The sequence below is a fragment of the Methylomonas sp. AM2-LC genome (genome assembly GCF_039904985.1).
Classification (GTDB): domain Bacteria; phylum Pseudomonadota; class Gammaproteobacteria; order Methylococcales; family Methylomonadaceae; genus Methylomonas.
The window spans coordinates 1,038,087-1,095,757 of sequence record NZ_CP157005.1 but is presented as its reverse complement, the minus strand read 5'-3'; the positions used below and the strand labels follow the sequence as shown (position 1 = coordinate 1,095,757).

Annotated in this window: 31 protein-coding genes (1 of these 31 only partly in view); 5 read left to right on the top strand and 26 right to left on the bottom strand. The window is 44.0% G+C overall.

Going from position 1 to position 57,671, the window contains the following annotated elements; translation table 11 throughout:
- Positions 1-110: 110 nt before the first annotated feature.
- From ABH008_RS05005 to rfbF, 8 genes are all read right to left on the bottom strand, one after another.
- Entirely contained in the window at positions 111-980 is an 870-nt protein-coding gene (locus tag ABH008_RS05005) for a flagellin (protein ID WP_347988755.1), read from the bottom strand.
- Between the two features lie 418 nt (positions 981-1,398).
- The gene (locus ABH008_RS05000; protein ID WP_347988754.1) at positions 1,399-2,328 is read right to left on the bottom strand and encodes an NAD(P)-dependent oxidoreductase; all 930 of its coding nucleotides are present in this window, start codon (positions 2,326-2,328) and stop codon (positions 1,399-1,401) included.
- Positions 2,319-3,221: a hypothetical protein gene (locus ABH008_RS04995; protein ID WP_347988753.1), complete on the bottom strand. Its 903-nt coding sequence runs from the start codon at positions 3,219-3,221 to the stop codon at positions 2,319-2,321. The genes ABH008_RS05000 and ABH008_RS04995 overlap by 10 nt, the downstream gene beginning before the upstream one ends.
- The gene (locus ABH008_RS04990; RefSeq protein ID WP_347988752.1) at positions 3,214-4,020 is read right to left on the bottom strand and encodes a transketolase; all 807 of its coding nucleotides are present in this window, start codon (positions 4,018-4,020) and stop codon (positions 3,214-3,216) included. Before ABH008_RS04990 ends, ABH008_RS04995 begins: the two co-directional genes overlap by 8 nt.
- Before the next feature lie 6 nt (positions 4,021-4,026).
- Positions 4,027-5,625 (bottom strand): lipopolysaccharide biosynthesis protein RfbH, encoded by a 1,599-nt coding sequence (gene rfbH / locus ABH008_RS04985; RefSeq protein ID WP_347988751.1) that lies wholly within the window; start codon positions 5,623-5,625, stop codon positions 4,027-4,029.
- Entirely contained in the window at positions 5,615-5,845 is a 231-nt protein-coding gene (locus ABH008_RS04980) for a hypothetical protein (protein WP_347988750.1), read from the bottom strand. The genes rfbH and ABH008_RS04980 overlap by 11 nt, the downstream gene beginning before the upstream one ends.
- Positions 5,842-6,903, bottom strand: a complete 1,062-nt coding sequence (gene rfbG / locus ABH008_RS04975; RefSeq protein ID WP_347988749.1) for a CDP-glucose 4,6-dehydratase — start codon at positions 6,901-6,903, stop codon at positions 5,842-5,844. The genes ABH008_RS04980 and rfbG overlap by 4 nt, the downstream gene beginning before the upstream one ends.
- On the bottom strand, positions 6,900-7,676 hold the full coding sequence (gene rfbF / locus ABH008_RS04970; RefSeq protein WP_347988748.1) for a glucose-1-phosphate cytidylyltransferase: 777 nt from the start codon (positions 7,674-7,676) through the stop codon (positions 6,900-6,902). The genes rfbG and rfbF overlap by 4 nt, the downstream gene beginning before the upstream one ends.
- 414 nt (positions 7,677-8,090) lie before the next feature.
- On the opposite strand from rfbF, the gene ABH008_RS04965 reads away from it, so the two are divergent.
- Positions 8,091-9,929: a tetratricopeptide repeat protein gene (locus tag ABH008_RS04965; protein ID WP_347988747.1), complete on the top strand. Its 1,839-nt coding sequence runs from the start codon at positions 8,091-8,093 to the stop codon at positions 9,927-9,929.
- Positions 9,930-10,007: 78 nt separating this feature from the next.
- Here the strand turns inward: ABH008_RS04965 and ABH008_RS04960 are convergent, their stop codons facing one another.
- The 12 genes from ABH008_RS04960 to ABH008_RS04905 all read right to left on the bottom strand — a co-directional run bounded on the left by ABH008_RS04960 (position 10,008) and on the right by ABH008_RS04905 (position 20,445).
- Entirely contained in the window at positions 10,008-10,286 is a 279-nt protein-coding gene (locus tag ABH008_RS04960) for a flagellar protein FliT (RefSeq protein WP_347988746.1), read from the bottom strand.
- Between the two features lie 37 nt (positions 10,287-10,323).
- Entirely contained in the window at positions 10,324-10,710 is a 387-nt protein-coding gene (fliS, locus tag ABH008_RS04955; protein ID WP_347988745.1) for a flagellar export chaperone FliS, read from the bottom strand.
- A gap of 3 nt (positions 10,711-10,713) precedes the next feature.
- On the bottom strand, positions 10,714-12,189 hold the full coding sequence (gene fliD, locus ABH008_RS04950; protein ID WP_347988744.1) for a flagellar filament capping protein FliD: 1,476 nt from the start codon (positions 12,187-12,189) through the stop codon (positions 10,714-10,716).
- 48 nt (positions 12,190-12,237) lie between these two features.
- A complete protein-coding gene (locus tag ABH008_RS04945) occupies positions 12,238-12,621 on the bottom strand; it encodes a flagellar protein FlaG (RefSeq protein WP_347988743.1) in 384 nt (127 codons plus the stop codon).
- 62 nt (positions 12,622-12,683) lie between these two features.
- Positions 12,684-13,553 carry a flagellin gene (locus tag ABH008_RS04940; protein ID WP_347988742.1) on the bottom strand — a complete coding sequence of 290 codons (870 nt, stop codon included), beginning with the start codon at positions 13,551-13,553 and terminating at the stop codon, positions 12,684-12,686.
- 133 nt (positions 13,554-13,686) lie between these two features.
- A complete protein-coding gene (locus tag ABH008_RS04935; RefSeq protein WP_347988741.1) occupies positions 13,687-14,739 on the bottom strand; it encodes a nucleotidyltransferase family protein in 1,053 nt (350 codons plus the stop codon).
- A gap of 14 nt (positions 14,740-14,753) precedes the next feature.
- Positions 14,754-15,389: an acetyltransferase gene (locus ABH008_RS04930; RefSeq protein WP_347988740.1), complete on the bottom strand. Its 636-nt coding sequence runs from the start codon at positions 15,387-15,389 to the stop codon at positions 14,754-14,756.
- Positions 15,386-16,453 carry an N-acetylneuraminate synthase gene (gene neuB / locus ABH008_RS04925; RefSeq protein WP_347988739.1) on the bottom strand — a complete coding sequence of 356 codons (1,068 nt, stop codon included), beginning with the start codon at positions 16,451-16,453 and terminating at the stop codon, positions 15,386-15,388. Before neuB ends, ABH008_RS04930 begins: the two co-directional genes overlap by 4 nt.
- A gap of 9 nt (positions 16,454-16,462) precedes the next feature.
- A complete protein-coding gene (gene neuC, locus ABH008_RS04920; protein ID WP_347988738.1) occupies positions 16,463-17,629 on the bottom strand; it encodes a UDP-N-acetylglucosamine 2-epimerase in 1,167 nt (388 codons plus the stop codon).
- 2 nt (positions 17,630-17,631) lie between these two features.
- Entirely contained in the window at positions 17,632-18,771 is a 1,140-nt protein-coding gene (locus ABH008_RS04915; protein WP_347988737.1) for a LegC family aminotransferase, read from the bottom strand.
- Positions 18,764-19,744: an NAD-dependent 4,6-dehydratase LegB gene (locus ABH008_RS04910; protein ID WP_347988736.1), complete on the bottom strand. Its 981-nt coding sequence runs from the start codon at positions 19,742-19,744 to the stop codon at positions 18,764-18,766. Before ABH008_RS04910 ends, ABH008_RS04915 begins: the two co-directional genes overlap by 8 nt.
- Positions 19,741-20,445 (bottom strand): acylneuraminate cytidylyltransferase family protein, encoded by a 705-nt coding sequence (locus ABH008_RS04905; protein ID WP_347988735.1) that lies wholly within the window; start codon positions 20,443-20,445, stop codon positions 19,741-19,743. Before ABH008_RS04905 ends, ABH008_RS04910 begins: the two co-directional genes overlap by 4 nt.
- A 386-nt stretch (positions 20,446-20,831) precedes the next feature.
- On the opposite strand from ABH008_RS04905, the gene ABH008_RS04900 reads away from it, so the two are divergent.
- The 4 genes from ABH008_RS04900 to ABH008_RS04885 are packed head-to-tail and all read left to right on the top strand — an operon-like array spanning position 20,832 to position 27,901.
- Positions 20,832-23,435 (top strand): tetratricopeptide repeat protein, encoded by a 2,604-nt coding sequence (locus ABH008_RS04900; protein ID WP_347988734.1) that lies wholly within the window; start codon positions 20,832-20,834, stop codon positions 23,433-23,435.
- 40 nt (positions 23,436-23,475) lie between these two features.
- Positions 23,476-24,114, top strand: coding sequence for a methyltransferase domain-containing protein (locus ABH008_RS04895; protein ID WP_347988733.1), 639 nt, complete (start codon positions 23,476-23,478; stop codon positions 24,112-24,114).
- Between the two features lie 58 nt (positions 24,115-24,172).
- The gene (locus tag ABH008_RS04890; RefSeq protein ID WP_347988732.1) at positions 24,173-24,898 is read left to right on the top strand and encodes a glycosyltransferase family A protein; all 726 of its coding nucleotides are present in this window, start codon (positions 24,173-24,175) and stop codon (positions 24,896-24,898) included.
- A 9-nt stretch (positions 24,899-24,907) separates the two neighbouring features.
- Complete coding sequence (locus ABH008_RS04885) at positions 24,908-27,901, top strand: glycosyltransferase family 10 (protein WP_347988731.1); 2,994 nt, start codon at positions 24,908-24,910, stop codon at positions 27,899-27,901.
- A 413-nt stretch (positions 27,902-28,314) separates the two neighbouring features.
- Here ABH008_RS04885 and ABH008_RS04880 read toward each other — a convergent pair whose 3' ends face one another.
- The 6 genes from ABH008_RS04880 to ABH008_RS04855 all read right to left on the bottom strand — a co-directional run.
- Positions 28,315-48,048, bottom strand: a complete 19,734-nt coding sequence (locus tag ABH008_RS04880) for a hypothetical protein (RefSeq protein WP_347988730.1) — start codon at positions 48,046-48,048, stop codon at positions 28,315-28,317.
- Positions 48,049-48,783: 735 nt separating this feature from the next.
- On the bottom strand, positions 48,784-50,094 hold the full coding sequence (locus ABH008_RS04875) for a TolC family outer membrane protein (RefSeq protein WP_347988729.1): 1,311 nt from the start codon (positions 50,092-50,094) through the stop codon (positions 48,784-48,786).
- A gap of 76 nt (positions 50,095-50,170) precedes the next feature.
- Positions 50,171-51,502 (bottom strand): HlyD family type I secretion periplasmic adaptor subunit, encoded by a 1,332-nt coding sequence (locus ABH008_RS04870; protein WP_347988728.1) that lies wholly within the window; start codon positions 51,500-51,502, stop codon positions 50,171-50,173.
- A gap of 8 nt (positions 51,503-51,510) precedes the next feature.
- Complete coding sequence (locus tag ABH008_RS04865; RefSeq protein ID WP_347988727.1) at positions 51,511-53,652, bottom strand: peptidase domain-containing ABC transporter; 2,142 nt, start codon at positions 53,650-53,652, stop codon at positions 51,511-51,513.
- Between the two features lie 178 nt (positions 53,653-53,830).
- Positions 53,831-56,569, bottom strand: coding sequence for an Hsp70 family protein (locus tag ABH008_RS04860; RefSeq protein WP_347988726.1), 2,739 nt, complete (start codon positions 56,567-56,569; stop codon positions 53,831-53,833).
- A gap of 169 nt (positions 56,570-56,738) precedes the next feature.
- Positions 56,739-57,671, bottom strand: partial view of an aldehyde dehydrogenase family protein gene (locus ABH008_RS04855; RefSeq protein ID WP_347988725.1) — the 3' portion only. It continues 588 nt past the right edge of the window; only the last 933 of its 1,521 coding nucleotides appear in the window; the start codon falls outside the window, past its right edge; the stop codon is at positions 56,739-56,741.

Here is a 57,671-nt window from a genome sequence, read left to right as displayed (position 1 = left end):
GAACTGAGCTGAGTGTACACTCACTATTCGATAAATTCATCGTGACTCTTATAAGTAACTTAGCTGTCAGTAAAAAGCATAGCAGCAAAATACGATAAAAAAACTAAACCTTATTTCAATAACTGCATCACATTTTGGTTCGACTGATTAGCCTGTGCCAGCATAGCCGTACCCGCCTGCTGCAAAATTTGTTCCTTACTTAATGTTGAGGTCGTTGCCGCAAAATCAGTATCCCGAATTCGAGAGCGAGAAGCCGATTGATTGGCAATAGAGTCTTGCAAATTAGTGATGGTATCGGTAAAACGATTCTGTAAAGCACCCAGAGTTGCGCGTGCGGTATCCAGACTTTTAATGGCTATATCAATCGTGGAAATGACACTTCTGGTATTCTGCGAAGTGGCTCCAGACCCGATTGAGAGTGTTGCCGCTGCGCCTCCTGTTCCCTGAAGCGCCATAGCACTAATACCGGAAGTAAGCAATAGATTACCTACATTAACCGAAATCTGATTGGTCGAGTTTACATTTGCACCGATTTGAAAATTGGTATGGCTGAGTGAACCATTTAAAACGGTTTTACCATTAAATTGGGTATTACCAATAACACGTCCCAATTCGCGGCTTAATTGTTTAAACTCCGTTGAAAGTTGTTCACGATTTGCACTACCTACGGTACCAAAGTTTGAGGCTTGTACCGCCAGATCGCGCATGGTTTGCAAGGTACTGGTCAAAGATGCCATAGCCCCATCTGCAGTTTGTACCATAGAAATACCATCGTTGGCATTCTGTACAGCCACTGTCATACCGTTAATTTGTGAGGTCATGCCATCACTGATCGCTAAACCGGAGGGGTCATCCGCCGCTGAATTGACACGTAAACCCGAAGACAACTGTTGCATAGCCGTTTGCAACGCATTTTGGGTTTGATCCAAATAGCGTTGGGAGTTTAATGAAGCTATATTCGTTGTGATTATCATTGCCATGATCTTTTCCTCAATAAATCTTGAATGCGAGACATAAATGTCACTACCAAATACATATCAAGTTCTATGCCATAAAACAATTTATTTTATATATCAATAACTAATAAAAAATAACAACTTATTTACTTAATTAAACATAATTATTTTCTGGCAACCTTTATCCTAATTATGACCTTCCACATGGTGGTTAAGTCAATATTTTGACTTCCGCAATGGAATATCTGGCAAAACTTAAGCTGACAGCCTCTATTAGTAAAAAAGTTACTATGTGTCAAAATTCGGAGATGGAAAGAAATTTCCGCCAACTATCGGCAAAATTATGCCACTTAATGCGAACACTGGTTTATGCCAGTCAAGGAATTTAGCTGTTGACCCTGAAGAACGGGTCAAAGTACTGCTTTCAGATTGCTGATATTATTTAAATCAGCGAATGCTCTATTATCAACTGAGACTCCAGAAGCACTCCTTCCAGCGAAGAATACTTTGGCGAGTATCCAAAGGCAGAAGCTTTGTGATTAAGTGAGTAATAATGGGCTTTATTACCCGTGGCATTCACTCCTGCAGCCTCAGCAACTTCATACTGCAACTGAAATTTTTCTTGCATGGTAGCCAGTAAAGTTGGCTTGTCTATTGGCGAGCGGCTGTAACAATCCACTACATCGTTGGCAGGTGGTGCAGAAAGTAGCGCTTGAACTAAGCCATAAAAATCAGAGGGGTGCAGAAAATCCCTTACTATATAATCCGGCGATGTTTTAAGGATAGTATTGTCTCGAATAGCGCGAAGAATATCGGTAATTAAAAAGCGTGCAGACAAATCTTGAGTATGACTAAAATAATTAAATACGCGAATATCCACGATAGATAAAGTAGGAAATGAGCGATGTCGGCATTCGGCATATAATTTGGCAACACCGTACCAATCATGTGGGGTTAAATTATTAACGGGAATATTGGCTACTGTTTCCTGAGTAGCGGGTTTTTTGAATCCAGATCCATACACAGCACCACTGCTCAAAAACAAATAACGACAATTTTCATGGGTCTGGAGATAGTCCAGCACCAACTCATCGAAGCGTAGTGTTATATCAAAGATAGAATTACCGAGTGCCTGTGCTTTGACGGGGTTACCCACGCCAACAAAATTTATAATAGCATCGTATTCTTGTAGGCCAAACTCTGTAAAACTAGCAGCCACATAGCGTCCAGCCAAACCGACTGATAATAGCCAAGCATTCACTTTATCTGCATTACGGGCAAACAGATACAGTTTTATATCGTTAGTTTCAGAATATGCAAAAATCAAATCTTTAGCAATTTCGCTGCTGGCACCCAGAATGGCTATTCGCATAACAACGCCTCAGTCAATCCTCCTTGTTGATTCATGGTCGATTGCTTTGCCACCATACCACACACTTTTGCATCCAAAGCTTTGATGTTAATTTTTGCCAATAACTGTGGCTGGCTTGAGATGGACTCTAACAGCCAACTGCCAAAACCGCCATCCATAAGATGATCTTCAACAGTAATGATGCGTGCATAATTCTCAACTTGCTGGGCTTGATTTTTTTTGGTCTGCATGCTCCACAAGGGCATGGAATGGAGTGAAATACCTTGAAAATCGGCTCGCTGACTCCAAAGTTGATTAACCAGATCAAGCGTGCCACCAGTAGTTAAATAAGAAACGCCGCCGTTTATTCCGGCACGGATAGCTAGCCATTTACCGGGTACAACTTCGGGTATTTGAGTATGAATACAAGGTTCTCCAGCCTTACCTAAACGCAAATAACTAGGCTGTGGATTGGCGACTAAATAACGCATGCAGCCCCGGACTTCCATGGGGTCACCAGGGGAGGCTATCACCATATTAGGCATGGTACGAATCAGTGCATAATCTTGTACGGCATGGTGTGAATACCCCAAATTTCCATAGGCCATACCTCCGCCAACAGCTACTACGGTAACAGGCAACTGATGGTAATCAACATCGTTACGTATTTGTTCTGCACATCTAAAGGTTGGAAAATTTGCAATTGAATAGGCAAAAACATGAAAGCCTTCAGAAGCTAAACCTGCAGACAGGCTCATCATATTTTGTTCTGCAACACCGGCATTAAAAAAACGTTTGGGGAAAAGCTTGGCAAAGGGCTCTACCGCACCATAGCCCAAATCACCTACCACTAACACGATATTGTCATTTTTTTCGGCCGCCAGTACCAGTTCATCAACAAATGCGTTACGCATTAGCCACCTCTAGTTCCGCCAAAGCTAAAGCCAATTGCTCATCATTGGGATTTTTATAATGCCATTCCACTTTGTTTTCCATAAAGCTGACACCTTTACCTTTGATGGTATGTGCTACTATGACTGTGGGTTTGTCATTTGCTGTATTACTGAATGCATTAAAAAGTGCTTGATGATCATGCCCATCAATTTCATGCACTGCACAGCCAAATGCTGTCAGTTTATCCACAAACGGTTCCAGACCAAGTGTATTGGCAATGGTATCGAGACTTTGTAGTTTATTATAATCAATGATGGCAACCAGATTATCTAGCTGATGATGGGCTGCGAACATTAACGCTTCCCAATTGGAACCTTCATCCATCTCACCATCACTAAGCACTACAAAAGTCCGCCAGTTTTCACCTTTTGTTTTGGCGGCTAAAGCCTTGCCAACCCCAAAGGGTAAACCATGTCCTAATGAACCGGTAGAAAACTCAACACCAACCACCTTGTGACTGATATGGTTCATTAGCCATGAAAAATCATCCCCATAAGTACTCAACAGTTGTTTGGAAAAAAAACCAACTTCTGCAAGCACCGCATACAAAGTTGTACAGGAATGTCCTTTACTCAAGATAAAGCGATCTCTTGCTGGGTAATATTGATTAGTCACATCAATATGCATTACTTCGCCATATAAAACTGCAAGAATATCTGCAATAGACAAGGCACTGGCAATATGAGAGGCCTTGGCCCTGTGTACCATTTGGATGGCGTCACGTCTGATTGCATTTGCTAATTTATGCGTTAATGACATTAGCAACTAACCCCCAAAGAATGCTTCAAGCTTTTCCACCACAAAACTTAGCATTTCTTCGGTTAACCCTGGGTAAACACCAATCCAGAAAGTATCGTTCATGATCTGATCGGTATTAGTTAGCTCTCCGCTAATCCGATAGGTCTGATACTTAAAGTAGGGTTGACGGGTAAGATTTCCGGCAAACAGCAAGCGAGTACCGATTTTGTGTTGATCTAAATACTTAAGCAAATCAACCCGTTTATGCCCTGAAGAATCGCGTAGCGTAATTGGAAAACCAAACCAGGAAGGCTCACTATTTGGCGTGGCTTCAGGCAAAATCAAGACCTTTTCCAGATTGCATAATCGGGTTTTTAGAAACTCAAAATTACGTTTTCGTGCCAATATAAAATCGGGTAACTTATCCATTTGCGCCAATGCACAAGCGGCTTGCATATCAGAGATTTTAAGATTGTACCCTAAATGCGAATAAGTATACTTATGATCGTAGCCTTGTGGTAACGAACCCAGTTGCCAGCCAAAACGCTTACCGCAAGTATCATCAGTACCAGGCGCACAAAAACAATCTCGCCCCCAATCACGGAAGGATTCGATAATTTTACGTAGTTTACGGTCTTTAGTGAACACAATACCACCCTCACCCATTGTTATATGATGGGCAGGGTAAAAACTGCAAGTAGCAATGTGACCAAAATTACCGACATGTTGACCGTTATAGGTTGAACCCAGAGCATCGCAACAATCTTCTATCACCCACAAATCATGTTGGCGCGCCAACTCCATAACGACATCAAGATTAAATGGATTACCCAAGGTATGAGCAATTACAATTGCACGAGTCCGTTCAGTGATGGCGGCTGCAATTTTATCAGCAGCGATGTTATAGGTGCCTAGTTCGACATCTACAAATACGGGTATCAAACCAGCATGCAGAATAGGATTTACCGTAGTCGGAAATCCAGCCGCAACGGTAATCACTTCATCGCCAGGTTTTAAAGCTCGCTCACCCAGCTTGTGCGAAGTCAGTGCAGTAAATGCCAATAAATTGGCCGATGAACCGGAATTGGTAGTCAGTGCGTAGGGCACACCCACAAACTCCGCAAAGCGCTTTTCAAATGCATCGTTAAACCGTCCGGTAGTCAACCAGCCGTCTAATGAAGCATCGACCATATTTTTTAGCTCGTCTTCCCCCAGCACTTTTCCAGAGGGTGGAACCACACTAGCTCCAGGTACAAAGGTTTTGGCTCGGTATTTTTGTGCGGCAAAATCGGTTATACCTTGTGTTATTAATTGTCGCAATACCCTCTCATAAGCGTTGTCACTTAATTTGGCCAAAGGTTTTTCCAAACGACTGACTTTGAGACTGAAGGTTTGGGTCAAATGAATATGATTAGCATATTTTAAAGGCGTATCAATGAAGTCTGTGCTTTGCAAAGCAAAGCCCTGAGCATCCTTGGTGGAAGTTCTAGTTATAAAAGCAATGCGCACATCATCATTTTCATCTTTTTCAGAAAGTGCTAAAACGGGCCTTTTTTTTAAATCGCCAGTTCCGCCCAATGAAAAAAATGCGTTATAAATACCGCCGGCAACAATATCAAAGCTCATTCCAGCAATCCTCTTCCGGGTTGTTTAATATGTTTTGAACAAAACCACTTTCGTCAAGACAATCAGCCGTGACGAAACCTTCAACCGTCTTATCAGGATTTAATGATGATTTTGGAACAACAATGACTTCAACTTCCTTACCCATTTCAGGGGGTAAAACAATATGTATAGTATGATTTGCATCTGCCGTCAGTTGCTGGCGTAGAACATTTGTAGTCATGAGGTCTTTTCCTTCATAAAAGCGCTAATTTGATCTAGAGTTGCAGATTTCATATTAGCACCTTGCTGCATTAATTTATGCCACTCTATAATTTTTTCCAGTGATTGCGACAGATTCCAAGTGGGATACCAACCTAAACGAGCTTTGGCTTTGGAGCAATCAAGTTTGAGGTAATGCGCCTCGTGCGGGTGAATTCCTGCATCAATATTCCAACTGGCTCCATCACCCCATTTTAATTTAAGTTGATCAATAATCCAATTTACTGGCTGAGCATCATGATCTTCTGGCCCAAAGTTCCATGCTTCGGCATACTCTGCGCCTGTCTGATAGAGCTTTTCCGCCAGCAACATATAGCCGGACAATGGCTCCAGAACGTGTTGCCAGGGACGAATTGCATGCGGATTACGTATCAATACCGGACGATGTTCTATGAATGCGCTTATTGCGTCTGGAATCAATCTATCCAGTGCCCAATCTCCACCACCAATCACATTACCTGCACGAGCGCTAGCCAAGGCCGGCCCCTGATCTTGAAAGAATGATTTGCGATAAGCTGCTGTGACAAGCTCAGCACAACCTTTGCTGTTACTATAGGGATCAAAACCACCCATAGGCTCGTTTTCTCTATAACCCCACACCCATTCTTGATTCTCGTAGCATTTATCACTAGTAATCATCACTAAAGCTGCCACACTAGAGGTGGCTCTTGCAGCTTCTAGCAGATTGACGGTACCCATTACGTTGGTGGAATAGGTTTCCACAGGATTGTTATAGGAATAGCGAACCAGTGATTGTGCGGCTAGATGAAAAACGATTTCTGGATTGAATTCCTGAAACACTGATCGTAACTTCTCAAGATCACGAATATCTCCTATCTTACTGATCATATCCTGTTCGACGCCAGCAACTTCAAATAACGCAGGTTGCGATGGGGGAGACAACGCGTAACCTAAGACATTTGCACCTAATGATTGCAGCCATAGTGATAACCAGCTACCTTTGAAGCCGGTATGCCCAGTGATTAAAACGCGCTTACCTGACCAAAAACGGGTATTCATATCCAGCTCTTCCAAGGTGCCTTGCCCGATTGCCAGAGCTCTTCCAAATGTTGTTTATCACGTAAAGTATCCATTGGATGCCAGAAACCGTTGTGCATATAGGCAGCCAGATTTCCTTCCTCAGCCAGTTTTTCTAAAGGTTCTCGTTCAAAAACGGTTCTGTCATCTACAATGTAATTTAAAATATCTGGGGATAGTACAAAAAATCCGCCGTTAATCAAGGCACCATCACCGGATGGTTTCTCTTTAAAACTGTCGACCTGATAACCATTTTTTATATCTAATGCACCAAATCGTCCAGGCGGGAATGTTGCTGACAATGTTGCTTTTAAGCCTTTTTCTTTATGAAAGGCAAGCAATTCCGTAATATTGATATCAGCCACCCCATCACCATAAGTCAGACAAAAAGCCTCGTCATCTTTGATGTAGTTTGATACGCGCTTAATACGACCACCCGTCATGGTTTCCTCGCCTGTATCAACCAAGGTTACTTTCCAAGGTTCGGCATATTGGTGGTGGACCTGCATCTGGTTTTGTTGCATATCAAAAGTAATATCGGACATATGCAAAAAATAATTTGCAAAATATTCCTTGATTACATAACCCTTGTATCCACAACAAACGATAAAGTGGTTTATGCCATGACTCGAATAAATCTTCATGATATGCCATAAGATAGGTTTGCCGCCAATCTCAATCATCGGTTTGGGACGAATTGAAGTTTCTTCACTAATTCGTGATCCTAAACCACCGGCAAGTATGACTGCTTTCATACGATGATTCCAACTAAAATGCGATAGTCATAAAATTGAAGTTTGCTAAAACTTAGCATTTTCTCTTTTGCTTAAAATAAATGAGATTAATTTTCTCATGCTAGTAATAGTATAGACCACTGTCACTTATTTTTTAGAGCCTAAGCTCTTTTATTATTGTCCATTACTATTCGGCTATACAGTGGAGATTAAATGTTTGCCTATTTTGATTTTGTTAGCAGTAACAATACATCAACACCAGCTATATTGATTGCAAAAAATTAAAATAATTTCAATAACCTATAAGCTGTTAATTTTGTGACGACCGTCTCATTATTAACTGGTATCACCTGATTTTTTAATGTAATATCAATTCATGCGTTTGGAAGATTGTATTCATCTAACAAACAGTTAATAAATATAAGCCCAAATTATATGCGCCATAAGACTCGACCCGTTCCAACAAAATTTTCTCATAATATCCATTCTGCTCCAGCATCTGAGCAAAACGAATTGATAGAATTGTTCACCATTGCTAACTGGCAAGGCTTAGAGTTAAAAGCCAGAATAATGGCTGAATCTTATCCAACGACATTGTTAGCCTGGAAAGCGTTGGGTAAAGCATTATTAATGCAGGGCAATTTATCAGAGGCTATTACGCCTTTATCTCAAGCCTTAAAACTAGCCCCCGTTGATGCCGATATACACAACGACCTAGGACATATTTTTGAGAGTCTTAATCGCAGTGAAGAGGCTGAAGCCAGTTATCGTAGTTCGCTTAAGCACAATCCAAAATTTGCTGAAGCTCATAACAATCTGGCAATTCTGCTAATGAATCAAAGTCGACTCACAGAAGCTGAAGAGCACTGTAGAAAAGCATTAAAAATTAATCCCAATTCTGCCAATTCTCACAACAATCTCGGTTGCATACATCGAGATCTCGGTCAGCTTAATCAAGCTTTATCCTGCTTTCAAAAGGCCTTAGAGATCAATCCAAATTACTTTGACGCCTGGTTCAATTTAGGTGTGACACAACAAAACCTTGAGCTAATGGACGAAGCACAAAACAGTTATTTAAAGGCTATTGCTCTAAACCCAAACGCAGAAATGCCTTTACAAGCACTGGGCTCTCTGCTCAGTAATGTTGACGGCAAAAATGATGTTGCCACCTACTGTTTAAATCGCGCCTTTGAGCTAAATCCTAATAATGCTGATACTTGTATAGCCTTAGGCAATTTACTGATACACACCGATCAAACAGACAAAGGCTGGACAATGTTCCGCCGTGCCAAAGAATTACGCCCACTTGCCACCCGACCAGCCAAAAAAGCAAAAGCCGATTTTTCAGTTTTACTACTTGACTCACCCATTGCCGGTAGCACTCCCTTAGATTACTTACTTAGCAACGCAGTTTATAATAGCAATTTTTACTGCCTTATCGAAGATGATCCGCAAAACTTCGATTTCCTCCGCGCCAATGGCGATGTGGTGATTAACCTGATCTCCGATGCTGATAATGGCAAAGACTTATTTCCGTTTGTAATTGATATTGCAGATCGAATTAAACGCCCGATTGTGAATCATCCGCGCCTGATCATGAATACTGATCGCGAATCAATGTCGAAACTTATCGATTCTATACCTCTATGCAAGGCACCTAAGACCAAACTTTTTAAAGGTACTACTTTGCTTGAGTATGCGACTAACAACAATCTGGCAGAGTTAACCATGCCAGTATTGGTACGTTTAGCCGGTGGTCACGGTGGTGACGATTGTGACAAGTTTACTGACTGTACCAGCATTATCAACTTTGTTTCCCAGCGCCCTGAACTAAACTATTACGTATCAGAATATGCAGACTACCAATCAGTAGATGGTTTTTTTCGCAAATATCGACTAATTTACGTTAATGGCGAACTGCTTCCGTATCATCTAGCCATTCATAATGAATGGCTAGTGCATTATTTTCGCACCGACATGAGCAACCAAGAGTGGATGCGCAAAGAGGAAGAAGCATTTCTTAATAATCCAGAGTTGGTATTCAGTCAAGCACAACAGATTGCGCTTAAAAGTTTAGCTATTTCAACAGGACTTGATTATTTTGGTATTGACTGTTCGATTGATAAAAACGAGAATGTGTTAATTTTTGAAGCCAATGCCACTATGCGCGTTCATTCCGAAAAGAATGAGATTTTCGCTTATAAGAACCCATATATTCACAAAATCAAGGAAGCCTTTGATTTGATGCTGGCCAGACTGGCTGCATCGATATAATCCTGACTAGCTGCTTAGCCTTTGATCAACGATCAGTTTCAGGATACTGTCAAAATTTGCCTAACAATAACCCTGGCTTTAAAGCTTACTATAGGCTTTAATCGCCCGCATGCCTTGATCCATCAATCCATGCAATTCGATTAATTTCTGTTGTTGTGCCTGGATTAATGACAAAGAAATCTTATCTTCTTCCAAAACACTCTCGACTAACTCGCGTAAGGACTCACGATCAACCTCATTCTCAGCTTGCTCTAGAATTTTCTCCAGATAAGTTTGCCGAGCAGATAAAACTTCAGAAAGCCTTTCCCATTCGGAATTTTCTAGGCAAATAGCAATTTGCTCACTAAATTCTTTCATGTTTCAAATTTTTTATCATCACTACACTCACACTTTATCAACCAATCGCATCCCATGCTTCTTTAATATTGCGCAGCAAACCAGCAACTTCATCAAGAATTTCTACACTATTTTTACTATTTGCTTCTAATAACCTAAAATTAATGTATTCATATAAACTGTATAGGTTCGCAGATAATTCTCCACCATGCTCCATATCTAAGCCATCAATTAATCCACCTACAATACCCATCGCATTAGAAATATAGCGACTTTTCGCTTCAATTTCACCATGTAACATGGCACCTTTCGCCGAATTAATTCGAACTAAAAAACCCTCCATAAGCATTTGTATTAACCTATGCGGTGAGTCTTCCCCTAAACTACTATTATGCAGCACATCAACATAATGGTTGGCTGCTCGTCTATTTGCGGTAGCAATCATAAATTACCCTTTTGAACTTGATGAGCTTGATGAGCCATTACTACTGTTTATCCAGGAAGTTAAAAATGATCCTGTTGAACTATATTGACTTACCAGGGTTTGCATAGCAGCATATTCCTGCTGTAAAGCAGCCTGATAACTATCTAAATATTTATTTTCCGCCGATTGTTTACTAACCAAAGCTGTATATTGAGCATTCAACGTGTTTTGTTCTGAATTAATCGCCCCACCTGAGCTAGTTAAATTAATTAACGTTAAACTCAAACGTGTAGCGACCCCGTTCGATGAATTAAATACATTATTAACAGCCTGGGGATTAGCCGCCAAGGCGGTATTAAGTTTGGTAGTATCTAAAGCCATATTACCACTACTATCAACCGTTACTCCTAACATAGCTAACGAGTTATAACCACCGGTAGCTGAACTGACAACTGACGAGGTAATCGTTCTAATCTGATCTCCAGCAAACTGCAGTGCAGAATCTCCAAATAAAGCACCATTGGTACCGCCCACACCACCATAGGCTTGCAAACTTTGAATGGTTGAATTTAACGTATTATAGGCGGATACAAAATTATTCAGCGAAGAAGCAATGGCACTGGTATTCAAACTGACCCCAACCTGAACAGTTGTGCCTACCGATGCAGACTGCAGATTAAGTGTTAATCCAGGTAGCACGTTGCTCAACGAGTTACTACTATTCGTTGCCGTCTGCCCATCTACCTTGATAACCGAATCCTGCGCCGCTGTCTGAGTAGTTAAATTGCTTGTAAACAATTGGGACAGACCGGCACTATCAGTGTTATTACCATCAGCATCTGTTCCATCTACCGTAAAAGCATTGGCTGTTCCAGGATTCGTAGATGTCAGCACCAATTTTGACACTGTACCGGTATGGGTAGAATTATCTACATTAATGACACTGGCTTGCACAGAAGTGTTCCCAGTTGCATTGTTTATTGCATTCGCCACACCTGCCAGTGTATTGTTAGTACTATCAATATTGACATTAAATGTTGAACTGCTAGAACCAGATCCAATAGTAAAGCTTAAACTACCTGTTCCAACCACCGCTGCTGAGTTAGCAAATTCTGCATTGGTAATTGAACTCTGCTGAGTGGCCAACTGATCAACCTCAACATTGTGCGTGGCTGCTACAGCACCTGTACCTGGCGTCACACTCACAATACTGGAATTAGAGGAACTCGCAGAATCGGCCTGAAAACTATTATTCGTTTGGAGTGCCGTCACAGCTGATTGAAATGTCGTTAAAGCACTTTGCAGTTGCCCAATTCCGCTTAATTGCGTATTAATAGCACTGGCTTGACTACTAATCAGTGCTTTTGCTCCCTGTCCTTCGGCCGCAACCAACTGACTGACGATACTGGTAATATTCAGTCCATTGCCAACACCCAAGGCCCCCAGAATAGATGAACCCAGCTGCTGCTGATTGGTAGTACTTGATGAGATAGATGTCATAATCTTAACTCCAATCTATAAACCATCACTTTTCTATAAACCATCACCTTATGCGCTTGTTTGAATAACGGTACCTTTTTGTTTATCTTCCATATCTTGCAATCTTTTAACGAAATCCAGCATTTCAGTAGAGGGAATTTGCCGCACCAGTTTACCACCTGCATCGACAACTTTAATTACCGTTTCATTGGTAGTCTTGTCCACACTGTATTGCACACTTAAATTACTGGATTGAAGAAATTGATTACTTTGATCTGCAGCAGCCTTAACGGTTTTTAATGAGGGTGTGTTTACACTATTAGGATTAGCATTTAACACCTGAACATTAGAATTGGAACCAGAATTATAACCAGAATTAGCTTGGACGTTAGTTTCGGACGCAACAGGTAGTATGGTAGACAGCGTCAAATTGTTATGTATTTCACTGCTCATGACCTTCACCATTGACCTTTAAAAACGGAAGGTTGCAACTATATCACAACCTTCCTAATTAACTATTTAAGTAAAGTCAATACAGACTGATTTGACTGATTGGCTTGTGCCAGCATGGCGGTACCTGCTTGAGACAATATTTGCTCTTTACTTAACGTAGAAGTTGTCGAAGCAAAATCTGTATCCTCTATACGAGAGCGAGCTGCGGACTGGTTAGTAATTGATGTCTGCAAATTTGAAATAGTATCGGTAAACCGATTTTGCAAAGCACCTAAGGTTGCACGCGCAGTATCCAGACTTTTAATGGCCACGTCTATCATGGAAATAGTACTTCTGGTATTCACGGAAGTAGCGGCAGAACCAATGGATATCGTCCCGGCCGCTCCACCTGCACCTTGCACAGCGAGAGCACTAATACCAGAGGTTTTTAACATATTAGCGACATTAATCGAAATCTGGTTATTAGTCGCAACATCAGCACCAATTTGAAAATTGGCATGGCTCAACGAACCATTTAAAACCGATTTGCCGTTGAATTGTGTATTGCCAATAATACGACCCAGTTCATTACTCAATTGTTTAAATTCAGTTGATAGCTGTTCACGGTTAGCGCTGCCGACTGAACCAAAGTTAGATGCTTGCACTGCTAGATCACGCATGGTTTGCAGAGTTGATGTCAGAGAAGCCATTGCACCATCTGCGGTTTGCACCATGGAAATACCATCATTGGCATTTCTTGCCGCAACAGTCATACCATTAATTTGCGAAGTCATACCATCACTAATTGCCAAACCTGATGGATCATCTGCAGCCGAGTTAATACGCATACCAGAAGATAACTGCTGCATAGCAGTTTGCAACGAATTTTGAGTTTGATTCAAATAACGTTGTGAGTTTAAAGATGCTACGTTTGTTGTGATTATCATTGCCATGACACTATCCTCCAACCACTTTTACATTCTATATATTGCAAAGGGTTATTTTGTTAAAAGTCAAAATGAAAAAAGTTAATTTTAAAACTTGAAAGATTTATCGACCCTTTTAAAAATAACTTTAGGCACTCTTTTAAAAAAAATTACTGTAATCACCCTGCGCACGCAAAAAATCAGCTTCCCGACCTATATCCAACCAATAATCATTGATAGGAAACATAGCAACCACCTCGTCTAGAGCCAATTGCTGATTAAGCAAGGTTGGCATATCCAGTTTTTTTTGCTTAGCAATACTTTTAATTAAACTGTGATCCAGTACATATATTCCTGCGTTTACCAAACAACTTTGTAATGGTTTTTCTTCAATGCTCACTATACGCTGTTGTTCCTGCGATACCACGCCATAAGGCACTTGATATTCGTATTGCCGAACACAGAGTGTTGCCATAGCTTGTTGTTCATTGTGATAAGCCAATAAGCGAGAAAAGTCGATCTGAGTCAAAATATCGCCATTCATCACAATGATAGGCACATCGGGTAAATTATCTGGTAGTAAACCAATGGCTCCCGCAGTCCCCATGGGTTCGATTTCATCAATGTATTTAATCCGAATACCCCATCGCCCTCCATCACCAAAATAATCCTTTATTTGCTGTGCTCGGTAATGAACAGCGATATAAAATTCCCGAAAACCCGATTTAAGAAAATTCTCGATAATGGTTTCTAAAATGGGCTTGCCACCAATTTCCAGTAAGGGTTTTGGACAATCATCCGTTAATGGTCGTAAGCGAGTCCCCAGCCCTCCTGCTAATAAAAAAACCGGATTAGGAAATGACGGCTGTTTATACAATGCCTGCAAAGACTCGAGGCGCACCACTCGTCCATTCTCATCGACCACAGGTAATTGAAATAAATGATGCCCTTCCATTATGGCAATCAATTGTGCTTTAGTATCTTGCAAAGCCGCCAATTTAGGCCGCTTATTCATTACTTCGCTCACACAATGTTCTAACGATAAACCACGGATAAGCGCTCGACGAATATCACCATCAGTCACCACACCCAGTAATTTATCTTCGTCATCAACCACCAAAGCAATTTGCAATGCCGCTCGATCAATCACCTCAATAGTGGTACGTAATGTAGTCTCTGCACGGATTAATACTTGCTGCCAATGCTGTTTCATATTTAAAGCCTTTTTTACAAATCCTGGTGTTGTGCACGTGGCGGAAAAACTATTTGCTGACAGCTCACAGATCTGGTCACTACACTACCAGCACCTATCACACTGCCCTCACCTATTTCTATACCCTGAATAACAGTGGCACCCGTACCTATGTGTACATGATCACCAACCAATATTTCGCCACTTAACACAGCGCCAGGCGCAATGTGTACATGTTTACCGATGCGACAATCATGCTCGACGATAACGCCACTGTTAACAATAGAGTTCTCAGCAATTATCGTGCCTGTCTGAATTATGACACCCGCCATTACTTGCACACCTGCCGCTAATCGCACGTCATCCGCTACAAATGCAAGAGGGTCAATAACAGTTTTAAATGTGTAACCTCGTTTCTGAAAAAAGTCGAATAAGGTGCTTCGAAGTTTGGCATCCCTTGGTAAAGAGCCAATACCATTCACTAATTCGACCTGATCTGTCTCACAATTTAATACGGATTGATCGTCGCCCAACACACTGATTCCCATATAAATACTGGAGACAGGTCGATGCGGATCTACAAAACCTTTTACCATCACTCCGAGACGACTTAAAATATTGAGTATGACTCTTGCGTGCCCACCACTTCCCAGAATAATCACGGGCTTCATTCAATCATCTCATCCACATGATAGGCACGCTGACTTCTTTGCCCAAGCAAACGCCAATATTCCATTGGACTTAATCCAGTACCAGGACGTTTTATTGCCAAATTTTTGACTCCAAAGTATTCTCCTGCAGATATTTCTTCTGCGGCTACCAAGCTTTTACGCGCCACCTCTCGATTTTCAAGTTCGACTGACTGTGGCGTTTTGCTCGACACGCCTAAACACTGTTCGACAGCACGGATCCCAGCCACCATCTGCTTTAATTCCTGCGGCTCCAACGAGACTCGATGATCCGGACCTTCCTGGCTTTTATCCAAAGTAAAATGTTTTTCTATTAAACTTGCACCACGTGCTGCTGCGGCAATAGGTACCACCAATCCTTCCGTATGATCAGAATAACCCACCGACAAGCCAAAAACCTGCTGCAAAACATCCATCGCTCGTAAATTAACATGTGCCAAGGGCGTAGGATATTCACTAGTACAGTGCAGCAGCGTCACTTTATTTTTTAAAACACTTTGTCCAGCATCCGAACTAAATGCCGCCTGAAAAGCAGTTATGGAAGGCCTGTCTTCTTTCAGATAACCAAACGCCAACACACCCAGTGCAGCTTCAATTTCGGACAGATTTGCCATACCAGTAGACACAATAATATTTTTTCCGGTTTGAGCATGCGCCAATAAAAATGGGCCATTAGTAATCTCACCCGATGGAATTTTTAATTGTTCGACACCCACTTCGTCGACTAGAAAACGTAAACTTTCGAAATCAAACGCAGTAGATAAAAATAAAATACCTTTAGACCTACAATAATCACGTAACTGAAAGTGGAATTCATATTTCAATTCCAAACGTTGCAACATTACCAGCTGACTTTCATCGGTAACACTGTTGAGTTTTTGATAATCCGCTTTTGCTGCAGTACGTGTGACCAATTTATCAGCCTTAAACGTTTGAAACTTAATGGCATCAGCTCCTGCAGCCACTGCAACATCGACCAGTTGCATTGCAGTCTCCAGACTACCGTTATGATTAACCCCAGCTTCGGCAATAATAAAAACACTCATTTGAACACCTTAAGTAGTAGAAACATCGTAAAAATGCTTCTTTAGTATGTCTTGCAAAGACACTTGTTTTAGTATGTCTTTAATTTTTTCTGAAGCGCCACCTTGTCCATAAGGGTTTTCAACACAGTTTAGACGCTTTAAAAACTCATCTGATAAAGCGGTATGAATTGCCGCTCTAATTTCTTCCGCAATTGGCAGACAATGTATGACACTTGCTCCAGCAATTCGTCCCCGTTGACGGTCACCAATATTTACCGTTGCCACACCGCAGGCCGGGGCCTCCAATAAACCACTGGAGGAATTACCCACCACAGCATTTACTTGCTTCAATACAGACAAATACTTGAGTGAACCTAATGAAACAAAACTAGCAACCCGAAGTGGGTTTGCTTTCTGATAATTTTCAATCATAACGGACATACTTCGTCCATCGGCATCAGCATTTGCATGGGTAAAAATAATGTGTACATCTTGAAAGCTATCCAATGCTTGCAATAACTGGGTAAACTGCTCGACGCTTGAGTTATTTTCTAAAGTAACCGGATGAAAAGTCACCAACAGATTATGTTTAGCGAAGCTAAAACCTAACGCATTTTCCAACTCTAACCGGTTAAGTAAAGGTTGCCTATAAATATTATCCAGTCCTGGAGCGCCAACATTAAAAACCCGATGAGGTTGCTCTCCTAGCTGTATGACACGACGTTTATAACCTTCTGTGGACGTAAAATGTAGATGCGACATTTTACTGATCGCATGTCTGATCGAATCGTCTACCGCACCTTCTGTCAATTCGCCACCATGAATATGTGCAATAGGAATCCGCTGTATCATCGCTGCCTGAGCAGCAACTAATATCTCAAAACGATCTCCAAGCACTACCAGTATATCGGGTTGTAAATCTTGCAAAGCATCCGCAACACCTATGAGGCCAACCCCCATAGATTTACAGATACCCACTACACTATCCGAAGACAGCAGCATTTCCACTTTATGATCAATCTCAAAGCCATCCGCTACAATCTGCTGCCAAGTCAATCCAAACTCTGATGACAAGTGCATACCCGTAACCAACAATTGCAATTGCAATTCAGTGTCTGCTTGTATAGCTTTGAGTAACCAATGCAACAAGCCATATTCCGCACGTGACCCAGTCACCACACAGATTTTTCTAGCCATTTTCATTGCACTACACTACTGGGAATATTGACTAGCCGCGCAACCACGGCATGCGAATTTTGTAAGCCATCTGTCTGACAGTGTTTATACATGGGTAAGTTGCATAGAAGCTCCCATAAGGGTCTGGTCATTATTCCATTATGATTACTTGCACCCAGAAACAGATCACATTCAACTTTATCTTTAAATAGTAAAGCATTCAGCCAATAATTTGAATGCGCACCGAAAGGCTCGACAAGTATCTCTACATGTTTCTGTCTCGCCCAATTTATATAACGTTGTGCCAAGGCCCGTTTATTTTCAAGAAATGCCGGCAATTGCTCAAGCTGAGCCAAACCTAACGCGGCATTCAAGTTTGGCAAGCGATAATTAAACCCCAACTGATCATGTATAAATTGCCAAGGATGCGCTATTTTAGCTGTGGTGGTTAGATGTTTTGCCTGTTGAGCTAGTTTTTCGTCATTCGTTAAAATCATGCCCCCGCCCCCTGTGGTAATAATTTTATTACCATTAAAACTTAACGCCCCCAACAGTCCAAAGCTACCGCAATGCTTTCCATGCCAGGTGCTACCCAAGGCTTCAGCAGCATCTTCAATGACGGGTAATTGATACAGATCACAGATCTGCAAAATAGCTTCGATATCGCACGGATGCCCAAAAGTATGCATCGGCAGACAAGCAGCAATACGCTTGCCATTTAGTTTATTCCAGACCGCGCCATCCCGAAACTCAGCAAACTCAGCTAAAAATTCGCCCAGTGCCAGTGGTGACAAACCTAAACGATTACACTCTACATCAACAAAGACTGGCTCGGCACCACAATAAGTAATAGCGTTTGCAGTTGCCACAAAGCTTACCGCTTGAGTAATAACTTGCTCTCCTGGTTTTACTCCTGCCAACAATAAGGCCATATGTAGAGCAGCTGTTCCATTTACTGTTGCTACTGCCCTTTTAACACCACAATATTCAGCAATTTTAGCTTCAAATTGATCTACATAAGGACCCACACTCGATACATAAGTACTATCAACCACATCTAATAAATATTGTTTTTCATTCCCGACAAAACGTGGCTCATGTAGTGGAATAAACTCTTCTGTGTGATAGATTTCTCTCACCAATTGAATAAAACTATCAAACATTGTAAATGTCCGCTTTATATTTTTTTAGGTGTTGTTGATTAGAAAACCAAGCCACCGTTTGACGTAACCCTTGTTCTAAACCTACTTGTGGCATAAAGCCAGTCAGACGGGCAATCTTGCTGTTATCACACCATAAGCGTTGCACCTCAGATTTTTCCGGTCGTAATCGCTGTTCATCCAGCAAAAACTCTACGTCGCTACCCATAATGATTTTAATAAGTTGCAGGGTATCACCCACCGAAATTTCACTATTTGAACCAATATTGACCGTTTCTCCGATGGTAAGATCTGAAGCAGCCAAAGCCATAAATCCTCTACAAGTATCTTCTACATAATTAAAATCGCGTGTTGGTGAAACATCGCCCAATTGTATTTGTTTTTTGCCGTTTGCAATCTGAGTGATAATAGTGGGAATAACAGCTCTCGCAGACTGCCTAGGGCCATAGGTATTAAAAGGCCTGGCAATTGTCACAGCTAAATCAAAAGCATGATAAAAGCTTAAAGCCATGGCATCAGCACCAATTTTTGAAGCACTATACGGCGACTGGGGCTGTAAAGGATGCTGTTCATCAATGGGCACATAACGCGCTGTACCATAGACTTCGCTGGTTGAAGTATGAATCAACCGCTGCACACCATTGTTTCTGGCAGCCTGACAAATATTTAAAGTTCCTTTTATATTGGTATCAATATAACTATCCGGTGCCAGATAAGAATAAGGTATGGCAATTAGTGCCGCCAGATGAAAAACAGTACTGACATTCCGACAGAGTGTTTGACAAAATTGCGGATCACGAATATCGCCACAAATCACTTCAATATCATTCTTACAGCTTATATCTTCCAGCCATCCCCAAGAATTGAAAGAATTATACTGAGCTAGAGCCCTGACATTAAAACCTTGTGCGACTAACATTTCGACTAAATGCGAACCAATAAATCCATCGGCGCCAGTCACTAATACCGTATTCATTTCACTAGACCTTGTTTAATATATGCCTCGGCTAACAGCCAATCCTCTTCACTATCAATATCCAGACTCATCACGGTATTCATAATCAATGGAATAGTTTGGTCAGGATAAAACGATTTGTTTTTCAAAAATGCTGCCGTATTACATAAATATAATGCACCATTGGGTGTCAACAAAGGTTTTATTTGTTGGCGTGTCGTTTGGATAGGTGTGTTTTTACTCAGTGCGCTCAAATGTCCATTTTCCTGATAAAACAATGTACTTAAATTTCGGTGAATTTCTTTGCAGGCAACTACAGCATCTGCCTGTTGCTTAGTTAACAGTGTAAAAGCCTTCAGGATCATTTCAGCAGAACGGAACGGCGAAGTAGGCTGTAACCAAAGCAGTTGCTCAGGAATATAGCCGTATTCTGTTTCAAACCATTGCAAAGCATTCAATACAACGCTAACTGCGGAGCTATCATCCGCTGCATACTCAGCAGGCCGAATAAAGGGAGTAAGCAAACCTAAATCTCGCCCTAACTTTGCATACTTTTCAGAATCGGTGGATAAAATTGCCAAGCTGGCTTTCAAATTGGCTTTTGATAAAATTTCGGCCGTCCAGGCTATCAAAGGCTTCCCCCCCAAAAGCTTAATATTTTTATCTGGAATGCCCTTTGAGCCACTACGGGCAGGAATCAAGATCAGTGTTTCTATTTTCATCTCGTGCCGATACTTTGCGGGTAATAAAACTTAAGTATTTCTAAGCTATAAGATTAGCAGATTTATTTTATCTAGCTCCCCTGCGATAACTAGTTTACTGATAATCGTGCTAAATTCTGTAACTGAAACCATGCGTCGAAATAAGTTTTGGTTGAAAATTGGAGATTAAAATATTATTTGCATTAATAGAAAACTGGTCTATATTTTTAGGGTATTAAGCGAAAAAAACTAAAATGTAATTTTTTATTTGCATGGGTTTTGATAGCTTGGTTTCGGATGAGCGAGCTTACTAAATAAACTAATGGCTTGAATCGTTGAACTAAGCTTTCAACGAACAATAAACAGCCTCACACGCCCAAATAATTCCATTTCTCTCGTTTCAATAAATGTCACATACAAATCCATCCATTTCCACAGCACCGCAAACACTCTTTCAAGTAGTAGAGCAAGCCTATGCTCAAGCTAGCCAAGGTAAATTATCGCTTATCGATCTTATCAATGCAGCTCAACAACTCGGAGAAGCTAAACATTTTACTTTAGCGATCCAACTATACAGACTCTGGATTGAGCACACCGACTCACCAGTCTCCTATATTGCACAATTTAATCTAGCGGTGCTTTTATCAAACTGCAACGATGATAACGGTGCCGAACTTGCGTACCGAGCAGCAATCTCTCAAAAACCTACTTTCATTGAAGGTAATTTAAATCTGGGCACATTGCTGGAACGCTTAGGGAGACCCGAAGAAGCCCTTGATTTGTGGCGTAATGTATTGACTATTATCGACCAGAATGTACCATCAGACTTGATATTCTACATCCAGGCACTGAATAATTTAGGGCGGCTTTTAGAAGTACAAAAGCAACTACCTGAAGCAGAAGCCATGCTGACAGAGAGTCTAAAACAAAACCCAGACCAACCCAATGTCATTACACACTGGATACATTTGCGCCAAAAACTCTGTAAATGGCCAGTCTTTAGCAATACTTTTAATATCCCAACTGAAAACTTAATTGCTGGCACCTCGGCATTAGCTATGTTAAGTGCCTTTGATGATCCCAAATTGCAACTTGAAACCGCAAGCCGCTATGTAGAGCAAAAAGTACTTAAGGGTGTCCGCTATCTATCATCCAAACAATCCTATGGTCATAAACGTCTACGCATTGGCTATCTATCCTCTGATTTTTGTTCGCATGCTGTATCGATACTAACGGCAGAACTTTACGGTCTCCATGATCGTACTAAATTTGAAGTTTTTGGTTTCTGCTGGAGTCATGAAGATGGCTCACCATTACGCGCTCGTGTAATCAGCGGTATGGATCAACATATAAAAATTGGCACACTCAGTGACGAAGCGGCTGCGCAGCTCATTCGTTCACATGAAATTGACATTTTAGTTGACTTGAATGGCCTAACCCTTGGCACTCGCCATAACATTTTGGCCTATCGTCCAGCGCCTGTACAAATTACTTGGCTAGGATTTCCTGGCACCACAGCACAACCCGAGATCGATTACGTTCTATCCGATCCTTTCGTGTTACCACCGGAACTGGAGCCTTTCTTTACAGAAAAGCCACTCCATATGCCACACACGTTCCAAATTAATGATCGTCAGCGTATCATTGGCCCCTGCCCTAGTAGAGAAAGTTGTCAACTTCCTGAAGATAGTTTCGTCTTTTGCTCATTCAACAACACCTACAAGCTTACGCCTGAAGTTTTTGAAGCTTGGCTACGTATCCTGAAGCGCGTACCCAATAGTATTCTATGGCTGGTAGCCGATAATGACACTGTCAGAGAAAACCTAATTAAGTATGCTCTTGAACAGGGTATAGACTCCAAACGCATTCACTTCGCCGAACGTGTCGCCCCCTCCGAATATCTTGCCCGTTTCCAGGTTGCCGATCTGTTTCTTGATACATTTCCGTTTGGCGCAGGCACCACGGCCAGTGATGCACTGTGGGCAGGTTTGCCGGTATTAACAAGAGCTGGACGCACATTTGCATCTCGCATGGCAGGAAGTTTGCTACAAGCAGTTAAATTACCAGAGTTAATCACGTACGACTTAAAAGATTATGAAGATAAAGCGGTAGAATTGGCATTACAGCCTCAGCGCATTGAAATCATGAAGCAACAACTGGTTGAAAACCGCTTGAGCTGCAAATTATTTGACAGTCCCAGTTTTGTGCGTGATTTTGAGGCATTATGTACTCAGGTGATTGAGCAATTACCCAGCGCCCCTAAACAAAGCAATGTTATTGATGTCGATCTTAGCTATATCAAGTCCCCACTAGACCTCAACATCAAAGATCGCCGATATGTAATAGTGGCCCCTCCATTTCAACATAACTCAGCAGGCATACGCGTATTGTACGACCTGCAAAAGTGGCTTGTACTTGCTGGCCTGGATGCCATAGTCTGCACTTGGTTTCAAGGCTATCCGCTTGAACAATTTGCCAACGATATTGTCATTTATCCTGAAGTGGTACCGGGTAACTTACTGAATGCTAAACGGGTAATCCGCTATATACTCAATGTACCCGGCAAGCTGGGACACGGTGAAAAAACCTATGACCCCAGTGAAGTTTTAGTCGCTTACAATCAGGAATTGGCTCACTATGCAAACGGTGTCATGTTGCAAGTCCCCTCAATTGAGCCATTCTTCTATTCTAGCGACTGCGAAAAGCCAGTCAACGCTGTATTTGTTGGCAAAGGCCAGGATTTGGGCCTGCATCCAGCAGACTGTATTGCTATCACAAAAAGTTATCCTGAAACACGTAGACAACTTGCCGACTTGCTACGTACCGTGAAAACACTTTTTATATATGACGACTTCAGTATGATTGCCCAAGAAGCGCGCCTGTGTGGTTGCGAGCTTATACTGATTAAGAGTGATGGTGCTTTTGTTGATTATCCGCTTCAAAATTTCCCTACGCTAGAAGAATTTAAACTCCAGTTACATGAGTTTATCGAAATGACTAAGAAACTTTGAATGCAAAACTTCGCCAACCAATTAATAAAGTGAGACTAAAATGCCTGAGTTAGCCGATCTATCTCCACAATTTAAAAAGTTCCATTTAGGATGTGGAACCATCTTCATAAAAGGCTACTTAAATATTGGCTGGTGGACTCATCTGGGAGAAGATGCATTATATGCCAATCCCAATGGCGTAGCTGATACCTACCTGTATAATCACGATTTGGTTAAAGGCATTCCCGCAGCGGACAACAGCCTGGAAGTAGTCTATCATTCACACCTTCTGGAACATTTAAGTAACCTTGAAGGGATAGATTTTATTGCCGCTTGTTACCGAGTACTGCAACCAGGTGGTCTGTTACGTATTCTGGTTCCTGATTTGGAGCTATGGGCAAAAAACTATATCAATGGTAATCAGTTTTTTTTCGATGAATATCGCCGCTTGGGTTTAGAAAACAATTCCGATTTATATCCAACCAACGGGGCAGTTTTTATGGGCATGCTACATAATCATGGTCATAAAATGGGATACGACTTTGATACGTTGAAATCTGTTTTACAACAAGCGGGTTTTGAACGCATTCGCCGTACTATGGTACAGGATAGCGATCTACCCGATATTGTTGAAGTTGAGCCGTATTTCCCACTTAAAGCTTTGGAAAGTCTATGTATTGAGTGCTACAAGCCTACATAAACCCAGCGATTAATGCATTAATCGCTGCCCTTGTTTAAATTAAAAATTGGTCGCAATCATGGCAAAGCTTTCGATAATCAGCCACTACTATAATCATCCGCAAATGGTACTGGATCAAATAAAGTACTGGGAATCCCTTCCTGATAGTTTCTTGTCACAGGTAGAATTTGTACTAGTGGATGACTGCTCACAACAGATTCCTGAAATAAAACCGACTAAACTCAATCTAAAATTGTTTAAAGTAATTACAGATCTCCCCTGGAATCAGGCTGGTGCTCGTAATCTTGGGGCCTTTAATGCTAGCGGGGAATGGGCATTATTTTTTGATATAGACCAAAAGTTCTACTTCGAAGCCATGGAAAAAGTACTGCATAGTCTTAATACTTTGGATTCTATGACCATGTATTACATGCGCATCAAAGAATTAATTGATATCACAGTCAACCAATCCTTATTAAATCATCCGAATACTTTTTTAGTTAATTTGGCACAATTTAAAATTCATGGCATGTATGATGAAGATTTTGTCGGATTTTACGGCTATGAAGATTTATACATGCCTCAGGTTTGGGAAAAGAATGGTGGTAAACGGGTTGTTTTTACCGAAACCGACTTCTTCGAAGACATGGGCTTTGGCACCACTAATCTGAATCGGGATTTATCGCGCAATTTGGCGCTAGCACAGCAAAAACTAGCAGCAGGTTGTAAAAACTCTCCCGGTATACTTCGTTTCGAATGGAAACCCATCATTCATCCGCTTTCTTACAATGCGTCGGTAAACTGAGTAATCTACATGATCATTGTCAAAATAGTGGGTTCGCTTGCACAGCAATTAAGCCAATACGCGTTTGGGTGTGAATGTGCAAGACTATTAAATACCGAGCTTAAATTAGATACGCTATCAGCTATTGACGACAACATTGATCAGACTGTCTTAAGTCGCTTGTTTAGAGGGAATTACATAGCAAATAATCAGGAAATAGCCAACGCGAAATTGAATGGTATTATCAAAGAAGAGAGTCTATCGTTTGATCCAACAATTTTTACACGTATCCAAGATGGTATATATATCGATGGTACCTGGACTGACTTCCGTTATAGTGAACACAGTTTAAACACGCTACGTAGCAATATCCAGCCAGATTCGAATTTAGGTTCCGAGTATAACAAGCTACATATCGCAATGGATGCAAATAATTCGGTAGCCATTGACTTACGTCATGCTGCATATAATCAGCCGACATTTTCAAACACTTATATTGAAGATGCCTGCAAAGAAATGCTGCATCAGATTCCCAATGCACATTTTTTCGTATTCACCGATCAGTCAGAGCCACAATTTAAATCAGACTATGCATTTACAACGATTGTTTGTAAGTCTTCAGAAACTGAAGATAGTTATTTTCGATTAATACTGGCATGCCAACATCATATTGTGACTTACAATAGTCTCACTTATTGGGCTGCTCTACTCAATACTGAGACTGGCAAAGTGGTAATTGCTCCACAACAGGTATTTCAGCCTAACGATGCAGAGCTAAAAGTCAGATTCGGCATCGTTAAACAACCAATCTGGCCTCGTCATTGGTTGGTTTTGCCATCGCGGATTATCCAAACACCACCTACGTCACCCATAATTGGCGGTCGCAATTCAGGCAAACCTATCCGCGTCGGCGTATGGAATTATTATGAAGAAATCACACGCAATGGCTTCCTGTTTCACAACACAGAAGCTTCAATTGGTGCAAATCTGCTTAAGCCATGGTTAGACTTATACCAATATGGTCAAGCACACGGTTTTTCTTTCGTGACTCTCGACCAAATAAATAGTATTGACGAACTTGATGCGGTGCTCTTCATGGATAGACCTCGATCAGGTCATCCATTAATTGAAGCTCTGTTGGCAGCGAATATACAAAAATACCTACTACTTTATGAGTGTGAAGTAATCAAACCTGACAACTGGGACACTGAATATCACAAACAGTTTGATCGAATTTTTACCTGGAGCGATGTACATGTTGATGGGCGGCGCTATGTTAAGATCAATTTCGCCATTGATAATAATTCGCCCTACGACTTTGAGGTTCTGAAGAGCGCGTTTGAGCAACGTAAATTGGCTACTATCATTGCAGGAGCCAAACAATCTCACCATCCTAAGTCTCTCTATCCTGATCGAATTAGAACTATCGAATGGTTTCAGGCAAGCGCACCAAACGCTTTCGATCTTTATGGCGTAGGTTGGAATAGTGATTTATTTCCTAGCTACAGAGGAAAGGTGCAAGACAAACTGGCAACCCTATCCCAATATCGCTTTTCTATTTGTTATGAAAATGCCAAGCATATACCGGGCTATATTACCGAAAAATTGCTGGATTGTTTTCGTGCCGGAACGGTTCCAGTGTATGGTGGAGCGCCCAATATTGAACGCTGGATACCAAAGGACTGCTACATAGATATAGGTCAATTCCAGACCTACTTTCAGATGTATGAACATTTGGCATCCATGGATGCTGCCACGCATAGTGCTTATCTTGATCGCATCAGCAACTTTCTTGAAAGTGAGCAATCCTATCCATTTTCCACGGCATGCTTCATTTCCACGCTTACTGAGTTTATTGCCTGGGACGTACAAACCAGCCGTAATCAGATTCCACAGCTTTTGAGTTCAGCATCAATAGAGGCTACAAATTACTCAGGGGCAAGCTTGATTCAGAACCTGGATACCCTACATGTAGAAATAGAGACGTCACAACAACAAAAATCTGCATCTACTCTGGCGCGTCGTAAATCTTTTGAACAAGCAGGACGACCCGACCTGATTGTATACTTTACTTACGGTGAAGAATTGCCGGTATTTGTTCGTGCTCGAGCATTGTGGCAATTTTTTATTTCCCACTATCCTAATGTTCGAGCTATTTTCGTACGTGAAACAGAAAAACTGGAACGCGGCGAAGTTCAAGAAAACGGTTACGATTTGTTGATAGGAATTGGAGGTAATGAGTCACCTGAAACTCTTGAACGTAATGGTTATGCTGCTACGGGCATTTGGTCTGCAAATGAAAACAAACGCTGTATTTATCGACAAATGGCCATTTACGACTATCTGTTACGTACTCACGATAAACCCTTTTATGTCTATCAGGCCACTATCACTTCAGTAGTCGATTTTCGTGGTTTGTTCGCATTAATAGATTCTATGCCTACATCTGGTTGCTATGCCGGTATGCCCGGACGCTTGCAAACCCCAGTAGAATTAGAAGGATTGACTTTTGTGTGTGGAACTAACTCATTATTCTCGAGTGATATGCTGAAATTGATGCGTAATCGCTACGATCCTGGGCATGTCTATACCACATTACCTAATGACATTTGGCAGGCATTGATTCTTCAGGATTTTCAGCGCATTTCTATACCATTTTTTAGCTTTGTGAAACCGCGTAGCGATGTTGGTAAAAATAACATAGAGTTACTCACAAAACGCTTGTTACAAGAAGGTCACTTCCATTTTCGTGTCAAAACCACCAGTGCGGAAGCGGGTTACGCTTCCAGAGAAGACACCGATCCCTGGATTATGTTGATTGTCATGAAAGCCATTCTTGAAAGTCATCCTTCACCGCAAGCTAATCAACAACTGATAGATAAATTAGTTCAAAGTCTTGGGGCAGCCAATGGCAAGACTTTATCCGCTTTCAATGAGAATAACTTTTTTAACGTTCCACGCAATTTCCCTTTCAATGATCTTGAAGCTGAAATAATTTATCCTGATCTTGCCGACCGTCTTTAGACGCCTCAGTGACACTGATTTTTGTTTTAACTTGCAGAGTTTAAGTCGTTTCAATTAACTATAAGTATGAAAACTTAAACCTTATCCTTGCATAATTGGTATTGAGTAACGTCAACAACTAAGCGATTAATACTGTGCATTTTAAAACACAAAAATCACATTTTTTCCATGCTAAAACAAGCCAATTAAACCTACACCAACACATGTTTGGTAAATATTTCAAGGTCGACAAGCGGATTTCTTTACTAAAACAATCATCACGACTCGCTCAGTTTTTAAAAAACTGACATCAACTAACGCGAAGTAAAAACTAGCTAACTAAAACAAGTAAGCTTTCGTTAAAAAATCTATTTTAAATATCGCAAGTTTATACTCATGGCAAAGCCAATGCGGCCTTGCCATGAGTTATCCTATTAAGATTTACCGCCAGTAGTCAAAATACTCAGATCATTATGACCATGCATACCTGGTAAGGTGAGTGTGGTCGTCGTTACAACCCCTTGGTTAAGAACGCCTGCGTTAGCAATTGCATTACCATTAGCATCGAACATCTTCAGGGTATTCACTAAATCACCTAAGCTCGCTGATACCGGTGAAACTGCCAGTGATCCGCTTTCATTAGGCAGTCGATTCGGACTCGATGTGCCTGATCCAGCTGATTCTTCCTTAACAAAGGCAGTCATCACTTGCACTAACTCCTTAACTTGCGTCGTGAGAGCTTGACCACTACCGCCTTTACTGGTTAATGCGGCTATCTCAGTCGGTACTAATGCAACTGCCTGTGCTGATCCTAACACACTCACTTGATTGGTACTTAGTGCCGCAACCTGACTGGTCGTTAAGACAGCTACTTGCGTTGAAGTTAGACCATTAGCTATTTCATTGGTAGTCAATGCAGCAATTTGCGTAGTAGTCAAACTGCGAATATCTGTCGTAGTCAGGCTTGCAAACTGCGCAGTATTAAGCGCTGTTACTTGTGCTGTTGTCAAACTGACAATGTCAGCAGTTGTTAAGGCTCTTATCTGCTCCGTACTCAAACTCGCAATTTGACTAGTTGTCAAACTTGAGATTGATTGATTTGCATAGTTCACCAAGGAAACATCACCCATTTTAAAGGTTTTGCCTGTCACGGTCGTATAAGACGCTACCATCGTAATCCAGTTACCGTTATTCATCTCTGAAACAGCTGTTGAATCAAGATTTAGACTGGCTATACCTAGTGATGTTAAGGAATGTAACTGTCCATCGCTAGTCAATACCTTCAGACCGGAGAAACCCGTATCCTGATTGGTAATGACACCGTCGTGATTAGCATCCAGCGCAGCGAGTGCGGCAAAACCATCTGTAGCCGTTTGTCCATTAGGTAACACTGTTTTATTACCAAACAATTGGCTACCGTTAGTGATAGCCGTATCAGTAGGATCCCATACAAGTAATCCGCTGCCTGCTCCAACCCAGCCTGTATTGGTCGCTTGTCCAGAATTGTTTATATCAAACTTGACACCCGAACTAATACTTTGCGTATTGATGCCATTACCAGCCAAATCCAGCACTATCGGATCAGTCGCTGGAATCGCACCTATTTGAGAGGATGTCCAAGATTGAGTTTGAGTAGTGGTTAAAGTTTGATATTGCGAACTTGTCAGTACGGAAATTTCAGTCGTTGTCAATGCTGAAACCTCAGTCGATGTCAATGCCGCTATCTGACTTGTCGTTATGGCTATAAACTGACTAGTAGTCAAAGCGTCAATTTGGTCAGTGCTCAGTACAGAAACTTGTGCTGTAGTCAGTGACGCAACTTGTGCAGTGTTCAGAGAGGCAATTTGTACAGTGGTCAGGCCATTCGCGACTTCATTAGTACTTAAAGCTACAACTTGTGCTGTAGTCAACGACCTAATATCAGCCGTACTCAATGCGCTCAGTTGATCCGTGCTCAGTTTCACTAACTGACTAGTAGTCAAGGCTTGAGCCTGATTGGTAGTCAATATTGCTATCTGTGTAGTGGTCAGACCATTTGTCACTTCATTGGTCGTCAAAGCCGCTATTTGCGTCGTGCTCAGTGCTTGTATTTGCGCAGTGGTCAGACCATTAGCAATTTCGTCGGTGGTCAGCGCCGCGATTTGTGCCGTGGTCAGTGCGCGTACATCGGCAGTCGTCAATACTGCGATCTGATCTGTGGTCAGATTCACTAACTGACTGGTGGTCAAAGCACTGGCCTGACTGCTGGTCAACGCCGCTATTTGCGTGGTTGTTAAACCATTAGCCACTTGATTGGTGGTTAAGGCCGCAATTTGCGCCGTACTTAATGCGTGCAGATCAGCAGTGCTAACAGCCGCTATTTGATCGGTGGTCAGACTGATCAGCTGACTGGTGGTCAGCGCAGCCACTTGTAAAGTGGTTAGCGCCGCTATCAGGTCAGTACTCAGGCCATTGGCGATTTCTTTGGTGGTCAAGGCTGCGATTTGCGTGCTAGTCAAGACTTGTATTTGCGCAGTGGTTAGACCATTAGAAATTTCATCCGTCGTCAGCGCCGCTATTTGCGCGGTGGTCAGCGCTCGTACATCCGCGGTATTCAACGCCGCAATCTGATCAGTCGTCAGGTTCACCAACTGGCTGGTCGTCAATGCCGCTACCTGACTGCTGGTCAGTACTGCAATTTGATCGGTGGTTAAGCCATTCGCCACTTGATTGGTGGTCAAGGCGGCTATTTGCGCCGTGGTCAAATTACGTACATCCGCAGTACTCAACACCGCGACTTGATCGGTGGTCAGACTGATCAACTGGCTGGTGGTCAGCGCAGGTACTTGTACCGTGGTCAGTGCCGCTATCAGATCGGTGGTCAGACCATTGGCTATTTCTTTGGTGGTCAATGCCGCGATTTGCGTACTGGTCAACGCTTGTATTTGCGCAGTGGTTAGGCCATTAGCAATTTCATTGGTGGTCAGTGTAGCTATTTGCGCCGTGGTCAACGCTCTGACATCCGCCGTGCTCAATGCAGCGATTTGATCGGTACTCAAGTTAACCAACTGACTGGTGGTCAGCGCAACCACTTGCGCACTGTTCAGTGCGGCAATTTGGTCGGTGCTCAGGCCATTCGTCACTTGATTGGTGGTCAATGCAGCGAGTTGCAGCGTGGTGAGGGCGCGTACATCGGCAGTACTTAAGGATGACAACTGATCCGTACTCAAGCTGACTAACTGACTGGTCGTCAAACTGGTGAGCTGATTGGTGGTCAATGCCGCTATTTGCGCTGTACTCAGACCATTGGCAATTTCTTTAGTGGTTAAGGCCGCTATTTGCGTCGTGCTCAGTGCTTGTATTTGCGCAGTGGTCAGACCATTGGCAATTTCGTCGGTGGTCAGCGCCGCGATTTGTGCCGTGGTCAGTGCGCGTACATCGGCAGTCGTCAATACTGCGATCTGATCTGTGGTCAGATTCACTAACTGACTGGTGGTCAAAGCACTGGCCTGACTGCTGGTCAACGCCGCTATTTGCGTGGTTGTTAAACCATTAGCCACTTGATTGGTGGTTAAGGCCGCAATTTGCGCCGTACTTAATGCGTGCAGATCAGCAGTGCTAACAGCCGCTATTTGATCGGTGGTCAGACTGATCAGCTGACTGGTGGTCAGCGCAGCCACTTGTAAAGTGGTTAGCGCCGCTATCAGGTCAGTACTCAGGCCATTGGCGATTTCTTTGGTGGTCAAGGCTGCGATTTGCGTGCTAGTCAAGACTTGTATTTGCGCAGTGGTTAGACCATTAGAAATTTCATCCGTCGTCAGCGCCGCTATTTGCGCGGTGGTCAGCGCTCGTACATCCGCGGTATTCAACGCCGCAATCTGATCAGTCGTCAGGTTCACCAACTGGCTGGTCGTCAATGCCGCTACCTGACTGCTGGTCAGTACTGCAATTTGATCGGTGGTTAAGCCATTCGCCACTTGATTGGTGGTCAAGGCGGCTATTTGCGCCGTGGTCAAATTACGTACATCCGCAGTACTCAACACCGCGACTTGATCGGTGGTCAGACTGATCAACTGGCTGGTGGTCAGCGCAGGTACTTGTACCGTGGTCAGTGCCGCTATCAGATCGGTGGTCAGACCATTGGCTATTTCTTTGGTGGTCAATGCCGCGATTTGCGTACTGGTCAACGCTTGTATTTGCGCAGTGGTTAGGCCATTAGCAATTTCATTGGTGGTCAGTGTAGCTATTTGCGCCGTGGTCAACGCTCTGACATCCGCCGTGCTCAATGCAGCGATTTGATCGGTACTCAAGTTAACCAACTGACTGGTGGTCAGCGCAACCACTTGCGCACTGTTCAGTGCGGCAATTTGGTCGGTGCTCAGGCCATTCGTCACTTGATTGGTGGTCAATGCAGCGAGTTGCAGCGTGGTGAGGGCGCGTACATCGGCAGTACTTAAGGATGACAACTGATCCGTACTCAAGCTGACTAACTGACTGGTCGTCAAACTGGTGAGCTGATTGGTGGTCAATGCCGCTATTTGCGCTGTACTCAGACCATTGGCAATTTCTTTAGTGGTTAAGGCCGCTATTTGCGTCGTGCTCAGTGCTTGTATTTGCGCAGTGGTCAGACCATTGGCGATTTCGTCGGTGGTCAGCGCCGCGATTTGTGCCGTGGTCAGTGCGCGTACATCGGCAGTCGTCAATACTGCGATCTGATCTGTGGTCAGATTCACTAACTGACTGGTGGTCAAAGCACTGGCCTGACTGCTGGTCAACGCCGCTATTTGCGTGGTTGTTAAACCATTAGCCACTTGATTGGTGGTTAAGGCCGCAATTTGCGCCGTACTTAATGCGTGCAGATCAGCAGTGCTAACAGCCGCTATTTGATCGGTGGTCAGACTGATCAGCTGACTGGTGGTCAGCGCAGCCACTTGTAAAGTGGTTAGCGCCGCTATCAGGTCAGTACTCAGGCCATTGGCGATTTCTTTGGTGGTCAAGGCTGCGATTTGCGTGCTAGTCAAGACTTGTATTTGCGCAGTGGTTAGACCATTAGAAATTTCATCCGTCGTCAGCGCCGCTATTTGCGCGGTGGTCAGCGCTCGTACATCCGCGGTATTCAACGCCGCAATCTGATCAGTCGTCAGGTTCACCAACTGGCTGGTCGTCAATGCCGCTACCTGACTGCTGGTCAGTACTGCAATTTGATCGGTGGTTAAGCCATTCGCCACTTGATTGGTGGTCAAGGCGGCTATTTGCGCCGTGGTCAAATTACGTACATCCGCAGTACTCAACACCGCGACTTGATCGGTGGTCAGACTGATCAACTGGCTGGTGGTCAGCGCAGGTACTTGTACCGTGGTCAGTGCCGCTATCAGATCGGTGGTCAGACCATTGGCTATTTCTTTGGTGGTCAATGCCGCGATTTGCGTACTGGTCAACGCTTGTATTTGCGCAGTGGTTAGGCCATTAGCAATTTCATTGGTGGTCAGTGTAGCTATTTGCGCCGTGGTCAACGCTCTGACATCCGCCGTGCTCAATGCAGCGATTTGATCGGTACTCAAGTTAACCAACTGACTGGTGGTCAGCGCAACCACTTGCGCACTGTTCAGTGCGGCAATTTGGTCGGTGCTCAGGCCATTCGTCACTTGATTGGTGGTCAATGCAGCGAGTTGCAGCGTGGTGAGGGCGCGTACATCGGCAGTACTTAAGGATGACAACTGATCCGTACTCAAGCTGACTAACTGACTGGTCGTCAAACTGGTGAGCTGATTGGTGGTCAATGCCGCTATTTGCGCTGTACTCAGACCATTGGCAATTTCTTTAGTGGTTAAGGCCGCTATTTGCGTCGTGCTCAGTGCTTGTATTTGCGCAGTGGTCAGACCATTGGCAATTTCGTCGGTGGTCAGCGCCGCGATTTGTGCCGTGGTCAGTGCGCGTACATCGGCAGTCGTCAATACTGCGATCTGATCTGTGGTCAGATTCACTAACTGACTGGTGGTCAAAGCACTGGCCTGACTGCTGGTCAACGCCGCTATTTGCGTGGTTGTTAAACCATTAGCCACTTGATTGGTGGTTAAGGCCGCAATTTGCGCCGTACTTAATGCGTGCAGATCAGCAGTGCTAACAGCCGCTATTTGATCGGTGGTCAGACTGATCAGCTGACTGGTGGTCAGCGCAGCCACTTGTAAAGTGGTTAGCGCCGCTATCAGGTCAGTACTCAGGCCATTGGCGATTTCTTTGGTGGTCAAGGCTGCGATTTGCGTGCTAGTCAAGACTTGTATTTGCGCAGTGGTTAGACCATTAGAAATTTCATCCGTCGTCAGCGCCGCTATTTGCGCGGTGGTCAGCGCTCGTACATCCGCGGTATTCAACGCCGCAATCTGATCAGTCGTCAGGTTCACCAACTGGCTGGTCGTCAATGCCGCTACCTGACTGCTGGTCAGTACTGCAATTTGATCGGTGGTTAAGCCATTCGCCACTTGATTGGTGGTCAAGGCGGCTATTTGCGCCGTGGTCAAATTACGTACATCCGCAGTACTCAACACCGCGACTTGATCGGTGGTCAGACTGATCAACTGGCTGGTGGTCAGCGCAGGTACTTGTACCGTGGTCAGTGCCGCTATCAGATCGGTGGTCAGACCATTGGCTATTTCTTTGGTGGTCAATGCCGCGATTTGCGTACTGGTCAACGCTTGTATTTGCGCAGTGGTTAGGCCATTAGCAATTTCATTGGTGGTCAGTGTAGCTATTTGCGCCGTGGTCAACGCTCTGACATCCGCCGTGCTCAATGCAGCGATTTGATCGGTACTCAAGTTAACCAACTGACTGGTGGTCAGCGCAACCACTTGCGCACTGTTCAGTGCGGCAATTTGGTCGGTGCTCAGGCCATTCGTCACTTGATTGGTGGTCAATGCAGCGAGTTGCAGCGTGGTGAGGGCGCGTACATCGGCAGTACTTAAGGATGACAACTGATCCGTACTCAAGCTGACTAACTGACTGGTCGTCAAACTGGTGAGCTGATTGGTGGTCAATGCCGCTATTTGCGCTGTACTCAGACCATTGGCAATTTCTTTAGTGGTTAAGGCCGCTATTTGCGTCGTGCTCAGTGCTTGTATTTGCGCAGTGGTCAGACCATTGGCAATTTCGTCGGTGGTCAGCGCCGCGATTTGTGCCGTGGTCAGTGCGCGTACATCGGCAGTCGTCAATACTGCGATCTGATCTGTGGTCAGATTCACTAACTGACTGGTGGTCAAAGCACTGGCCTGACTGCTGGTCAACGCCGCTATTTGCGTGGTTGTTAAACCATTAGCCACTTGATTGGTGGTTAAGGCCGCAATTTGCGCCGTACTTAATGCGTGCAGATCAGCAGTGCTAACAGCCGCTATTTGATCGGTGGTCAGACTGATCAGCTGACTGGTGGTCAGCGCAGCCACTTGTAAAGTGGTTAGCGCCGCTATCAGGTCAGTACTCAGGCCATTGGCGATTTCTTTGGTGGTCAAGGCTGCGATTTGCGTGCTAGTCAAGACTTGTATTTGCGCAGTGGTTAGACCATTAGAAATTTCATCCGTCGTCAGCGCCGCTATTTGCGCGGTGGTCAGCGCTCGTACATCCGCGGTATTCAACGCCGCAATCTGATCAGTCGTCAGGTTCACCAACTGGCTGGTCGTCAATGCCGCTACCTGACTGCTGGTCAGTACTGCAATTTGATCGGTGGTTAAGCCATTCGCCACTTGATTGGTGGTCAAGGCGGCTATTTGCGCCGTGGTCAAATTACGTACATCCGCAGTACTCAACACCGCGACTTGATCGGTGGTCAGACTGATCAACTGGCTGGTGGTCAGCGCAGGTACTTGTACCGTGGTCAGTGCCGCTATCAGATCGGTGGTCAGACCATTGGCTATTTCTTTGGTGGTCAATGCCGCGATTTGCGTACTGGTCAACGCTTGTATTTGCGCAGTGGTTAGGCCATTAGCAATTTCATTGGTGGTCAGTGTAGCTATTTGCGCCGTGGTCAACGCTCTGACATCCGCCGTGCTCAATGCAGCGATTTGATCGGTACTCAAGTTAACCAACTGACTGGTGGTCAGCGCAACCACTTGCGCACTGTTCAGTGCGGCAATTTGGTCGGTGCTCAGGCCATTCGTCACTTGATTGGTGGTCAATGCAGCGAGTTGCAGCGTGGTGAGGGCGCGTACATCGGCAGTACTTAAGGATGACAACTGATCCGTACTCAAGCTGACTAACTGACTGGTCGTCAAACTGGTGAGCTGATTGGTGGTCAATGCCGCTATTTGCGCTGTACTCAGACCATTGGCAATTTCTTTAGTGGTTAAGGCCGCTATTTGCGTCGTGCTCAGTGCTTGTATTTGCGCAGTGGTCAGACCATTGGCAATTTCGTCGGTGGTCAGCGCCGCGATTTGTGCCGTGGTCAGTGCGCGTACATCGGCAGTCGTCAATACTGCGATCTGATCTGTGGTCAGATTCACTAACTGACTGGTGGTCAAAGCACTGGCCTGACTGCTGGTCAACGCCGCTATTTGCGTGGTTGTTAAACCATTAGCCACTTGATTGGTGGTTAAGGCCGCAATTTGCGCCGTACTTAATGCGTGCAGATCAGCAGTGCTAACAGCCGCTATTTGATCGGTGGTCAGACTGATCAGCTGACTGGTGGTCAGCGCAGCCACTTGTAAAGTGGTTAGCGCCGCTATCAGGTCAGTACTCAGGCCATTGGCGATTTCTTTGGTGGTCAAGGCTGCGATTTGCGTGCTAGTCAAGACTTGTATTTGCGCAGTGGTTAGACCATTAGAAATTTCATCCGTCGTCAGCGCCGCTATTTGCGCGGTGGTCAGCGCTCGTACATCCGCGGTATTCAACGCCGCAATCTGATCAGTCGTCAGGTTCACCAACTGGCTGGTCGTCAATGCCGCTACCTGACTGCTGGTCAGTACTGCAATTTGATCGGTGGTTAAGCCATTCGCCACTTGATTGGTGGTCAAGGCGGCTATTTGCGCCGTGGTCAAATTACGTACATCCGCAGTACTCAACACCGCGACTTGATCGGTGGTCAGACTGATCAACTGGCTGGTGGTCAGCGCAGGTACTTGTACCGTGGTCAGTGCCGCTATCAGATCGGTGGTCAGACCATTGGCTATTTCTTTGGTGGTCAATGCCGCGATTTGCGTACTGGTCAACGCTTGTATTTGCGCAGTGGTTAGGCCATTAGCAATTTCATTGGTGGTCAGTGTAGCTATTTGCGCCGTGGTCAACGCTCTGACATCCGCCGTGCTCAATGCAGCGATTTGATCGGTACTCAAGTTAACCAACTGACTGGTGGTCAGCGCAACCACTTGCGCACTGTTCAGTGCGGCAATTTGGTCGGTGCTCAGGCCATTCGTCACTTGATTGGTGGTCAATGCAGCGAGTTGCAGCGTGGTGAGGGCGCGTACATCGGCAGTACTTAAGGATGACAACTGATCCGTACTCAAGCTGACTAACTGACTGGTCGTCAAACTGGTGAGCTGATTGGTGGTCAATGCCGCTATTTGCGCTGTACTCAGACCATTGGCAATTTCTTTAGTGGTTAAGGCCGCTATTTGCGTCGTGCTCAGTGCTTGTATTTGCGCAGTGGTCAGACCATTGGCAATTTCGTCGGTGGTCAGCGCCGCGATTTGTGCCGTGGTCAGTGCGCGTACATCGGCAGTCGTCAATACTGCGATCTGATCTGTGGTCAGATTCACTAACTGACTGGTGGTCAAAGCACTGGCCTGACTGCTGGTCAACGCCGCTATTTGCGTGGTTGTTAAACCATTAGCCACTTGATTGGTGGTTAAGGCCGCAATTTGCGCCGTACTTAATGCGTGCAGATCAGCAGTGCTAACAGCCGCTATTTGATCGGTGGTCAGACTGATCAGCTGACTGGTGGTCAGCGCAGCCACTTGTAAAGTGGTTAGCGCCGCTATCAGGTCAGTACTCAGGCCATTGGCGATTTCTTTGGTGGTCAAGGCTGCGATTTGCGTGCTGGTCAACGCTTGTATTTGCGCAGTGGTTAGACCATTAGAAATTTCATCCGTCGTCAGCGCCGCTATTTGCAAAGTATTTAGCCCACGAACATTGGCAGTACTGAGAGCAGCAACCTGATCTGTACTTAAGTTAATTAATTGGCTGGTTGTCAAAGCGGCTAATTGTATGCTTGTCAAAGCAGCAATTTGTGCTGTTGTCAAACCATTCGCTATTTCATTAGTAGTTAAGGCAGCAATCTGAGCAGTAGTCAAAGCACGAACATCATTAGTACTCAATGATGAAAGCTGATCTGTAGTCAAGCTCACTAACTGGCTGGTTGTCAAGCTAGTCAGCTGATTGGTAGTCAGAGCAGCAATTTGCGCAGTAGTCAGTCCATTCGCCACTTCATTTGTGGTCAAAGCCGCGATTTGCGTACTGGTCAACGCTTGTATTTGCGCAGTGGTCAGACCATTAGCAATTTCAGAACTACTCAAACTCGCCACTTGTGCGGTAGTAAGAGCTCTTATATCAAGCGTACTTAATGCTGCTAACTGATCTGTGGTGAGGTTTACCACTTGACTGGTAGTCAAAGCTACGACCTGATTACTGGTTAATGCAGCAATTTGTGTTGTAGTTAGGCCATTTGCTACTTTATTGGTGGTCAACGCAGCGAGTTGCAACGTGGTTAGGGCGCGTACATCGGCAGTACTTAAGGATGACAACTGATCAGTACTCAAGCTGACTAACTGACTGGTAGTTAAACTGGTGAGCTGATTGGTGGTCAATGCAGCAATCTGCGCGGTAGTTAGCCCATTAGCCACATCATTAGTACTTAAAGCAGCTATTTGTGCTGTACTTAAAGCGGCAATTTGCGCAGTAGTAAAGCCATTCGCAATTTCATTAGTACTCAAAGCGGCTACTTGCGCTGTTGTCAGAGCGCGAACATCGGCAGTCGTCAACACTGCGATCTGATCAGTGGTCAGATTCACTAACTGACTGGTGGTCAAAGCACTGGCCTGACTGCTGGTCAACGCGGCTATTTGCGTGGTTGTTAAACCATTGGCCACTTGATTGGTGGTTAAGGCCGCAATTTGCGCCGTACTTAATGCTCGTAGATCAACAGTGCTAACAGCCGCTATTTGATCGGTGGTCAAACTGATCAATTGACTGGTGGTCAGCGCAGCCACTTGTAATGTAGTCAGTGCCGCTATCAGGTCAGTGCTCAGACCATTGGCTATTTCTTTGGTGGTCAAGGCTGCGATTTGCGTGCTGGTCAAGGCTTGAATTTGCGCAGTGGTCAGACCATTGGCTATTTCATCGGTGGTCAATGCTGCAATTTGTGCAGTTGTGAGCGCACGTATATCTGTGGTAGTCAATGAGGCAATCTGATCTGTACCAAGATTAATCAGCTGATTGGTAGTCAAGGCTGCTGCCTGGTTGCTAGTAAGAGCTGCAATCTGCATCGTTGTCAGGCCATTTGCCACATCATTAGTGGTTAAGGCCGCAATTTGCGCAGTAGTCAATGCTCGCAAGGCGGTTGTGCTCAACGATGACAATTGATCAGTACTCAGGCTCACTAACTGATTAGTCGTCAAACTGGTTAGCTGACTACTAGTTAAGGCAGCAATCTGAGTTGTAGTTAGACCATTTGCAATTTCATTAGTCGTCAAAGCGGCAATTTGTGTAGTGGTTAATGCTGCAATCTGTGCAGTACTGAGACCATTCGCAATTTCGTTGGTTGTTAATGATGCAATTTGGGCTGTAGTCAGTGCACGTAGTTCAGCTGTACTCATTACAATCAATTGATCTGCAGTAAATGCAGTCAAATTTGCCAATTGGCTAGTAGTCAAGGCAGCGATTTGTGTAGTCGTCAACGCGGCTATTTGTGTCGTGGTTAGACCGTTAGCAATTTCATTGGTGGTTAAAGCCTGAATTTGTGAGGTTGTTAATGCTCTTAGAGCTTGAGTATTCAAAACAGCCAACTGGTTAGTGGTCAAATTAATCAGCTGGGCTGTCGTTAAGGCAGGAACTTGAATACTTGTTAAAGCAGCTATTTGTGTCGTTGATAGACCATTCGCTATTTCATTAGTAGTCAGAGCGGCAATTTGCGTAGAAGTTAAGGCGACAATCTGTGCCGAAGTTAAACCATTCGCTATTTCATTAGTAGTCAGAGCGGCAATTTGCGCTGTAGTCAGACTATGCACATCCGTGGTTGTAAGCGCAATGATTTGATCCGTAGTCAAATTAGCTACTTGACTGGTGGTTAAGGCTGCTGCCTGACTACTGGTGAGTGCAGCAATTTGTGCAGTAGTTAAACCATTGGCAATTTGATTGGTAGTCAACGCGGCAATTTGCGCAGTACTTAAAGCGCGTAAGTCTGCTGTACTCAGCCCAGCTAATTGGTCTGTAGTAAGAGACATCAACTGACTGCTGGTTAAACCCGGTACCTGTGAACTGGTGATGGCTGCAATTTGTGCAGTTGATAAACCGTTGGCAATTTCATTAGTGGTTAAAGCCGCAATTTGAGTTGTGGTTAAAGCCGCAATTTGTGCGGTGGTCAAACCATTTGCAATTTGATCAGTTGTTAGCGCCGCAAATTGAGCGGTGGTCAATGCACGTAGTAAAGAAGTCGTTAATGATGCTACCTGATCAGTACTTAGTTTAATCAACTGACTGGTGGTAAGAGCGCTGGCCTGACTGCTAGTTAGCGCTGCAATTTGCGCCGTAGTCAAACCACTGGCGATTTCATTGGTGGTTAAGGCAGCAATTTGCGCAGTACTTAAAGCGCGTAAGTCTGCTGTACTCAACACTGCTATTTGATCGGTAGTCAGTGACACCAATTGACTGGTGGTTAAAGCAGCTACTTGTGCGCTGGTAATGGCAGCGATTTGTGCAGTTGACAATCCATTAGCAATTTCGTTGGTGGTTAAGGCGGCAATTTGCGTAGTAGTCAAGGCCGCAATTTGCGCCGTAGTTAGGCCATTCGCAACTTCATTGGTCGTCAGTGCAGCGATTTGCGCGGTGGTCAAAGCACGTAGCACCGAAGTACTCAATGCCGCAACCTGATCGGTAGTCAGTTTTATTAACTGACTGGTTGTCAAAGCGGCTATCTGGTTGCTTGTCAGTGCTGCAAATTGTGAGCTCGTTAAGCCATTGGCAATTTCATTGGTGGTCAGAGCTGCAATTTGCGTAGTCGTTAAAGCCCGTAAGTCTCCCGTACTCAGCACCGCTATCTGATCCGTAGTCAGAGTAGTCAACTGACTGGTGGTTAAAGCGGACACTTGTACGCTAGTAATCGCTGCAATTTGCGCAGTTGACAATCCATTGGCGATTTCATTAGTCGTTAATGCTGCAATTTGCGTAGTAGTCAATGCCGCAATTTGCGCCGTAGTAAGACCATTGGCGATTTCATCGGTTGTTAGAGCCGCAATTTGGGCGGTAGTTAAAGCGCGCACAACCGAAGTACTCAATGCAGCAATCTGATCGGTAGTCAACTTGACTAACTGACTGGTGGTCAAAGCCGCTGCTTGAGTGCTAGTTAATGCCGCAACTTGCGCGGTAGTCAAACCGTTGGCGATTTCGTTGGTGGTCAAAGCGGCAATTTGCGCAGTACTTAAAGCGCGTAAGTCTGCTGTACTCAACACTGCTATTTGATCCGTAGTCAGTGACACCAATTGACTGGTGGTTAAAGCCGCTACCTGTGTGCTGGTAATGGCTGCAATTTGTGCAGTTGACAAGCCATTGGCAATTTCATTAGTGGTTAAGGCTGCAATTTGCGTAGTAGTCAAGGCTGCAATTTGCGCACTGGTCAGGCCATTTCCTATTTCATCGGTGGTTAGAGCCGCAATTTGGGCGGTGGTCATCGCACGAACAACCGAGGTGCTCAATGCTGCAACCTGATCGGTCGTCAGTTTAATGAGCTGACTGGTCGTCAAAGCAGCTACCTGATTGCTGGTCAATGCCGCAATTTGTGCAGTAGTCAAACCATTGGCAATTTCATTGGTGGTTAAGGCAGCAATTTGCGCAGTACTTAAAGCGCGTAAGTCTGCTGTACTCAGTACGGCTATTTGATCGGTAGTCAGTGACACCAATTGACTGGTGGTTAAAGCAGGTACCTGTACACTGGTAATGGCTGCGATTTGTGCCGTTGACAGACCATTAGCAATTTCGTTGGTGGTTAAGGCGGCAATTTGTGCTGTCGTTAACGCGGCAATTTGTGCCGTAGTTAGGCCATTGGCAACCTCATCAGTCGTCAAGGCTGCGAATTGCGCTGTGGTTAAAGCACGAATTAAAGCGGTGCTCAATACGGCAACCTGGTCGGTAGTCAATTTGACTAACTGACTGGTGGTCAAGGCACTGGCCTGATTGCTGGTCAATGCGGCTATTTGCGTGGTGGTCAAACCGTTGGCAATTTGGTTGGTCGTAAAAGCAGCAATTTGGTTAGTGGTTAAAGCGCGTAAGTCTCCGCTACTCAGCACCGCGATCTGATCTGTAGTCAGCGTAATTAACTGACTGGTGGTTAAGGCAGGTGCTTGCACACTGGTAATCGCCGCTATTTGCGCGGTTGATAAACCATTGGCGATTTCGTTGGTGGTTAAGGCGGCAATTTGCGTGGTGGTCAAAGCTGCAATTTGCGCAGTGGTCAAACCATTGGTTATTTCATCGGTCGTCAACGCTGCAAATTGTGCAGTGGTTAAGGCGCGTATAACCGAAGTACTCAATGCAGCAATCTGATCGGTAGTCAACTTGACTAACTGACTGGTGGTCAAAGCCGCTGCTTGAGTGCTAGTTAATGCCGCAACTTGCGCGGTAGTCAAACCGTTGGCGATTTCGTTGGTGGTCAAAGCGGCAATTTGCGCAGTACTTAAAGCGCGTAAGTCTGCTGTACTCAACACTGCTATTTGATCCGTAGCCAGTGACACCAATTGACTGGTGGTTAAAGCCGCTACCTGTGTGCTGGTAATGGCTGCAATTTGTGCAGTTGACAAGCCATTGGCAATTTCATTAGTGGTTAAGGCTGCAATTTGCGTAGTAGTCAAGGCTGCAATTTGCGCACTGGTCAGGCCATTTCCTATTTCATCGGTGGTTAGAGCCGCAATTTGGGCGGTGGTCATCGCACGAACAACCGAGGTGCTCAATGCTGCAACCTGATCGGTCGTCAGTTCAATGAGCTGACTGGTCGTCAAAGCAGCTACCTGATTGCTGGTCAATGCCGCAATTTGTGCAGTAGTCAAACCATTGGCAATTTCATTGGTGGTTAAGGCAGCAATTTGCGCAGTACTTAAAGCGCGTAAGTCTGCTGTACTCAGTACGGCTATTTGATCGGTAGTCAGTGACACCAATTGACTGGTGGTTAAAGCAGGTACCTGTACACTGGTAATGGCTGCGATTTGTGCCGTTGACAGACCATTAGCAATTTCGTTGGTGGTTAAGGCGGCAATTTGTGCTGTCGTTAACGCGGCAATTTGTGCCGTAGTTAGGCCATTGGCAACCTCATCAGTCGTCAAGGCTGCGAATTGCGCTGTGGTTAAAGCACGAATTAAAGCGGTGCTCAATACGGCAACCTGATCGGTAGTCAATTTGACTAACTGACTGGTGGTCAAGGCACTGGCCTGATTGCTGGTCAATGCGGCTATTTGCGTGGTGGTCAAGCCGTTGGCAATTTGGTTGGTCGTTAAAGCGGCAATTTGGTTGGTGGTTAAAGCGCGTAAATCTCCGCTACTCAGCACCGCGATCTGATCTGTAGTCAGCGTAATTAACTGACTGGTGGTTAAGGCAGGTGCTTGCACACTGGTAATCGCCGCTATTTGCGCGGTTGATAAACCATTGGCGATTTCGTTGGTGGTTAAGGCGGCAATTTGCGTGGTGGTCAAAGCTGCAATTTGCGCAGTGGTCAAACCATTGGTTATTTCATCGGTCGTCAACGCTGCAAATTGTGCAGTGGTTAAGGCGCGTATAACCGAAGTACTCAATGCAGCAATCTGATCGGTAGTCAACTTGACTAACTGACTGGTGGTCAAAGCCGCTGCCTGATTACTGGTCAGCGCGGCAATCTGCGCAGTCGTCAAACCATTCGCTACTTCATTGGTGGTCAATGCTGCAATTTGCGCAGTCGTCAAAGAGCGCACATCTGTGGTGCTTAGCGATGATAGCTGATCAGTAGTTAGACTTACTAACTGACTAGTACTTAATGCGATAAGTTGACTACTAGTGAGCGCAGCAATTTGTGCAGTGGACAAGCCATTGGCTATTTCATTGGTGGTTAAGGCGGCAATTTGCGTTGTTGTCAAAACCTGAATTTGAGCAGTAGTCAAACCATTTGCCACTTGATCTGTTGTCAAAGCAGCGACTTGTGCGGTGGTCAAACTACGTATGTCTGAGGTATTTAATACTGCTATTTGATCGGTAGTTAATTTAACTAACTGGCTGGTAGTCAATGCTGCAACCTGACTGCTAGTGAGTGCAGCAATTTGCGCTGTTGTTAAACCGTTAGCAATTTCATTAGTCGTTAACGCGGCAATTTGAGTCGTACTCAAAGCGCGCAGATCACCGGTACTCAATACAGCCAATTGATCTGTAGTTAGAGATACCAACTGACTAGTGGTTAAGGCAGGTACCTGAATACTGGTTAAAGCGGCGATCTGAGTTGTTGACAGACCGTTGGCAATTTCATTGGTGGTTAAAGCCGCAATTTGCGCGGTGGTTAAAGCCGCAATTTGTGCTGAAGTTAAGCCATTAGCAATTTCATTGGTAGTTAGCGCTGCGAACTGTGCAGTAGTTAAAGCACGCAACACAGATGTACTCAACGCGGCAACCTGATCCGTAGTCAGTTTAATTAATTGGCTAGTCGTCAAAGCCGCTGCCTGACTGCTAGTTAATGCTGCAACTTGTGCAGTCGTCAAACCATTGGCAATTTCATTAGTGGTTAAGGCCGCAATTTGCGTAGTCGTTAATGCACGTAGGTCTCCGGTACTTAACACAGCCAATTGGTCTGTGGTCAGAGCCACTAACTGACTAGTCGTTAAGGCGGGTACCTGTACACTGGTAATGGCAGCGATTTGTGCCGTTGAAAGACCATTGGCGATTTCGTTGGTGGTTAAGGCCGCAATTTGCGTGGTGGTCAAAGCCGCAATTTGCGCAGTGGTCAAACCATTGGTTATTTCATCGGTCGTCAACGCTGCAAATTGTGCAGTGGTTAAGGCGCGCACTACCGAAGTACTTAATGCAGCAATCTGATCGGTAGTCAACTTGACTAACTGACTGGTGGTCAAAGCCGCTGCCTGATTACTGGTCAGCGCGGCAATCTGCGCAGTCGTCAAACCATTCGCTACTTCATTGGTGGTCAATGCTGCAATTTGCGCAGTCGTCAAGGAGCGCACATCGGTGGTGCTTAGCGATGATAGCTGATCGGTAGTCAGACTTACTAACTGACTAGTACTTAATGCGATAAGTTGACTACTAGTGAGCGCAGCAATTTGTGCAGTGGACAAGCCATTGGCTATTTCATTGGTGGTTAAGGCGGCAATTTGCGTTGTTGTCAAAACCTGAATTTGAGCAGTAGTCAAACCATTTGCCACTTGATCTGTTGTCAAAGCAGCGACTTGTGCGGTGGTCAAACTACGTATGTCTGAGGTATTTAATACTGCTATTTGATCGGTAGTTAATTTAACTAACTGGCTGGTAGTCAATGCTGCAACCTGACTGCTAGTGAGTGCAGCAATTTGCGCTGTTGTTAAACCGTTAGCAATTTCATTAGTCGTTAACGCGGCAATTTGAGTCGTACTCAAAGCGCGCAGATCACCGGTACTTAATACAGCCAATTGATCTGTAGTTAGAGATACCAACTGGCTAGTGGTTAAGGCAGGTACCTGGATACTGGTTAAAGCGGCGATCTGAGTTGTTGACAGACCGTTGGCAATTTCATTGGTGGTTAAAGCCGCAATTTGCGTAGTAGTCAAGGCCGCAATTTGTGTACTGGTAAGGCCATTTGCTATTTCATCGGTAGTCAACGCTGCAAACTGCGCAGTAGTTAAAGCACGCAGTACTGACGTGCTCAAAGCAGCCACCTGATCGGTAGTCAATTTAATTAGCTGACTAGTTGTCAACGCCGAGGCTTGGCTGCTGGTTAGAGCCGCAATTTGTGAGGAGGTTAGTCCATTTGCCACTTCATTAGTGGTCAAAGCTGCAATTTGTGCAGTGGTTAAAGCACGTACATCAGTAGTGCTCAATGATGATAACTGATCGGTAGTTAGATTTACTAATTGACTAGTATTCAATGCAATAAGTTGACTACTGGTTAAGGCCGCAACTTGACTAGTTGATAAACCTTTGGCAATTTGATTGGTGGTGAGAGCTGCAATTTGCGTCGTAGTCAAAACGGCTATTTGTGCCGTCGTCAGACCATTTGCCACCTGATCAGTAGTTAAGGCGGCTATTTGCGCGGTAGTCAAATTACGAAAATCTGTGGTATTTAATGCTGCAACCTGATCCGTAGTCAATTTAACTAACTGACTAGTGGTTAATGATGCCGCTTGACTGCTGGTGAGCGCTGCGACTTGCGTAGTTGTCAAACCGTTGGCAATTTCATTGGTCGTTAACGCCGCAATTTGCGCAGTCGTTAATACACGTAGGTCTGAGGTACTTAACGCAGCCAATTGATCTGTGGTCAGTGAAACTAACTGATTAGTCGTTAAAGCAGGAACCTGAGCACTGGTCAGCGCTGCAATTTGGGCGGTGGTTAAACCATTGGCAATTTCATTGGTGGTTAAGGCAGCAATCTGCGCGCTAGTCAAAACGGCAATTTGTGCAGTCGTTAAACCATTAGCGATTTGATTAGTAGTCAAAGCTGCAATTTGGGCAGTACTGAGAGCGCGCACATCAGTCGTATTTAGTACCGCCACTTGATCAGTACTCAGATTGATTAACTGGCTGGTAGTCAAGGCTGCTGCCTGACTACTGGTCAATGCTGTAATCTGCAAAGTGGTTAAACCATTTGCCACTTCATTAGTAGTTAAAGCCGCAATTTGCGCGGTGCTCAAAGCACGCACATCGGAGGTACTCAAAGAGGATAATTGATCGGTGGTCAAATTAACTAACTGACTGGTGGTTAGGCTGATTAACTGATTACTGGTTAACGCGCCGATTTGCGCGGTGGATAAACCTTTGGCAATTTGATTAGTCGTTAAAGCCGCAATTTGCGTAGTAGTCAATGCGACTATTTGCGCGGTGGTCAAGCCACTCGCTATTTCATCGGTAGTCAAAGCAGCTATCTGAGCCGTAGTCAAACTACGTATATCTGTAGTGTTTAGGGCTGCTATCTGATCTGTGGTTAATTTGATCAACTGACTGGTGGTTAATGATGCCGCCTGACTACTGGTGAGCGCTGCGACTTGCGTAGTTGTCAAACCATTCGCAATTTCATTGGTCGTTAACGCAGCAATTTGCGAGGTACTTAATGCGCGTAGGTCAGTTGTACTAATCGCCGCTACCTGATCTGTAGTCAGACTCAGTAATTGACTGGTGGTTAGGGCCGCAATCTGAGTACTGGTTAATGCCGCGATTTGAGCAGTAGTTAAGCCATTCGCAATTTCATTGGTGGTTAAGGCCGCGATTTGAGCGGTGGTCAAAACTGCTATTTGTGTGCTGGTCAAGCCGTTGGCAATCTGATCGGTAGTCAAAGCTGCAATTTGCGCAGTGGTCAAATTACGAAAGTCTGATGTGCTTAGCGCTGCCACTTGGTCAGTACTCAAGTTAATTAACTGGTTGGTAGTCAGTGCCGCCGCCTGATTACTGGTCAGCACGGCAATTTGTGTTGTGGTTAGACCATTAATTACTTGATCAGTGGTCAAGGCGGCAATTTGTTTAGTAGTAAGCGCTCGTATATCAGCTGTATTTAAAACTGCCAATTGATCGGTGGTTAAAAATGGCATTTGAGTCGTTGTCAGTCCATTTGCAATATCATTAGTTGTGAGTGCGGCAATTTGTGTAGTGGTTAGTGCTCGTAAATCGTTTGTAGTAATAGCTGCAACCTGGTCTGTAAGCAAGACCGATATTTGCTGGGTGGTGAAGTTCATGATCTGCGCTGTTGTCAATCCAGCGATCTGTTTTGTAGATACATTGCCAAGCTGAGCAGTGGTTATGCTCGGAATTTGCGCAGTTGTATAACCGTCAATAATAAAATTGCTTGCCATGCCATCACCTATTCAATTTTGATTTTTTTTCCTTTAATGCAGGACCTTTCCCGACACTAAACTTAAAATATGCTTACTTCCAAAAAACATCACAATTCCCTGTGAGCAGGGAGTCCGGTCTACTATTACCAAAGATTTTTAGCTATTAAAGTATAATTCAATAAAATTATTAAATATGTTAATACGCTCACACACACCTCATACAAGCCAAGGTGACAACAAAAAACAAACCCATAAAAACAAACACTTAAATAAAAAAATACCAATAACATCTATAACGATGTTTTTTCTAAAAATATGAGCTAGCCCACAAAAGCATAATTACATCACTTGATTTTTATTGACTAGCAAATGCAATGTTAACCATTGCTTTAGCTTGCACATTGTTTCAATAATTGAAAACATCAAACACTGCAATGCAATTATTTACGGCTAATTGCTAGAAATACAGGCGTTGTTAACAAATGCGTCCACAGCCAGAAAACCAACATTCGTCGCCACACAACGCTTAACAACTAAACGAAAAGCAAGGAATATAGAAAGCTTTCGGCTTATTAACCAAGATCTTTAGCTGATATGCTGACGATATTAAAAAACTGTGAACGGAGTCACAGGGATTTGGGATGATTGCCAATTACCCACCAACAACACCTCTATTAATTCTGGCGTTAGTTTTAGTTTGGTAATTAAACTTATTTAATGAGAGAAGAATTCAATTCTAAAGGGGTAGCTTATTCAATTAATCCCGACTAGATAATGATTAATTTGCTGTAAATCCTGTTCACTCAAGCTTCCGGATGCCTCTTTTAATTTCACGCCTTCGATTAGATAATCGTAACGACTTCGCGCATAGTCACTTTTAATTCTATATAAATTACGCTGCGCAGTTACCACATCCACCATAGTGCGGGTACCAATTTTAAAACCCGCCTCAACCGCCTCAACCGCCATTTCTGCAGATTTAATGGTTGCTTCCAAGGCTTTAATTTTACTGATATTGGATACCACACCCCGATAGGCATCTTTTACTTGCCGACCAACTGAACGCCTTAACTTGATTAAATCTTCGAGCGCTGCCTCGTATTCATGTGTGTATTGACGCGTACGAGAAGAAATTACTCCACCTTCGTAGATAGACACATTCATTTGTAATAGCACGCTTTCGTAATCGCCCCTATAACCGTAAACACTGCCATTGTTAATGTTAGTGTATTGACCGATTATATCCAGAGTTGGAATATGCTTTGCTTGTTGTATTTCAATACTTTTACGCACGTATTCAGACTGATTCAGCTGGGCAATAATGGAAAAGTTATTACTATCCGCCGCATCAGACCATATGGCAATATCTTCTGGAACTGGTTGAGGCAATGGAATTAAGCCTTGAAGTTCTCTTAATTCGGTGGGGTTATCCCCAATGACTTCGCGTAATGCTTCTTTACTGTTATCAAGTTTTTTTTGCGCTTCAATTTCGCCAGCAACGGATCGATCAAAACCAGCTTGGGCTTCATACACATCGGTAATAGCAACTGTGCCCACCTCAAAACGTTGCTTGGCTTGAGCCAATTGTTCAGCAAGCGCTAATTTTTCTGCCGTACTATATTTGAATTCATCCTGAGCAGCCAATACATTGAAGTAAGCCTCTGCGGTGCGGCGGATTAAGTTCTGACTTTTCGCCTGTAATTGCGCTTCACTTTGCGCAATTTTATTGTCACTTTGTTCAAGCTGTACCCAATGATCCCAGTGGAAAACGGGCATTTTCAGGTTAAACACCACTTGCGCATTGGTATAGTGTTGATTAGTAGTGCCCAAAAAGCTATTTACACTTTGTTGATTTACACCATCACTACCCACCAGAGTCAGGTTAGGTAACATTTGCGCGATGCTTTGATCTTTGGTCTCAGCAGTAGCCTGATTTCTAAACTCAGTCGCTCTTATATCAGGATCATTACTTTTGGCAAGCGCGTAGGTTTCCAGCAAATCCTGGGCAAAACCAATTTTCAAGGGAATTAGCGCAATTAAAAATGTGAATAAAAGTTTTCTCATTTTAAAATTTATTGATTTATCACGGCAAGGGCTATAAGTTTTGCTAAACTTCTACACGTTAAACAAACACAAGAGCTTACGGCTCGTGTATCGACTCATTCAGACCTTTAGTAATCGGCCAGATAAGATAAGAAATCACAGAACGTTTTCCTACGACTATTTCTGCACTTAAGGTCATACCTGGTAGCAATCTTGCTTTTGCAGTCATATTTTTGAGCGGTGTAGTACCCAAATCAATCCGACTTAGATAATACGCATCAATACCTGATCCGGCTGATTCACGACGAAAAGCGTCTTCGCTAATGGTACGCACTTTACCTTCCAGCGCGCCATGACGTTGAAATGGATAGGAATCAATTTTTATCTTGGCGGTATCATCTAATGCGATGTAGCCAATATCTAAGGAATCGACTTGCACTTCTGCTTCCAGAGCGGCATCCAGAGGCACTAGAGTAAACAACGGTTCTGCCGCTCTGGCCACCGAACCAATAGAAAGTTTAGCTATATCCAATACCACGGCATTAACCGGGGAAGATAATTTTACCAATCTATTGCGTTTTTCTGCTTTTAACAACTGCTCCTTTAACTCGTTGCTCTCACGCTCAGTCGCCAGCAGATCTTCCATTATTTTTTGTCTCCAACCTTTATCGAACATGGACTTTTCGGCTTCTAAAGCGGCTAATTCACTTTTTAACTCATGTTCCCGGTTTTTGGCCAATTGCAAATCTCGCTCCACTTCCAGACGCTTTTGCTGTGACTCCAACATTTGCAAACGCGCACCATACTGTTTACTGAGCAAACTATTTTGCATGGCCTCAATTTCTTGAATGGGTTTAAGCTTGGTTGCCAACGCTTGTTGGTCGTGAAAATTGGTTGAAATAGTCGCATGCAATTGGGCAATTTTCTCAAGCAAATGCTTTTGCTGGGCTTTATAGTTGGCTTTACGCTCGGTATCTAATTGCGCCTGTAAGCGGCTGTCTGGATTATCTGGATTTTCCCCCACATCCTTACCGCCCTCTAACTCCGCTTTGAGTCTTAGCATTTGTGTATTCAAACTTTCAAGACGAGTTTTTAGTTGCGATTGATCTGCTTCTGCAAAAGTAGGATCCAGCGTAGCCAGCTGCTCGCCCTTCTGCACAATTTGTCCAACTCTAACATCCAAAGTTTCTATAATTGCTGTTTCTAAGGGTTGCACGACAATATTTGGCAACGGGGTAACCAAGCGCCCTTTAGCCACTACTACACGATCTATTTGTGCAAAAATTGCCCAAACCAAAAAACAAATTAGCGCCAACAGTAATGCATACAAAGTAGTGCGGGCGAGCGGAGGCAATGGACTACGTTCAATTTCATCCGCATCAGGTAAAAATTCGATAACAGTAGTTTTGATGAATTGTTTTTTATCCATTTAGGTCATTACAGAGAAATTGATTGTTGGTTCCATAATTGTTGATAGGTATCACAACGCATTAACAACTCTTTGTGACTACCACTATCAATCAATTTACCCTGCTGCATGACCAAAATGGCATGCGCATTTACTAAAGTCGATAAACGATGTGAAATCATGATAACCGTTCTACCTACGGCTATACGCGACAAATTACGAATAAAAATTGCTTCGCTCTCAGGATCTAATGCGCTTGCCGCTTCATCCAGAATCAGGATACGTGGTTTTGAAAGTAATGCTCTGGCAATGGATAAGCGCTGCTTTTGTCCACCACTTAAATTAGAGGCGTTTTCTTCTAAAAAGCTATCATAGCCTTGTGGCAATCTTTCGATAAATTCATCCGCACCTGCCGCCTGTGCCACCGCCACAATTTCTTCAAAACTGGCACTGGGATTGGCAATGGCAATATTGTCACGAACCGTACCTCGAAACAGGAAGTTCTCTTGTAGAACCACACCAATTTGCCTCCGCAAATATGGCAATTCAAATTCCCGTGCATCAATTCCATCAAAACGAATAATACCTTCCTGAATGGGATATAAGCCTTGAATCAACTTGGTTAAAGTGGTTTTTCCTGAGCCGCTCCGACCAACGATACCAATCACTTTGCCTGCTGGAATCACGAAAGTAGCCCTATCCAGAGTTAATGAACTCGCTTCTGGATAACGGAACGCCACTTTATCAAAAGTAATTTCACCACCCAGATCCGCTCGTAAACCACCCACACCTATCCGGCCTTCGGGTACGGTATTCATAATTTTTCCTAGCATACGTACCGACAAGGCAGTTTGCTGATATTCATTGATGAGACCTACAATTTGTAATAGCGGCGAACTAACACGACTCGATAACATTTGAAAACCAATCAGCGCACCAACACTCATGGTGTTTTCGAATACATCTTGCGCACCAATGAAAATGATCATAATCGGTAACATCTTGCCAATAAACTCGGTAACAGCCCCACTAGAAAGGGTTAGTTTGCCCAAACGATAATGCATGGTAATGGCATCGGCAGAAATTTGATCCCAAATACGACGCTGTAAAGGCTCTACGGCTAAAGCTTTAACGGTGCGCATACCGTGTATGGTTTCAATTAATAATGATTGGCGCTTACCTTCAGCCGCATACAAAGCATCGAGCCTGCGGCGATAGGTAGGTAATACCATAGCAATAATTGCAACAATCACTAACGAGAACGCCAATACTATCATGGCCAATTTGACTGAATACGTGAACAGTATGGGCAAAAAAACCAACAAAGAGACCATATCCAGAAAAGAAAAAAACAAACGCCCTGTTAAAAAGTTGCGGATACTCTCCAACTGTTGCATATGTCGGGTAATGACACCAGCAGAAGTTGTTTCAAAATAATCGATGGGCAAGGACAGTAAATGTCCAAAGGTTCTTCTGGTAAGTCGCATATCGATTTTATTACTGGCGGCTAAGGTTAATAATTGCCGTAAAAAACCAAAAACAGCGTCGAATAACAAAGCAATGACCACACCTATGGTTAATGTCCAAAGGGTCGAAAGACTTTGGTGTACCAATACTTTATCTATTATTATCTGAAAATATATCGGCGTTGCCAGGGCTAAGAGCTGAATAGCCACGGCTGCAATGGCAATGTCTCTAAACGCGACTTTCTGTTTGAGAATTTCTGGAATAAACCAACGAAAGCCAAACGGTTGATTTAAATCGTCAATAGCATAATTGCGCTTTAAAAACACGACATCGCCATGCCACATTGCGCACCATTGCTCGCGATCTAAATAGTTTATTGAAGCACTAGTGGCAACTGGATCAAGAATAGCGACTTTATTATTATCATCTTTATTGACGCCGAGTATGATGACTCCCGCGCCATTTGACAAACGAGCCAGAATAGGAAAAACGCCAGTTTGAGCTAGTAACCCCTCCCAACTAAGCTTTGCCACTTTAGACTTTAAGCCAATTTCGGCCGCGATTCGTTGCAAGGCTCCAGAATTGGGTTCTTCTGCAGTCAATGCATAATCGTCAATAATTTGTTCGGGATTAATATTCAAGCCATGATGCTGGGCAATGGCTGTCAAACACTGAATAACCGAATGTTGAAATTTTTCTGACATGATTAATGACTACTATTAAACTACGCTAAGGAGAGATGAAAACTCCGCCATTCCCTGAGTGACACCCTGCCCTTCTCTATATTAAGAACAAGCGTCTAATTTATTAAGTCTAGGCTAAATAACCATTAAGTCGATGTTTGAGAGAAAATTTTTTATTGTTGTCATAAAAATCAGGATTCTACAGCAACCGCAAACCCGGCGGCAAAGCTTCACCAAACACCTGTTTTTCTTGTTGGGCATCCAACTGTGTAAACTCGGCCACCATGTCTTGCCAAGTGGCAGGTGCTTTAGTTTGCTTCAGTTTATCCAACACGCCTACCCTTAAAGCATCATCAATATCTCTAACTCTATCATCACAACGACGCGCCAATAAAGTGGCGGCGAACCCAGCTTGCGGCTGTTTTTTCCAATCCACCGTCAACAACTTCTGCAACCAAAGTGCAATAATTTCGGGAGAAATAACATCATGATTATTGGCATGAAACAAAATTCGCGCGCCAATACGACCTAGCGCCCACCAACTTTGCTCAGGTTCCCCCGCTTTTTCCAGGCGAGACAGCAGCCAACTACCCAATTGAATTTTATCTGTTATTGGCAAACGCTCCAAAACTGCCACCAGCAACACCATGTTTTCGTAACCGCGCATGTTTAATTGCTTAACCACAGCGGTTTGCCGTGCAGAAGCAGGATTAATAAATTTTGCTACATCATTAAATATTGTGCGTTGCGCCTCTGCGTGTAAACCACCTGCGACTCGTCTCCATAAGGTCCACCATTCTGTCCAATTTTGTTTTTCGTTAACAAATTGCAAACCGTCGGCATAAATTTTCCACAACTGTTCTATGCGCCAGTCGTCCAGAGGATAGCCGAATCCAGGCCTTAAACAGAATCCGGTTAAATTCAACCATAAACGTTCGTGAACTTCACTACGACGCCGATATTTACTGCCTTCTAGCAGTGCTGTAAACATTTCCCTTAGCAAAGGAGTTGACCATTCAGCTCGCGGCAGGCTCAATATTTTTTCCAGATCGGCCCGTAAAGTTTTGACCGCCTGTGGATCAACCTGCTTGGATTTTGCACCGTACACTGCCTGAATTTTTTCGATTACAGCTGGCAATTGAGCCGGCATGGCTTTGTTTTCTAAAATAGGCGCTTTTTTACGAATGTGAAACTCTACATCCCAACGCTGACTGGCATCAGCTATGGCGACACATTGCAAATGCAAAGTACCGATTTCAGTATAGGTAGCGACCAATTGCACCATGACTTCTGACTTTTGTTGCCCTTCTAAAGCCAACGCTAATGGCGGTAAACTGTGAAATCGTTCGTCATCCAATTCGACTATATCGCCAGTTTTATATTCGCCATCACCACTACTGGACAGCAAATGAAAACGGACAGGCTGTCCAACACGTAATGCAAACTGTTGCTCAACCAAGCGATTTTCTTGACCTTCTTCACTACCTTTTGGCAAAATACAAATGCCGCGTTTTACCTGATCGGCGTTATCAGCACTATCCACCAATAGAAAATAACTACGGGCGGCACCGCCACCAATTTTAATTTTCTGATGATGTCTTGCCAGTGCATAACTCACCGCACCGTAGGCTACTGCCAATTCTGGATGCTGATTATCCAGCAACAATGGCGGATCACTCTGCCAGCTTGCTAATAAATCCAACATCCTTTTTACCATGGCTGGACTGCGGAACACACCACCATTCAGCAATAAGGCATCAGGCACCATACCCTTACCTGCCAAGGCAGCTTCAGCGGTTTGTTTATGCCATTGCAAAAAAGCGGCAATATGTTTACTAATAGCTGGCTCAGCGGCATAGGGTAGACCGAATTCAACCATACCACTGCGTTTTTTATCGGGTAGCTCTTCTAAACCTGATAAGGGCAAAAAACCATCTAAAGCAATGCGTTGAACTTCTTCCCGACCAAGCACCGCACTGCGACTGCCACCTATCAAACGCGAACCAGCCCCCAACAGAGTAATTGTTACCTGTTCAGGCGCATCGGCTAACAATAGGTTTTCTTTAGCAACACGGCATTGTTCTATTAATTGCGATAGATCAGCGGCTGAGAGTTTTTTATCATTGTCGCGCAGACGATGCTCTAGCAAATGCGCCAGAGCCAGATCAATATTATCGCCACCCAGCATTAGATGATCACCTACACCTATTCTGGTTAACTGCGGCTCCGCGTTGCTATAGTCTATTTTGATTAATGTTAAATCGGTGGTGCCACCGCCTACATCGCATACCAATAGCAAGCGGCTACCCGCTAAACTACTTGCCACGCTACCCGCGTGTCGACGCAACCAGTCGTAACAAACGGCTTGCGGCTCTTCCAACAAGCGCACTTGGGTTAAGCCTGCTATTTTAGCTGCTTCCAAAGTTAAAGAGCGTGCTGATTCATCAAATGATGCAGGAACAGTAACAACTACCTGTTGCTGCGTGAGAGGCGCATGTGGAAAGCGTTGCTCCCAAACTGTACGAACATGACGTAAATAACTGGCACTGGCTGCTAAAGGCGATACCTTGAATACAGAAGCATCGCTTCCCCAAGGTAAAATGTCAGCACTAGGGTCTACCGCAGTATGCGACAACCAGCTTTTGGCACTGGTAACCAAGCGTCCTTGAGACTTGGCACCCAATACCCGTGCTGCTTCCCCAAGTATCGCTCCATCGTCAGACAATAGAAAACCAGTTTCGGCATTGATTTCGCCTTCTGCCGGATGATAGCGTACCGATGGCAGCAAAGGCCGTTCCGCAACCTCCCCCAAGGCGACCAATTGTGGAATGTTAAACAGTTGAATAGGCTGATCAGGAGCAGAAACATCCGTATACGCCACCACAGTATGCGATGTACCCAGATCAATTCCGACCAGATAGTTAGTACTCTTATTCAATTTATTCTGCTAATGGGTTTAGGTTTCAAGTGAAAAGTCGCTTGGGTTACGCTTTGTAGAGCCAATCCAAGCTAAACGAATCTCACACACTATATAACACATTGATTAGTTGAACTTTACTCTACTGAAAGTAGTATTTAAGTTTAGTGCTATTTGCATTTTGACTCACTTAAAAGAAGCCTAATGGTCTAATATCATAACTTACTAACATGTTTTTAATCTGCTGATAATGATCCAGCATCATCTTGTGATTTTCACGACCTACTCCCGATTTTTTATAGCCACCAAAGGCAGCATGTGCCGGATACTGGTGATAACAGTTTATCCAAACCCGTCCGGCCTGAATACCGCGCCCCATTCGATAAGCTCGGTTGCTATCGCGTGTCCAAACACCTGCTCCCAAACCAAACTGGGTATCATTGGCAATCGCCAATGCTTCTGCTTCGTCTTTAAATGTAGTGACTGAAATAACTGGACCAAAAATCTCTTCCTGAAAAATACGCATGGTATTAGTGCCTTTCAAAATAGTCGGCTCTATGTAATATCCCCCCTCAAAACCACTACCCAGTTTAGCAATTTCGCCACCTATTAACACTTCGGCACCTTCATCTTTACCGATTTGTACATAACTGAGAATTTTATCGAACTGCTGCTTGGAGGCTTGCGCACCTAACATGGTGTCGGTATCCAACGGATTGCCACGTTTAATTTTTTTAGCACGGGCGATGACTTTTTCTATAAAAGCATCATAGATAGATTCTTGCACCAACAATCGCGATGGACAGGTACAAACTTCACCCTGATTTAAAAACGCCAGAACGGCACCTTCAATACATTTATCAATATACGCATCTTCCTGATCCAAAACATCGGCAAAGAAGATATTAGGGGATTTACCACCCAGTTCAACAGTGGAAGGAATAATATTTTCTGCCGCACATTTTAAAATGTGCGCACCAATGGGCGTTGAACCAGTAAAGGCAATTTTAGCAATGCGAGTACTAGTGGCTAAAGCCTGACCCGCTTCCGAGCCAAAGCCATTCACAACATTCACAACACCAGCGGGTAGCAAATCGCCTATCACTTCCAGCAGTACCAATAT

Excerpts from the sequence above, each read along its gene's own strand:
- ABH008_RS05005 (WP_347988755.1), bottom strand. The coding sequence starts at position 980 with ATGGCAATGATAATCACAACGAATATAGCTTCATTAAACTCCCAACGC.
- ABH008_RS05000 (WP_347988754.1), bottom strand. The coding sequence starts at position 2,328 with ATGCGAATAGCCATTCTGGGTGCCAGCAGCGAAATTGCTAAAGATTTG.
- ABH008_RS04995 (WP_347988753.1), bottom strand. The coding sequence starts at position 3,221 with ATGCGTAACGCATTTGTTGATGAACTGGTACTGGCGGCCGAAAAAAAT.
- ABH008_RS04990 (WP_347988752.1), bottom strand. The coding sequence starts at position 4,020 with ATGTCATTAACGCATAAATTAGCAAATGCAATCAGACGTGACGCCATC.
- rfbH (WP_347988751.1), bottom strand. The coding sequence starts at position 5,625 with ATGAGCTTTGATATTGTTGCCGGCGGTATTTATAACGCATTTTTTTCA.
- ABH008_RS04980 (WP_347988750.1), bottom strand. The coding sequence starts at position 5,845 with ATGACTACAAATGTTCTACGCCAGCAACTGACGGCAGATGCAAATCAT.
- rfbG (WP_347988749.1), bottom strand. The coding sequence starts at position 6,903 with ATGAATACCCGTTTTTGGTCAGGTAAGCGCGTTTTAATCACTGGGCAT.
- rfbF (WP_347988748.1), bottom strand. The coding sequence starts at position 7,676 with ATGAAAGCAGTCATACTTGCCGGTGGTTTAGGATCACGAATTAGTGAA.
- ABH008_RS04965 (WP_347988747.1), top strand. The coding sequence starts at position 8,091 with ATGCGCCATAAGACTCGACCCGTTCCAACAAAATTTTCTCATAATATC.
- ABH008_RS04960 (WP_347988746.1), bottom strand. The coding sequence starts at position 10,286 with ATGAAAGAATTTAGTGAGCAAATTGCTATTTGCCTAGAAAATTCCGAA.
- fliS (WP_347988745.1), bottom strand. The coding sequence starts at position 10,710 with ATGATTGCTACCGCAAATAGACGAGCAGCCAACCATTATGTTGATGTG.
- fliD (WP_347988744.1), bottom strand. The coding sequence starts at position 12,189 with ATGACATCTATCTCATCAAGTACTACCAATCAGCAGCAGCTGGGTTCA.
- ABH008_RS04945 (WP_347988743.1), bottom strand. The coding sequence starts at position 12,621 with ATGAGCAGTGAAATACATAACAATTTGACGCTGTCTACCATACTACCT.
- ABH008_RS04940 (WP_347988742.1), bottom strand. The coding sequence starts at position 13,553 with ATGGCAATGATAATCACAACAAACGTAGCATCTTTAAACTCACAACGT.
- ABH008_RS04935 (WP_347988741.1), bottom strand. The coding sequence starts at position 14,739 with ATGAAACAGCATTGGCAGCAAGTATTAATCCGTGCAGAGACTACATTA.
- ABH008_RS04930 (WP_347988740.1), bottom strand. The coding sequence starts at position 15,389 with ATGAAGCCCGTGATTATTCTGGGAAGTGGTGGGCACGCAAGAGTCATA.
- neuB (WP_347988739.1), bottom strand. The coding sequence starts at position 16,453 with ATGAGTGTTTTTATTATTGCCGAAGCTGGGGTTAATCATAACGGTAGT.
- neuC (WP_347988738.1), bottom strand. The coding sequence starts at position 17,629 with ATGGCTAGAAAAATCTGTGTGGTGACTGGGTCACGTGCGGAATATGGC.
- ABH008_RS04915 (WP_347988737.1), bottom strand. The coding sequence starts at position 18,771 with ATGTTTGATAGTTTTATTCAATTGGTGAGAGAAATCTATCACACAGAA.
- ABH008_RS04910 (WP_347988736.1), bottom strand. The coding sequence starts at position 19,744 with ATGAATACGGTATTAGTGACTGGCGCCGATGGATTTATTGGTTCGCAT.
- ABH008_RS04905 (WP_347988735.1), bottom strand. The coding sequence starts at position 20,445 with ATGAAAATAGAAACACTGATCTTGATTCCTGCCCGTAGTGGCTCAAAG.
- ABH008_RS04900 (WP_347988734.1), top strand. The coding sequence starts at position 20,832 with ATGTCACATACAAATCCATCCATTTCCACAGCACCGCAAACACTCTTT.
- ABH008_RS04895 (WP_347988733.1), top strand. The coding sequence starts at position 23,476 with ATGCCTGAGTTAGCCGATCTATCTCCACAATTTAAAAAGTTCCATTTA.
- ABH008_RS04890 (WP_347988732.1), top strand. The coding sequence starts at position 24,173 with ATGGCAAAGCTTTCGATAATCAGCCACTACTATAATCATCCGCAAATG.
- ABH008_RS04885 (WP_347988731.1), top strand. The coding sequence starts at position 24,908 with ATGATCATTGTCAAAATAGTGGGTTCGCTTGCACAGCAATTAAGCCAA.
- ABH008_RS04880 (WP_347988730.1), bottom strand. The coding sequence starts at position 48,048 with ATGGCAAGCAATTTTATTATTGACGGTTATACAACTGCGCAAATTCCG.
- ABH008_RS04875 (WP_347988729.1), bottom strand. The coding sequence starts at position 50,094 with ATGAGAAAACTTTTATTCACATTTTTAATTGCGCTAATTCCCTTGAAA.
- ABH008_RS04870 (WP_347988728.1), bottom strand. The coding sequence starts at position 51,502 with ATGGATAAAAAACAATTCATCAAAACTACTGTTATCGAATTTTTACCT.
- ABH008_RS04865 (WP_347988727.1), bottom strand. The coding sequence starts at position 53,652 with ATGTCAGAAAAATTTCAACATTCGGTTATTCAGTGTTTGACAGCCATT.